This is a genomic window from Vibrio thalassae, assembly GCF_900089835.1.
Classification (GTDB): Bacteria; Pseudomonadota; Gammaproteobacteria; order Enterobacterales; family Vibrionaceae; genus Vibrio; species Vibrio thalassae.
The window spans coordinates 1-49,949 of record NZ_OANU01000062.1 but is presented as its reverse complement, the minus strand read 5'-3'; the positions used below and the strand labels follow the sequence as shown (position 1 = coordinate 49,949).

The window sequence follows — 49,949 nt, the reverse complement described above, 5'->3', positions numbered from 1 at the left end:
GTGACCCCAGTTCAACGCCATAATGGAGAGGATAGTACCATCTTAGCTAAGCGCAAAGAGCTTTATAAACAAGCGAGAGCAGCCAACCCACAGCGGTGGTCAAACGAATCTAGAAACTGGGATGAAGTTGGTGAAGTTAAGCTAAATCCTGAAAGGCAGAAAGAAGCTGCTTAAAAAATTAAAGGCGACAACTACCTTGAAAAACGCCGGCAACGACCAATAAAGTTATCCTTTCAAGAACTGTTCTAATCAGTAAAGCCCTTTAAAGGGTTTTTTTTGTATCCAATTTCAATGTATGCAATTACCGAATACATTAATAAAGTCGAAAGAACAACCTAATATGATGCAGTATAAATCACGGGTTGATTAAATTTATCCATTTAAAACAATTGGTTATGTCAGGATAATATACCGTGACCAGCCGTCCATTTGTTTGACTTGTAATTTAATTACACGGATGCCGAATCACATCTTTTCTGGCAGTGATTTATTCTGCCGAAGAATGCTGGGCTAAACAGTAAGTGAGTGGTTACGGATATCGTGGGATCTAAAATGTATCTTTTGGGATCAAAGTTAGATTGCAGTGAGTGTTCGTTCGTAAAATCAGATAGGTTTACGGAGGACTAGAACACAATCCATTGAATGATAAGTGTGTTACGGTGTAATGGTATTATTTATCTAAGGCCGTTATTACGGGCAGTAGCACAGTGCCTAGGTTCTTAAACAGGTATGTCATTGGCAGGCATACCGAAATGAAGAAAAAAGGTCGTTTACCCAATAATGGTGTTTTGGTGGACTCAAACGACCTTAGTTAATCAAACGTATGTGTTACGAATGAATGCTCAATATATCGTGATGGACATGCAAATATTGAACATCTCACATAAATCTATCATCATAATTAACTCCTAACATTCTGGCTATTTTCCATAGTAAGGTTACAGACTAGGATAATTTTTGAGGTAGTCGCAAAATGAGTGTCAGCGCCAATTAAGATGAGGCAAACCAATCGGGATGTAAGCCATCTATTTGAATGAGATCGCTAAGACAAGCCGAAGCCAAACTCTGAGCACCATCAATAGCCAGTTGACTCAGTAAACATCTGAGATGTCCTGTAGAGATATTTAAAAATATTGGCAGCGTTTATTTTTCGTGAGCGGTTTTCCTCGCATATCCGTCAGAACTTTGGATCGATTGAGCTCGTGATTGCTGATAGTAATCAACCTCAATTAAGGTCGTCATAGGCAAACAACGAGTTACGCACAGGAAGACATTTCAAAGTTGTTCAAACTGAACATAGACCATATTGCCTTCACACGCAAGTGCGCATTATCTATCTTATGTTAAATAAGGTATGCGAGAGATTGAAATCTTTTCTTTTTAACCACTTGCGCACTTCGTTTAAGCCACATTTAACCATAACTGATATTTACCATAAAATACCTAATAAACACGTATGTTAATCTTCGCTTAACATACGTGTTTATTAGTCACGGAATCTCACGCGATCAAAAAAGCCAGTATTTTGAATACTGGCTTAAGGTCTGGCTTTAACCGCCTGCGAGTTTGACTGTGTAGCCTTTTTTCTCTAACGCAGCTTTAATCTTATCTCTCGCGTCACCTTGTATCTCGATGTTACCGTCTTTAACAGAGCCACCACAACCGCATACTTTTTTGAGCTCTGCAGCTATGAGTTTCAGTGCCGCATCTTCTAGGTCTAAGCCAGTAACAATTGATACACCTTTGCCTTTGCGACCTTTGGTCTGTTTCTGGATACGCACGATTCCATCGCCTTTTGGTCTTTCAGGCTTCTGTTTTTCTTCTTTGATTCGTCCGGTTTCTGTTGAATATACAAGAGTCATGTTAGGTCTTTGATTATTCTGCTTTTTTCTTTGCTATTAGATAAGCTTCAATATGTCTTTGTATTGCAAGCTTACCACCTTTGATAAGTCTACCATTAAACATACAGTACCAGGCATTATTTGCACCAGAATCGTTTTTAATCGTGAACCCATGGAAATTTTCTCGGGTGCCTGAATTACTTGCTCGTTCTGTGGAACTTTGAGTTAATTGTGACGGATCTATAATCGATGCAGTATCACACCACCAATCAATGCTTTTTTTAACAGCCGATAGAGAGCCTTGTAACTCTCTGTTTTTGATGGTCACTTTCCATATTTGGTTGGTTGAACCTACGGACTTCAGTGTAAACCCACGATAACTCGCTAGAGCCATAAAGATCTATCTCTTACTGTGTATGTTGTTGCTCTACATTGCGTTTTACATGGTATCAGGTATTCTGAACCAATCAATTGAGTTATAGTGCATTAGGATGAAAAAAGACATACCAAGAATCACAGAAACCAAACAAATTGATAGATACTTAGCGATACTTAGAAATTCTATAGATGCAAGCTGTTTTAATGAGCTTACTTCTTATCGGTATTCTAAAAGCTCTGCGGTTGCTATGAGTAAAGATTGGCGACGGTTTAACGAATTTTGCCAGCGCTGTTGTCATCCTTCGTTACCGGCAAGCATCGCAACGGTGAAAGCTTTCCTTACTAATGAGAGAATAAATAGGAAATATTCAACACTAAAGCGTTACACTGTCACTATATCACTAGTGCACTATCTTTTTGATTTTAAAGACCCAGTTAAGTCCCGAGAGGTCGGATTGATGCTAGAAGCGATAAGAGTTGCTGGTATCGATAACGTCTCAGAAACTCAAGCATTAACCATCGAACATCTTACACTGCTTCAATCACAACTGGCATCTAGTCAAGCTCCCAAAGACATTCGAGATCTCGCTATTTATTGTGTCATGTTTGAATGTGCATTAAAGCGAAGAGATCTGCGTCAGTTAATGAAGACGCAGATAACGGTCAATGAAGCTGAAGACGTAGTTATCATTATTGATGATATCGGCTACAAACTGAGTAACGATTCGAGTAAAGCGATTCAGAGATGGTTAAATATTGCACCCTGCTCTATCGTATTTACCGCGATTGACCGTCACGGAAATATTAGTAATAGCGCACTCAATGATTCATCGATTTTTAGAGTATTGCGGCGTGCGGGAGAATTACTCAACTTGCCTTTTGATCTAAAATTTTCGTCGCAGTCTTGCCGTGTTGGTGCGGTTAAGAAACTAGCCCGAGATGGCATGCATACTAAAGAAATTCAAGAATTTGGTCGTTGGGCAAGCCCCGCAATGCCACTACAGTATAGTGGCAAGCGAGTGTTATCAGATAAAGAAAAAGCTAAGTTTAAAGACGATAATAACTATGACTAGTTGAAAGAAGACTCGATACAGTCTGATAGAAACTCAGCAAATTCAACGCCGGAATGCTCAACCATCTTCGGGAACATTGAAATTGGCGTCATACCTGGGAAGGTGTTCACTTCATTGAGATAGATCTTGTTGTCCTCTGTTAAGAAGAAATCAATTCTAGATAAATGCCTTAGCTTCATTTGAGTAAAGACTTTCAATGAATTTGTGCGGATAACTTCCAACTGTTCTTCCGTTAAGTTCTCTGCTTCAACGGTTGTTGTCGAGTGACTGTCAGCACTGTACTTTTCATCATAACTGTAGAAAGCACCATCAGGGGCGATGATTTCACCTGGCTTAGTCACGTGGAGCTGCCCTTTGTATTCGTACGCAGCAACTTCGAGTTCTCTTGGTTTTACTGCCTGTTCGATAACAACTTGGTCAGAATAACCAAATGCAGCATCAATACTCTCATCTAACTGTTCGATATTAGTGACGCTGTAACACCCAACGGAAGAGCCTTGTTTAGCAGCCTTAACGAAAAGTTTACCCCACTTATCAAATGCTTTTTTCGCATTTTCATGAGCTTCTTGGGTATTTTCTGTTAGGAATAGATACGGTGTATTTGGTATTTCTAGTGTGTCATACCAAAGCTTCGATGTGATTTTATTGAAACTATTGCTACTCGCTTCAGGACCACAACCTAAGTAAGGAATACCAGCCATTTCTAGCAAAGACTGAATATCGCCCGTTTCTCCTGGAAAACCGTGTATGCATGGCACAACGTAGTCGATATGGAGAATTGGTTGTTCGTTGACTAACGCTTTTTGGTTTAAGTCTAAAACAACTAAGTGGCCATCATTACATTTCCACCCTTCTTGAGTTATTTCAACCCGGGTTACGTTAAACTTGGGATTGAGATTAAGTTGGCTTTCTAGAAAGTTCGCTGAAACAAGTGAAACTTCATGCTCTGCTGAACCGCCACCACATAATAGAAGGATATTGAGTTTTGACATCTTAAGCTTGTCCTTAAATTGCTTTCACTAGATGATAAACGATCGAGAAACAACATTCAGTTCTAAATCTGTTAAATCGTGGTTGACTGACACTGGATGCGCACAATACATACAAAAACGCGCCCAATATGCCATTGAACGCGTCTTAATCATCTTATTTTTGCCTAGTTCAGTTTACTCAACGTAGGGTATTCAGATTTCTTGATTTGGTCGATACTACGCACAAATGGTTTAAGGTCTTTAAATTCTTTGGGTAGTGACGCAATAGCCTCTCTTGCCTGCTGTTTTGTCGCAAAATCTCCAAAGAGGATTGAATACCACTTAGTACCATTAACCACTTTGTAGTTTTGCCAAATTGGTTGACCGCTTTTTGGTAATTTATCAGAAAACGCCGCGACTTTTGCCTGACTACCTACCGCTACGACCTGAATGGTGTAACCAAACCGGAAATCTTGTTCAGTTTGTTTTTTAGATGGTGGGACAATTTTTACGACATCATCCTTGGCTGGTTGCGTTGTGGTCGCTGCTACCGTTTGCTCTTTTGATGGGGTACTCGCTGTCTCTTTTTTAACGTCTTCTGTCTGCGTAGCCGCAACAGTCACAGGCGCAACGGTTGTAGCTTCTACTGGCGCATAGTCTTCGCGATAGCTTTCCGTTTTAACCTCAGTTGTATAATCACTAGAAGAACACGCTGCTAATAATGAAACCAAACTTAAAATAACGACTCTTTTCATTTTATTACTGCCTGAGTTAATAATTCCCTAAATCATGCAGACAGAATTCTCTAGAATCAAAGATTCCCAGCACCTGTCCTATCTTCATGTGACATGTTACACAATAATTGAGGTACAGCAATACGTTATGTCTAATTTTAGGAGCTTACTATGTCTAAGTGCTGCGTTCCTAGACTACTATAGTTAAGTCTTTATGGGATTGAATCTGAATCACTTCATATTTTTTGCGTTATAGGTATTCCATGTCGTTAGATACTCTTTTTAAGCCAACTTCTATCGCTGTTATTGGTGCATCAATAAAACCTCATAGAGCCGGTAGCGTGGTAATTAAAAACCTGCTGTTAGGTGGTTATCAGGGAACCATCCTACCTGTACATCCTAAGTATAAATCGGTCAATGGCATACTGTGTTATCGAGCCGTCAGTGAACTGCCATTAAAACCGGATATCGCGATTTTGTGCACTAAAGGTGAGCGCAACGTTGATTTGTTTAACGATCTTGCGGTGTCCGGCGTAAAAACCGTGATTGTTATGGCCTCAGACATGGGACTGGCATTTGATGAGCACTGCACGCTTGAACAACAATGTCTGCAAATAGCGCAACAGTCTGGTATGAGGGTTTTGGGGCCTAATAGTCTCGGCATTCTTTTGCCTTGGCAGAACTTTAATGCTTCATTTTCTCCTGTAGATTGTAAACCCGGAAAACTTGCGTTTATTTCACAGTCATCTGCGGTATGTACAACCATTCTTGACTGGGCTAATGACAAAAGCATCGGGTTTTCTGCGTTTCTGTCAATTGGGTCTGGTCTTGACATCGATTTTGATGAACTGCTGGATTACCTCGCTCGTGATAGTAAGACCGAATCGATCCTTTTGTATGTTGATTCTATCCGCGATGCGAGACGTTTTATGTCCGCAGCACGTGCAGCATCCCGCAACAGACGTATTTTGGTTCTCAAAGCTGGCAGGCACAATCTAATGAATAGATCGCAAACGGATCAATCAGCATCGTTTGATATCGTCTATGATTCTGCTATTCAGCGTGCGGGTATGTTAAGAGTAAATAATACTCATGAGTTGTTTGCAGCCGTTGAAACCTTGACCCATTCAGTCCCACTGCGCGGTGAGCGACTTGCAGTAATTACCAATGGTATCGGTCCCGCTAATATGGCATTGGATTCGCTGACCGATCGAGGAGGAAAAATCGCAGAGCTATCTGAAGCAACGATTACTAAGCTGTCGAGTGTGCTTCCAAACGCTTGGCCTAAGAGCAATCCTATTGATTTGGTCGGCGATGCTACCGCCAAACGATATTGTGATGCGTTGAATGTGGTCTTAGATAGTGACGATGTGGACGCCATTCTGATTATGCACAGCCCATCGGCTACGGCAGACTCACAACAAACTGCGTCAGATGTCATAGCCACACTACAAAACCACCCTAAATCCAAGCGCTTTAACATATTGACTAATTGGTCTGGTGAAGCGACGGCGAAAGAAGCACGGCTTTTGTTTACAAATCACGGTATTCCTACCTATCGGACGCCTGAAAGTGCAGTTACCGCGTTCATGCACTTAGTTGAGTACCGACGTAACCAATGGCAATTAATGGAAACGCCAACCACAACGGATTCATACACCACCGAACAACTTTCGAAAGCTCATGAGTGGCTGGCTTCTCATGTAGAGTCAATATCTGAGGAACGAAACTTTACCCAGCTTGAATCGCACGTCTGTGAGCAACTATTTGATTTATTTAACTTACCAACATTACCCACGTGGCTAGCTCATGATCCAACAGAAGCGATTCATCTTGCTGAAAATATAGGTTACCCTGTCACAGTAAAGCTTCGCTCTCCTGATATTGCTCATAAATCTGACATACACGGCGTAATGTTAAACTTACGTGATGCCAATGAAGTCAGTAGTGCTGCACAGTCTATTCTCGATCGGACTCAGCTTTCTTACCCTAACGCTAGAATCGAAGGTCTTACTGTTCAACAAATGGCTAAAGTCGCGGGTGGTCAGGAGATTCGAGTTAAGATGGTGACTGATGCCACTTTTGGCCCAGCCATTTTTATCGGCCAAGGTGGTTCTGACTGGAAGATTGAGAAAGAGGCTGTCACAGCCCTCCCTCCACTTAATATGGCGTTAGCTCGTTATCTCATCATCAACGCTATAAATAAAGGTACTATAAGGTTTCAGCAATCCCCAAACCCAGTGAATCTGGCCAATTTAGCTCAATTTCTGGTGAAAATATCGCAGATTGTAGTTGCTTGCCCAGAGATTCACGAACTCGATATTCATCCACTTCTTTTGAACGGTGATGACATTACTATCTTAGACGCGTCGGTGGTGATCAAGGGTTATGAGGGCGAACCGCAGGCTCGTCTGGCTATTCGACCTTACCCGACTGAAATGGAAGAAATCATCACGTTAAAAGATGGGTCGAGTATTTCGTTAAGGCCCATTCGCCCTGAAGATGAGCCATATCATGCTGATTTTATTAAGAATGTTACAAAAGAAGACCTCTATAAACGTTTCTTCTCTGATGTAGGTGAGTTTAACCATGAAGCTTTGGCAAACTTAACACAAATTGATTACGACCGAGAGATGGCATTTGTTGCGGTGGATTTGAGCTATCCTACTCCTCATATTATTGGTGTCTCTAGAGTACTGGTCACACCCGATAATTCTGATGCAGAGTTTGCGATTTTGATACGTTCGGATCTAAAAGGTAAAGGTCTTGGACGAGTTTTAATGAACAAGATCATTGATTACTGTAAAGGCAAAAATACTCGACAAATATCAGGGATGACCATGCCAACCAATCGCGGTATGTTGACACTAGCCCAAAAACTCGGTTTTGAGCTAGATGTCCAATTTGAGGATGGTGTCGCGGATATGGTGTTAGTCTTGGCTCGTTAAAGACTATTGAAGCTCCCAAGTCTTGGCTAAATGTCGTATGCACCAAGATTTGGCTTCCCCTATATTGTTCCTCTTCCAGGCCATCACAATATCTACTGTCGCCTCATCGGTATCTTTGATGCGACGAAGTTTGCCTTCTCGTATCAAAGTATTGGCCACTTGTGTTGGTAATGTGCCAATGCCAAGTCCGTTTACGAGTGCGTCGATCTTTGTTACAAGGTTCGATACTGTAAGGCGCGGCTGTTTTTCGAGAATGTTCACGCTCAATGCAGGTTGTTCTCTTGCTGTGTCAGCAATTGCGATAACTCGATATTTCTCGCGGGCTTTACTGTCAAAGACGCCATTGCGTTTATGTACATAGTGGTCGGTAGCGGCTACCCAAGTCATGGACATTGGTCCTAAAGCTTGTGTTTTCACTCCTTGTGGTACAACCTCAGGTTGAGGGCAAACCAACAGCGCGCAGCGCTCTTCGTTTAAAGCCTCCCAGCAACCGGCTAATACTTCCTCTTCAAGCTTGATTCTCGTTGTACTCACCATTCCCAGCTTGTCCACTAAGTCAAAGAAGTTGCCAACAGGAATAATGCTGTCGTAAGCAATAGTAAGGTCGAGTTCCCAACCGTTGGCGAGAAGTCGTGCTTCGTTAACCATATTCTCAGTGGCTTGCAGTATGATTCTGCCCCGCTCCAAAATCAGTTTACCCGCATCCGTTAATGTCGCTTTGTGGCCTGAACGGTCAAAAATCATGAGGTCTAGATCTTGTTCAAGCTTTTGGATTTGATAACTAAGCGATGACGTGGCTTTATCAAGTTCGGAGGCTGCGGCCGCAAACGACCCTCTTCTTTCGATAGCATCGAGGATGTGAAGGGCTTCTAACGTGATTGAATTATGCACCTAACTTCCTTATGAATGAAACGACTGAATACATAATACAATTTAGTACAAATAAAAAAAGCGACTTCACTAGGAAGTCGCTTGGTAATGTCACAGGTTTTAGAATGTGTATTGAGCGTTTAGACGCACAGAACGTCCTGGCTGATACACTTGTGTCCATGCTGTTCTATAGTTTTCATCAAATGCGTTGATTAACGATAGATCAACTTTCAGTCCCTCTAGCTCACTCGTAGGTTCCCATGATGTATAGAAATCAACGAGTTGATAAGAGTCATAAGGTCCTTCAGTATCACCTGCTGGTAGTCGATTTTGCGCATTTACAAAAGTGGCTCGAGTACCGATTTTCGTATCAATGTTCCAGAAACCATACTGTAAGTGAGCGACCCATTTGTCGGCAGGGATATTGGAGATCCACTCGTCGGTATCCGTGTCTTTACCACGTGTTTGTCCATAAGAAAGACCAACTAATAGTTGTTGCCAACGATAGTCCGCAGCCACTTCATATCCAGTGAGCTCAGCGTTATCTATGTTGCTTGATTTACTTGTACCTGCACAGCCCTCAAATGAGCCTCGAGGATTACATGTTCCGGCTGGTGTCATATCAACATCTAGGTTGATGAAGTCTTTCACTTTGTTTTGGAATGCGGCAGCTGTGATATCAAGGGAGTCGTCTGCGAATACATTTTCAAAGTTAAACTGACCTTTCAACTCTATATTATGCGATTTTTCAGGGCTTAACTCTGGGTTTGGAACAAAGATGTTACTTGGGCCACCAGGGAAGTAAGCAAAGTGAGTTCCGCTCATGTATAGCTCTGATGTATCGGGAGCACGAAACGCTTCATCATATCGAATAGACCAAGCCATCCATTGCTGTGCTTGCCAAAATAGGCCGACTGACGGTGACCAAGATGATTGATTATTATCATCATACCCTTTCGCTTTTGATGTGAAAGAGTCGTAACGAACCCCAAGGTCAGCAACTACAGATTCAATAATTTCATAATTGATATAACCAAACGCGCCGATAACAGAAGTTTGCGCATCGGTCGGTAGTTCAGGTCTACCCGAGACAGAAGCTGCACGTTGTGCATCTAGCTCATCCAAATAACCATCTACACCAGTGAACAGCTTAAATTTACGTGCTTCAGATTGGTTTGTTAGATTGAACCCTGTTGTATTTAACTGAGATACATCTTCTCCACCAATTGAAGGGTCTACTTCTGTAATCTTAGTGTCATTTCTATATATAGAGGCTTCAAGGTTGACCCAAGGATTATTCGGATTAAATGCGTAGTTGATTCCGTACGATTGATCTTTGGTACGACGACTAATCAGACTATCAGGATCATTGAGCTGACCACTAGAGTCCCCGACTACAGGCGGACGTCCATTTAAATCGGCGTAACGCAAGTTAAACCCAAGCTTGTGAGCTTCGTTGATTTGCCAATTAAATTTAGCCAGACCCGTTTTGTTGGTCGCTTCTGTACCGTAAAGCGTCGAATCATCACCTTGTTTCATGTAACCGCTATCTTTATAACTACCTGCGATAATCCAATCGATATCGTCATTTTTGTTAGCCAACGCAGCGGTATTGGTCCATACATCGCCATTGTCTTGATAGCCGACTTTAACACGACCACCTAAACCGTTTTCTTCAACGATATCGTCCGCACTGAGAGTATTCTGCACTACGACACCACCAATAGCACCAGAGCCGTAAAGCGAACTGATAGGTCCTTTAACAACTTCGACGCTACCTAAAAGAGATGGGTCTAAAAAGTAAGTAGGTCGATGTCCGTACTGCATATTTTGACGATTACCATCAATAACCTGCAGCACCTTGTTACCACTTAAACCGCGGATGTTGACAGACTGGTTACCTGGGACATTCGCACCGACTACAGATACGTTTGGTTCGTATTTTATCGCCTCTGCGACAGAGTTAGGTTGGATTTCATCGAGTTTTTCTAAATCTACTTTTGCCACAGAACGTGTTTTGTCCTGGTCAGTTTTCTCTGCACGAGATCCAGTAACCACGACCTCATTCAATGAGGAAACATCATTCTCAGCAAAAGCGTTTGAAGAAAGTGCTAACACCACTGAGCTAGCGATAATCGACAGTTTAAGTTTCATAGTTCCTTCTTTATATCTGTTCGAATAATATCAGTGAAACAATTATTACAAATATAAATACGAATTACTATCATTGTCATTAATGTTTCTTCGAAAAATTCAATTCTTTACATTGCTTTACACTCTAGATATGCATATTGATTGATATAATATTGAATGAAACAAGGATTTTGGTTACAAAAAAAGGAAGGCTATTGCCTTCCTTTAAAGATTTGCTGTTTTTATGCCAATGATGATTTCATTGTCTTTGGCGCAGGCGTAATGCTGTCTCGATAACTAAACCAAAGATAGCTTACTGCGATGATATAGAATAAGTACGACAAGGCAAATACGATTGGCGACGTAATCAAATCATTGGAAATACTTAGCCCTACCCCTACAACAGTTACAGTGAGTTTTGCCATTGTCCCTAGCAACAGCAAGCCCATAGCAAATTGTGGGAAACGCGTGCTAGCAAAAGCGATCATGTAACATGCCCCAACGGCTAGTGAAGCAATAGATAAACCTAAAAGATATGAGTGAAGATGATCTGCTGCGGCATAACCAGCTCCTAGCGATACGCCAAGCAACATTAGAATCTTAGTAATGAACATAAGCTACCTCAACAAAATAAAAAATAGTGTTTGAAATGTCCATGTTTCAAATATGCAAACTCACTTTGCCTGTATTGTCATCGTTATTTTATCGAAATTCAAGCACGTTTTTTGCGCAGTTTTGCGCTATTGAGAAACACAAAAATGCAAGTTACAACTAGATAACATTAGAGACTCACTGCCCCCTTTATTTACAATGTGTTACGTATTCCACCTTTATTAAATGCAACTGTATTAACAAATAAATTACATATTACAGCATTCAACAAAGTTATAATTTATGTGATCAATGCAATAAACACGAGTGATGAAACAAATAAATAAATTCAAATTTACATCAAATTTACATCAATAGTTTTATTTGAAGTAATTCAAAAAAATCGATTCCAATCACAGTTTTATTGGTTATAATCCGCGCTCATTTGCGCCATCTGTTGATAAACGCAAACTTAATTTGAATTTTTAACCTCTCGGACTTTGTTCGAAATATCAGAGAACCAAAATGAGCAAGATTGATAAAGCTATGCGAATCCTAATTGCTGGATTCTGTATCAACCTTTGTCTTGGCATCCTATATGCTTGGAGTGTCTTCAATAAAGCTTTAGTTAGCGAATGGGGCTGGAGCGCGGCAGACGCGTCTTCACCGTATGCTATTGCTACTATTACCTTCTCGATCTGCCTGCTCGTTGCAGGTATTCTTCAAGACCGCATGGGGCCTCGTAATATCCTTATTCTAGGTGCAACGTTGACCGGTTTAGGTATGGTCGCTTCAAGCTTTGCTCAATCAGTTCTAATGTTGAATATCACTTTCGGCATGATTACTGGTGCAGGTATTGGTTTCGGTTATGCTTGTTTGGCGCCTTCTGCAATGAAATGGTTCCACCCTTCTAAAAAGGGCATGGTTAATGGTTTAATCGCAGCTGGTTTTGGTTTGGCTGCGGTTTATCTAGCACCTTTGACATCAACGCTTATTGGCGAAATGGGGATCAGTTCTGCATTTATGATATTAGGCGTCGGTGTACTGATTATTGCCGTTCCGTTGGCCGCGACTATCAATAACCCACCAGCAGGGTACGTTCCTGCAGAGCCACAGGTAAAAGCAGGCAAAGCACCTGTCAAAGTGAAGAAAGCCAATGACATCAGTTGGAAAGCGATGCTCAAAACGCCACAGTTCTATTCACTTTGGGTTATGTACGCGTTTGCTGCAGCGGCTGGTTTGATGATCATCGGTAACATTACCAATATCGCGAGTGTTCAAGCGAATCTACCAAACGCCGTTTACCTTGCATCACTCTTAGCTATTTTTAACTCAGGCGGTCGTATTGCTGCGGGTATCCTTTCGGACAAGATCGGTGGCGTACGTACATTGATGCTAGCGTTCATTCTGCAAGGTGTGAACATGGTTATGTTCTCTACATTTACAAGTGAATTCATGCTCATTATTGGTACTGCGGTCGCCGCTGTAGGCTACGGTACGCTGTTAGCTGTGTTCCCTTCACTTACCGCTGAATATTATGGCCTGAAGAATTATGGTACTAACTACGGTGTGCTTTACACATCTTGGGGTATTGGTGGTGCAATTGGAGCAGCAATCGTGGGCTACTCAATGACTCATGGCGGCGGTTACAATCTAGCCTACACCATTTCAGCAGCGATGATGGGCGTATGTATCGTTCTTTCGTTTGTAACGAAGCCAATTTCAGAACAAAAAGCGGCTGAGCTTTCAGCGGCCTAAATCATTACTAGATTTTATTTCATTAAGGCTTAACGTTTCGTTAAGCCTTTTTTGCTTAAGTATGGGTTTATTGATACCACAGTCTTTGAGAACTTGCTTCATCGCTTTTTGTACACCACCTCTGTCCATGGTTTTATTAGTCATGATTTCCCGAGCAGGGAAAAGCAGCTTAGGGTGCCGGTGAGTGAGCCAATAAGCACGCAAGGCATTCAGGGTGCGTTGGGGAAGAGGCACGAGGCGGTCTTTGCCCCCCTTTCCATTGCGGACATGTATTTGCATGGTGTGGGCATCAATATCTTGGACAGTGAGATTGAGTCCCTCACTGAGGCGAAGTCCCATGAAATATAAGGCAAGGAAGAAGACTTGGTAACGCCGTTGCTGGGTCAACGAGATGAGTAAGGCGACTTGTTCTGGGGCTAAGACATCAGGGAGTTTTTTACTGCGTGGCGGTCTGACAATATTCAGCCATTCCCATTGTTTGTTGAGGGTATAGCGATAGAAGAACTGCGATCCGTTACGGTCGAGCTTAACGGTACTCCATGAGTGGGTTTCGATGAGGTTAGCAAAGTAGCGTTTGAGTTGTAGGGTGGTTAAGGCGTCCGGACAACAATCAAAGAACTGCGCAATCCGTCGCACCGCACGAGAATACGCATCAATGGTAGCGGGTCGTTTACCTTGCAGTTTAAGATTGGTAAGGTGCTGTTCATAAAGAGAGTTGAAGCGTTCTAAGTCGGTGGAATTCATAAGTTACTCCTGTCAACGACCATCGGGATGATGGTGTTATAAGAGTATGACTTATGCTGTATTTACTCTGCCGCGGAGCGGCTTCGTTCAACAAGGAATTAAAACGCAACTTGCGTAGCATTGAGAGCTATTAATGAAAACGAAAAGCATTGTCCTGTACCTAACGATACTGATTTTTTCTGGGTGTGCCACCTACGCTGGTTTAAACTATGACCAGCTTTTTGGAAAACCCGAAGTTCGCGAAAGAACCGTATCCCCAACCTCTGCTACCGCCGATTATTTTGTTACCGAGGTAAAACCTATCATCGACAAGCGCTGTGTCGTCTGCCACGCCTGTTATGACGCGCCTTGTCAGCTAAAAATGTCTTCTGTTGATGGCATTGATCGTGGAGCAAGTAAAGAGCTAGTCTACCAAGGAACTCGTTTGACGGCTTCTCAACCCACGCGATTATTTGAAGATGCAGAAAATACCGCTGAATGGCGTGAACTTGGTTTTTTCCCAGTACTGAACGAACGTCAGCAAACGCTGGCAGGTAACTTAGATGCAGGTTTGGTCTCACGAATGATCACTCAAAAAGCTCGGCATCCTTTACCTGAAACCGCACAACTAGAAGGCTTTGACTTTTCAATCGACCGCACTCAGGTCTGCCCTACTATCGAAGAGTATAATGCTTACGAAACCAATTATCCGCAATGGGGAATGCCATTTGGCATGCCGAATTTAGACCCGTCAGAATACCAAACTCTGATTGCTTGGTTGAGCGCTGGTGCAAAAATGAATGCACCGCTCCCTCTTACCCATGAAGAACAAGCAATGGTCGACAAGTACGAAGTACTACTCAATAAAAGCGCGAGGAAAAACCAACTTGCCGCACGGTATATATATGAACATTTGTACCTATCTCATTTGTATTTTTCAGAAATTGAATCTCAACGTCGATTCTTTACTATCGTTCGTTCTGCAACCCCACCAGGTGAGGCGTTAGATCGCATTGTCACCAGACGACCTTACGATGCGCCGAATGTTAATCGGGTTTACTACCGTCTTGTCCCTGTTCGCAGTACTATCGTTGATAAAACGCATATGCCTTTTGCACTAAACGACCAAAAACTGGAGCAATGGTATCAATGGTTTATAGAGCCAGACTATGTGGTTCAAACGCTACCTAGTTATGATATAAGCGTCGCGGCAAATCCGATGACAGCATTTAAAGATATTCCAGTCAAAGCACGTTTCAGCTTTATGTTAGATAATGCCCAAAATACGATTATGGCGTACATAAAAGGGCCTGTGTGTCGTGGACAATTGGCTCTCAACGTTATTAATGATCGTTTTTGGGTGTTCTTTCTAGATCCCGAGAAAGCAGAAGTACCCGCGGTCAGTCAGTTTTACCAACAACAAGCCGACAACTTGAAGCTTCCTAGCGAGTTGGAAAGCAACACCGTCCCTATCTCTAATTGGGTGAAATACTCTAACCAGCAAGCACGATATTTAGAGGCTAAGTCTGAGTTCATGAATACTTGGTTTAAAGACGGCAAGCACCTGACAACCGATCTGCTTTGGACTGGTAACGACGAGAACCCCAATGCAGCGCTGACCGTGTTCCGCCATTTCGATAGTGCATCAGTCGTTCAAGGGTTGGTTGGTACTCAGCCTAAAACGGCGTGGATCCTTGATTATGCGTTACTTGAGCGTATTCATTATCTACTCGTCGCAGGTTTTGATGTGTATGGCAATTTTGGCCATCAACTCATCACTCGCATGTTCATGGACTTTTTACGTATGGAAGGTGAAAGTAACTTCTTAGCGCTTCTACCTAACACAACAAGGCATCAAGAATTTAGCAGTTGGTACCAGGATCAGAGTCCCCAATTTAGCGCATTTTTGCAACGTAACATCAGGCCATTCAGCCAGCCTACTCAAGAGCTTTATCTAACGTCTGACTACAAGGCCGAGCTTTTTGATAAGATTGAACAGAAGCTTGCACCGGTATTACATGACCGTTATAAAATCGTCAATACAGGGCTGTCCAAAGAAAATGAAGCCTTGTTACGACAAATTGACAACATTACTGGTGAAGGGCTTAAAACCGTGCCTCAGATCATGATGGTTATGATCGAGACACAAGCCGGCAACGATCAGCTATTTACCTTGCTTCACAACAACGCTCACATCAACATTTCTAGCTTGTTCTCAGAAGAGGCGAACAGAGATTACAAAAATGATAGCCTAACGTTCGTTCGTGGAGTGATCGGCAGCTATCCTGCTGCGTACCTAAACCTCAAAGAGAGCGAAATTGGAAATTTTGTGAACGATCTAAAAAATCTTCAGGATGAAGAAAGCTACATAGAATTGCTCGACAATTATGCGGTTAGACGTAGCAATAAAGAATTCTGGCAATTTAGCGATCGTGTTCACCACTTTTATCAGCGTACTCAACCTATTGAATTTGGTCTTTTGGACTATAATCGATTTGAGAACAGGTAGGTGCCTTTAGGAGCTCTTAGGAGGTGTATGATGAGCATTAAAGATAATATTGAGGCGATCGAGCAACAGATTTATGTTGCCTGTTCAGAAGGCGATTATCAAACCGTCAATATGTTGGAAAACCAACTTGAACATTTGAGAGGACTTTCAAACAGAGGACTTGATGAAGAGCCTTATGCGATCGAACATCGCACCTTTTATGATGACGAACGATAAAGCATCGAAGTACATCTATATCAAAGGGCTCACAAGAGCCCTTTTTCAATGTCACCCACTAAGTGACAAGCTGTTTACCGTAAATCGCAGCGAGACGTCCATCGGGATCACATAAGGTGTACTAATTCAGACCTGATCTGACAGGTACCCACTTTTTGACTCGGTGCCTGTCAGATTATAACTGGGGACTAGCATGGCTTTAACATCGCGGCGTAGTTCAAGTGCTTGATACAGATCCCAGCCCAACGGTTGTTGCTTCTTTAACAGTTCGAGTCTCCACCCTGCTGAAAACTCCTGATAAAACCATCTCAAGTCAAGTACACCACTAATATCTAATGTGTCACTTTTTAGCTTGGTTTGTATATTTATCCAGTATCTCAATTAACGATTCTATCGCCATTTTTTGAGCATTAATCAAACACTCTAACTGTTCTAAGTAGCGACCAATATGATCCTCTGCCGTTTCGATAGATAAGCATATTTCGAACAGTTTGCTCAACCCAAGAGACCCCGCCGAACCTTTAAACTTGTGCGCTAGTGCTTTAATATCCGCTGAGTTATCAAGTTGAGCTGCTTGTTCTAAGTCGTGCAATGTTTGGGTACTCGAACTCACAAACGCCTCGACTATCTTTGTCATTCGCACAATGCCCAGCACTTTGATATCAGCATCAATCACACTAGGATCAATGACATGTGTTTGGCTGACATCACTTTCATCATGGGTAGAAAACACTGGTTGTGGCTTAACCATTTCGTAATCTTTACCTTTCAATTTTGTTTGCACCATCTCTTTGAGTGCTTCTCGATCTACTGGCTTTGGTAGGTAACCATCGAATCCAGCTTCCAAATAGCTTTCAACCTCTTCATTAAATACATGAGCAGATATCGCAATCATAGGAGCATGATGCTTGTGGGACTGTGAAGCCTCAATATCACGAAGCTGATGCATGAGATCAATGCCATTGCAATCGGGAAGATTAATATCGACAAGAACAATATCAAAGTCATTGTTGGTAAACAGGTGCTTAGCGTCATGCCCGTTTTCTGCACTAATGACGTGATGGCCCATATTCATTAGGAAACCTTCCGCCACCATCGCATTTACCGCATTATCTTCGATAAGTAAGACACGCCCGTTTACGGTTTTCGTGATTCCGAGCGGTTGAATTATCTCTCTTTTATCCAGGGTGGATTGTTCTAAAGGAACCACAAACCAAAAACGGCTGCCTTCCCCTAAATAAGAGTCAACATAAATGGCACCATTCATTGCTTTCACTAGCTTTTGGCTAATGGCTAACCCGAGCCCTGTACCACCCGCTGTTGAGTAGCCGTGTTCTGCCTGAGTAAACGCGTCAAACAGATGAAGTTGGTCTTCCGGACTGATACCGACACCCGTATCCGAAACCTCGATCATAACGCAAGTTTCGTCATCAGGATCGAGCGACACATAAATATCCACTTGGCCTGACGGTGTAAATTTAATCGCATTTCCTACTAAGTTGTTGAGTACCTGACTAAGTCGTGTGACGTCTCCACAGTACACATCAGACACGTCACTCTCTATATGAAACTTAAAGTCGAGGCCTTTCTCGAGCGCTTTACCAAGCATTAATTGGTAGCAGTCTTGAATCATACGGTATAGGTCAAACGGCTTATTTCGGATTTCCAAGTGCCCTGCTTCTATTTTCGAATAATCCAATACATCATTGAGGATGGCTAACAAGTTTTGCCCACTTCGATTAATCACATCTATGAACTTTTTCTGCTGGCTATCTAAATGGGTATCTTCCATCAGTGCCGCCGTACCAAGCACGCCATTCATTGGTGTGCGTATTTCATGACTCATAGTCGCCAAAAATGCCGACTTAGCTCGGCTCGCCTGTTCTGCCGCACTTCTCGCCTTGGCATGATTAAGCACCTCTTGGTTTAAGCGTTCGTTACTGTTTTGAAGCTGTAACGTTCGTTCCGTGACGATTTCTTCAAGATGTTCCTTATGCTCTTGCAATGCTCGTTTTGCCTCTGCTTCCGCTTCCGCGACCACTTTTAGCGCCTGAGCAGTATTTCGCGCTATGATAATGGCTTGCCCCATATGAGCAAGTTCATCATTACCTTTAACTTTGACATCAACCTTTAATTGGCCTTTAGCGATGGACAGCAGTGCTGAAGAGTATTCGCCTAAACGTTTAACGACCGATACGTACACGACTCGCCAGACAATCAGAACCACAACGACAAAACCAACGATCGACAGCAGTGCTAATGTCCACCGTGCGTAGTTCAGGGTTGAGGATAATTCCGCTACCGCTTTAGTGGTGGCAGCATTGGACTGATCGACCAAATTGGACACGGTGGAATTAAGAGACGTGAATTGCTCAAGTGTTTCATGCATTAGCGCTTTGGAGCGTTGACGAACATTGTGCTTTTGAGTCAATAACGTAAATATACGTTTTCCTTGTGCTAACTCAGATAACAGCTCGGTCATTTGCTGAGAACGTGCAGGATCTTCAACGCCTTTGACACGTCTGGTCATGATATTAATATTACTTTGATAATCTTTTTGCAGTTCTTCAATTCGCCCAAGATCGGAAACAGTGCGGCTTTCTTCAATTTGATTTAGCGTTTTAAACGCCAACAAATGCAGCTCATGTAGTCTCTCTGAAAGGTCCATGTCGACCTCGACTAAACTATCAAGAGCATCCAGTGCATCCTCTTTGTTTTCTTGCTCTAGTAGGCGGTATATATGAGTCACATTCGCAACGGCGATGGTGCTGGTATTTAGCACTTGAGTTCTAGTGAGTTGTTCAAGTTCTTCGGCTTTGATTCTCAGCAACTCTACTTCGTCATTAATATCCTTATCTAAGGAAATAGATTGTTCTACAGCAACACCAAGTTCGACTAAACTATCGATAATAGACTGAACATAGTTTTCGAGCTCACTAAGTAATTTTGAATCAAAGGAGTCCGAACCGAGCGTTTTAATGTGGCTTAGAAGTGCCTCAAGACGAGAAAAGAGTACTTTTCCTGCTTCTTGGTGTTGCTCCTTCGTTTTTGCATTCGACAAGGTTTGCACCGACGCAATGATTCGAGTGCTCAGCTCGGAGACTTCACGAGCTTCGAGCATTGAGGGTATTGCGGTATCAACCACGTTACGTTCCGTTTTTGCGACAAGTGAAAACCCAGATACACCAATTGCGGTAGATAGCAGGACCAACATCGCCATCACCAAGAACGAAAATAATAACTTACGACCAATACTGGCTTTAGAGAGTAACATTAACCACTCCAACAGAATCCACTTCTTTACTGTTTGATAGTACGCTATATTTTGCAGTGTTGAAGATAGAGATGCCACTAAACGATTAACCAATGTCCAAAAAAAACCTATTCTGTCCTATTTTTGCCGCAGCCTTGCTTATTTCTAGCTCGTACGCTGTTGCGTCTCCAGAAAAGATTTGTGCGATTTATCCTCACCTTAAAGATTCTTATTGGTTGTCCGTCAATTACGGGATGGTTCAGGAAGCCAAAAAGCGACATGTTGACTTAAAAGTATTTGAGTCCGGAGGCTACCCCAATATAGAAAAGCAGAGAGCACAATTGCTAAGTTGTCGCCAATGGAATGCCGACGCCATTATTCTTGGCACAGTCTCGCCTACCGCTTATAAGCATGACCTGTCCACTTACACTGGCGATGTCCCTGTTTTTGCCACTGTGAATCATCTCATTGTAGATAAAGCACAGTCAGAACATGTGAAAGGTGTGGTCGGCGTAGATTGGTACTGGATGGGTTACAAAGTTGGTCATTATTTAGCGAAAAAGCACCCGAAAGGTTCGGGTGTCACCGCCGTTGCGTTATTGCCTGGTCCTCGCTCCAGTGGAGGGACGAAACCTGTAATTCTGGGGTTCCTAGAAGCGATAAAAAACAGTGATATCAAAATAGTAGAAACATTATGGGCAGATAATGACAAGGAGTTACAGCGTAACCTAATCCAACAAGTGATTGAGGACTATGAGGAAGTCGCCTACATCGTCGGTAGTGCTGTTGCCATTGAAGCCGCGATAAGCGAACTGAGAAGTTCTGAAAAAGAGGATACCATTGAACTACTCTCTATTTATCTCAGTCATGGCGTTTATCGAGGCTTGTTACGCGATAAAGTCGAACTTGCGCCAACGGATAAAATGGTCGAACAAGGCCGAATTTCAGTGCGTCAAGCAACATCGTATTTAAGGCAGATACCCTTTCAGAAGGATCAGGCTCCGAGCATAGAAGTCTTGTCACCGACACATTTATCCAGTCTGGCTATAGAGGAATCTCTATCTCCGACTGGCTATCGTCCAATCTTTTCTGTTCAAGGTGATTAACTGTCACAGATATCAGTTACCGTCGTTGATAGTCGTCACTACAAACATTACCATGACGGATATTTATGCCTTTTAATCCCAATAATACGAGCAACAACATATAGTTATTGGGATTAAAAGATACAAACTTAGGAATTGAGTCAAATGCAAAAAACCATTCGTACCATGCCGGCACACAAACACATCGCGTTGGTCGCGCACGATCACTACAAACCAGAATTGCTGCGTTGGGTACAAGAAAACAAACAGAAGCTACAGGGTCACTTCCTGTATGCAACAGGCACAACTGGACACATGTTAAGCAAAGAAACCGGTCTGGCCATAAAAAGTATGATTAGCGGGCCGATGGGTGGTGACCAGCAAATTGGTGCGCTTATCTCGGAAGGCAAATTGGACATGCTCATCTTCTTTTGGGATCCATTAAACGCCGTACCGCATGATCCTGACGTCAAAGCACTATTGCGTATTGCCAGTGTTTGGAATATTCCCGTCGCGACTAACCGTGCAACGGCGAACTTCCTGTTTGAGTCCAATTTATTAGAGCAAGAAGTTGAGATTGAGATTCCTGATTACGACGCTTACTTGGCGGAGCGCGTATAATCACCTCCCTTATGCACCAGCCTTTTATTTGCTGGTGCATTCGTTCACTTTAGGCATACTCTCTCTTGAGTTCGTTTATAGCCAGCGTCTACCTTTGAGCGGCTAGTTCATCTATTTAGCTTATCACTTCCACCAACTAATGCGATTGTCTCGCTCTGGGTCCAGATAACGATTGAGATAGTTCAATAAGGTATCAAACAACGAGAGTTCGTTATCGATATTGTCGTTATTTTCAAGAGACGATGTTCGTTCAACAATAGAGCGCAGCGCCGGTAATTGATCCTGCAGCACGGCATGAGAAGAAGCACAAACTAAGGCTTCTAATCGCTCCAACGTGCGATGAGCAATCGCTAGAGGTTGGACGATGACCTCCGTAAGGGGACGTTTGAATACCGCAGATCTCACTCCTTCTAAATAGACCCTATAAGTCGTTAATTCATCGAGCAAAACGAACAACTGTCCATTTATACAGTTATGAGAATAAGCGACCGAATAATGCGCTTCAATATCGGATGAGATAGTGACATTGAGCCCTGAGCGATGACATTCTTGCTTCAAGTAGCCAAGTAACCCCTGCTCATTGAGTAATGTTTGAATTGTGAACATTCGTTCTAAATGGTAATCATTGGAAACGAATTTCACCTCGATTGTACTACCTCGTTGTAACAGTTGGCTTTGTATCAACACGTTGGATAATTGCACGATATTTTCAACGGTGCTGGTAGATGTTTCCTCCAATAACACTGCCCCAATCTTATCGCTTTTCTCCGAAGGCAAGTGAGCTTGAAAAGTGTCATACATAACACAAGCTTCTGAGATCGATTGTCCATGAGTGACACCACCACAAAAAGCGATAATGGTCTTGCGACAATCTGTTGTTTCAACAACCTGTAATATCGCTTTAACGCGAGACAAGCCTTCTGCGGTTAATGCATTGTTGTTTAAGCGCTTACCAAGAACAACAACAAGTTGGTCGAATTCCGTTTCATTCACAGACGTTGATCCTTAAATGATTTCCCAAGAATGCGTCATTTCAACACCAGCACCCAACATTAAACACACAGAGCAGTACTTTTCTAACGAGTCTTTGGTTACTTTAGCTACAAGCGCTTCATCTAGGTTGTCGCCACTGACTTCAAAATGGATATTAATGGCAGTAAAGATTTTTGGAGCTGTCTCGCGTCTCTCAGTCGTTAATTTTGCATTGACTACCGTTACGGCCTGATTTGCAGATTTCAACCCATCAACCACGTCCACAGAGCTGCACCCACCCGCGGCCATCAATACCATTTCCATTGGGCTTGGCGCTGTCTCTCCACCATTGCCATCCATTACGATAGAGTGACCAGATTGAGATTGCCCTAAAAACTTGAATCCTTCGATCCATTTAACTTCTGCTTGCATATAAACCTCTACAGTCTGAGTGATTGAAAACCAACAGATAGTAACCGATTAACTGTCATTTTGAAATTTTTCAGCGACGACCTCTGTCCTATGACAATATCAATCACATAAAGCTATGGAGTGTTCATGACGACATTCACCAAATTATTTTTCGTTCTACTGGCCGGCGGATGTTTCTGGTGTACAGAATCAGATTTGGAATAACTACCTGGTGTTATCGACGTCATTTCTGGTTACGCAGGTGGTGAGCTACAAAATCCAACCTATCGTCAGGTAGCAAGTGGGCAATCAGGTCATATCGAGGTAATTCAAGTGAAATTTGACGCGGATAAGGTGAGCTATGAAGAGGTATTGGACTACTTCTTTCGTCATACAGACCCAACAGATAGCAAAGGGTCATTTGTTGACCGAGGGCCGCAATATCGTCCTGCTATTTTTTAGCACAACAACGAGCAGAGAATAACAGCAGAGCGCTTTATGTCTGAAGTAGATGAGTAACATAAACGTATGCTGCAAGTGTTACTGCAATCGCGTCTTTGAACACGCGCGATATCCATAACCTGGTATCGCGCTTCTTTTTACCCTTTCCAACACAATGTTCTGAACATAAAAGTTTTATGTTCGCGATATACTATCCTAATGAATCTGAGTAATATCTGATAATTACACATCATTTACTCAAATAACTTCATCACCGATGATATCGAGTTAATAACTAGGTTTTTGATTACTATGAATAGTTCGATGGATACGCTCCAAAGCTATATTCAATCTTTTGGCTACGACTTATTAAGTAATGTTCTTTTGATTACGGGAACGAGCTTTTTACTTTGGGTTATTTGGCGCGTGTTTTATGGGCGACTTGAAGCGCTAACCAAACGAACCAACCTAGCATGGGACGATTTGTTAATTAAGGCAATCAAGTCACCTATTAGCATACTGATTTGGCTTTGGCCTGCAACCGTTTCTTTAGGCTTGGTATTGTCTTCGCATACAGACACCGATACCAGTTGGTTGAGTCAAGTCGACCTTTTGTTGGTCATTTCGACGTTTATATGGATATTTTTACGACTGATTCAGAATGTCGAAGAATATGTGTTGGCTCAGAAAAAACGGGATGAAACCACTGTCCAAGCTGTCGCCAAAGTCGCTCGCTTGTTTTTCATTTCTATTGGTATTCTAACAGTAATGCAAGCGTTAGGGCTGAGTCTTTCTGGGCTATTGACCTTTGGGGGCGTCGGCGGACTAATCGTCGGTCTGGCTGCCAAAGATCTTTTGTCGAATTTCTTTGGCGGAATGATGATTTATTTTGATCGCCCGTTTAAAGTTGGTGATTGGATTCGTTCACCTGACCGCGCGATTGAAGGAACGGTAGAACGTATTGGTTGGAGAATGACCATCATTCGTACTTTTGACAAGCGACCGTTATACGTCCCTAATTCGGTATTTAGTAATATTGTGGTTGAAAACCCTTCTCGCATGCTTAATCGTCGCATTTATGAAACCGTGGGACTTCGTTATGACGATGGAGACAAGGTCAGTCTCATTGTTGAAGATGTGCGAGTGATGCTAGAGAATCACAAAGATATCGATGCCAAACAGACCTTGATGGTGAATTTCGATAATTTTGGTCCGTCGTCTCTTAACTTCTTTATTTACACATTTACTAAGACAGTAAATTGGGCACGATATCATGAAGTTAAGCAAGATGTACTATTGCAAGTAATGGATATTATTAAGAAACATGAAGCAGATATTGCATACCCTACGCAAACATTAAAGCTTGATCCTAACTCTATTTACCAACCAGGCTCGGTAAAAGACATCATTGTTGATTGAGCGACACACCAGGGAGCAATAAACTCCCTTAGATATTCCTATGCCCTACCCCTTGAGCTGCCTCGCTTGATACTTCTCAGATTTCAGACCACCATGCCTTTTCTTCATCATCACTTCTACGGCTCGAACACCATTTGTGACATCGTAACGTATGACTTGTTTAAGGTACGCGTCATTTAGCTTTCGGTCTCGCGCTTCTATTTTTATCACTTTCGACGCCCGATTTACATCACAGCGGTAATCCCAGTCATTGCTACCATCTTTCAATGTTAGGAGTACATGTTTTCCTGAAAGCCCTTTAGTATTGATTCCTCTAGGCTGCTTATCAATCGCTAAGGCTAACCCGGCTGTGCAAAGTTGTTCATTACTCAGGGTGTTAGCGTTCGCCGAGTTAGATACCAAACAACTCAACGAGAGGATGATTGCACTGTAGATGGATAGCTTCATTATATTAACCTTGACATTATTAAAATAACCAATAATAGTATGACGTACTGTATGATTTAATAAAAAAGCCCTCGATTCATCAAGGGCTGTGCTTTTACTGTGGAATTAATTAAGCTTTACGGCGCGCTTCAACCGCCTCTGCAAGTTCACGAAGTACACTCTCAGTGTCTTCCCAGCCAATACAAGCGTCAGTAATTGACTGACCGTAAGTTGGTGCGACGCCATCAATCAAATCCTGACGACCTTCAACTAAGTGAGATTCAATCATGACACCAAAGATCGCATCCTCTCCGTTAGCCATTTGCTGCGCGACATCTGTCGCCACCACTTTTTGACGTTGGAATTGTTTCGAGCTATTCGCATGGCTAAAGTCAATCATCACTTTTGCAGGTAGCCCATTTGCAGCGAGTTCGTCTTTGATTGCTTTTACATGGTCTGCACTGTAATTAGGCTCTTTACCACCGCGTAAGATGATATGGCAATCAGGGTTTCCTGCCGTCTCGATAATCGCGGAATGACCGTATTTAGTCACCGATAGGAAATGGTGAGAGGCGCTTGCAGATCGAATCGCATCTGACGCAATTTTAATATTGCCATCTGTACCATTTTTGAAGCCGACAGGACAAGAAATACCGGAAGACAGTTCACGGTGAACTTGAGATTCTGTTGTACGAGCACCAATTGCGCCCCAACTGATAAGGTCAGCAACATACTGAGGACTGATCATATCAAGGAATTCACTTGCTGTTGGCATACCCATGTCAGTTAAATCAAGAAGTAGCTTGCGGCCCATGCGCAGACCATCGTTAATCTTGAATGTATCATTCAGATAAGGGTCGTTAATGAGCCCTTTCCAACCTACGGTTGTGCGAGGTTTTTCAAAGTAAACGCGCATAACAATTTCAAGTTTGTCACCAAGCTCATCGCGTAATACTTTTAATTTCTTGCCATATTCAATCGCAGCTTCTGTGTCATGGATCGAGCAAGGACCCACAATTACCAATAGTCGATCATCATTTCCGTTAAGAATATTATGAATTGCTTTACGTGCGTTAAACGTTGTTGAAGAAGCAACTTCTGTCGCTGGAAACTTCTCTAAAACAGCAACTGGTGGTAATAGTTCTTTTACTTTATTAATTCGTACATCATCAGTTTGAAACATTGCTTACTTCTTCCTATTCTTGTAAATCTACATCTATGTCACACGACCACACTCCATTATGTGATTTATGTCGTGCCCTTTCCTTGTAAGTTATCTGCTTCGATGAATAAGTTCAATCACTATTTATCCAAAAAGGCAAATTAATTGCTCGTTTTTAAATTTAGACACCATGTAAATTTATGTGTACATTGATTTGTAGATAATTATCATACAGTTATTGTGACGTGTCCGAAAATCATCTCCTATCTAAACGATCTAAGTCACTTATCTCTCAACGGTCCACGTGGTCAAATTAGCAAAGTTCCTAAGTTTTCGTAGCTTAATTGGGTCAACTCATATCTAATGAATTGAACTACATTTTGACAAGGAGCACAGTTTCTAGTGACTGTTTTCTCACCGCCTATTCTGTCACCAACTTACTATCAGGATAATTTTCTACGCCTACTCACTCACGTAGAAACGATCTATTCAGATTTACTCGACGAAGGTGAACACCACTGGATTGAGACTTTCTATACCTTAAGTGATGATGCTCAGTGTCTACTTATCCGCCTACTCACCCGAAAAGGAGTTTGGTTTAGGGACGATAAGTTGAAATATGCTGAAATTAGCGCTTTGGACCTGTCGATTGCCGAGCTCGCAGACAAGGGGTTTATCACTACTTGCGCGCCAGACCGTTCTTATGAACTTGCCGACGCTTTGCTGTCAAAGCCTGAGATACTCAACCTGTTTTCTGGACTCAAGCGAACCGCTACAAAACCAGACTTGATTAAACAGCTGCGTCAGGAGCAGCCCAATGATGTTCCGCCATTACCATTTGGTGTCATGCGTTTGCTCAATGATCAAATACTACCATTGCTATGTTTACTGTTTTTCGGCAATAGGCATCAAGATTTTGCCCAATTTGTGCTCGAAAATCTTGGGATTCATAAATTCGAAAACTATGAGGTCTCCAAAGCGACAAGGTTGTTCAATTCGAGAGCGGAGATCGACTCAAGTATTACTCTCATCCAAGTAATAAATGAATATGCTGAGCTTGACACATCCAATCTTGAGCTAGTTAAACAACTATCAAGTCAAATACCCAATGTCATTGGCCCCTATGCCACGAGACAATACCAAAAATTCGCTAATGTAATAGCTCGAGATCTTGAAAGACTAAAAGAGTACACAAGCGCATTGGAATTATTTCAGACTAGCGAATTGCCACCTTCAAGAGAAAGGCAGGCCCGTATTCTCTTGAATCAAAAAAGACATGGTGAGGCGGACGTGGTTGTTAAGAGCATGTTACTTCATCCGATAAGTATAGATGAGCAAGAAGTGGCGCTTCGGCTCGAAGCTAAGCTTAATAGAGCGTTGCACGGTCCCCGCTCCCACAACAGTAAGGTTTCTTTTCCTGAACGCAGGCTTTGTATTGATTTATCAGGCCAACGAGTAGAATTGGCAGTTTTGAATCAACTATCGAATATGGGTTGGCATGCCTTTTACTTAGAAAACCATTTCCTAAACACGTTATTTGGGATGGTGTTCTGGGACATTATTTTTGCTCCTATCGAGGGAGCTTTTATCAATCCGTTCCAACGACAACCTCTTGATTTGTATTATTCTACTTTCATAAAAAAACGAGAGCGTGCAATAAAACAACGACTTATTGAGGTTGAACATGTTGGTATCCGTCCTTACTTTAAGATCCTCGACGCTAAGCAAAACACTCAAAATCCTTTTATAGCTTGGGATCTAGTTGACAGACAATGGTTAGATTGTGCAGCGAGGGTAATAGACAAAAAGTTGATCGCTGAATTGTTTGCGGTGATGTTGAGTGACCTTAAAGCATTTCGCAGTGGTATGCCGGATCTAATCGCTTTTAGAGAAACAGAATGGTTATGGTGTGAGGTAAAAGGCCCAGGAGACAAACTTCAGCCCAATCAAAAACGATGGTTTAAGGAAATGGAAAGGCTGCAAATAAACCATGAAGTGTGTTACGTGAATCAGAGTTGAATCGATGCGTTAAACAGTAAAAAGCCAGCAACTTCAACTTGCTGGCTTTTTGAATTCGGATTAGAAGTGTAAATGTATCACAGAGGTCGCGACGCAAGCTGGTCGGCGGATACCTTCAATTTCTACTCGAATCTCACGCTCTATCTCAAGTCCCTTTTTGATTGGTGTTACTTTCACTAAGGTACTCTTTGCTCGCAGATTACTGCCGACTTTTACTGGATATGGGAATCTCGCCTGATTCAAACCAATGTTTACCATCATTTTGGCTGTCGGAAACAGCGGTTTGTCTGGATCGACACTATCAGTCAATGCGGGTAATAAAGACAACGTCAAGAAACCATGAGCGATAGTCGTCTTAAAAGGTGACTCTTGTTCTGCCCTTTCAGGATCGGTATGAATCCATTGATTGTCTTCAGTAATAGAGCCGAATTGATTAATTCTCTCCTGACCAACATGGATCCAGTTGCCTTGATGGATCACAGTACCGATTTTGTCTTGAAGATCATCAAACAATTCTTGCGCTGCGGGTTTGAGCACAATTTCTGGTTCGACCTGTACAACATGTGGTTCATTTACTGCAGGCTTGTGATAGTCTCTGACCCATGCTAAAAAATTGCTGTGATTCGTTTTATCTACAAAACCAGTCCAATACTCGCGAATAGTGGGTGACATCCATTGCATAAGCTCAGACTGATGCTTGACTGAATCAGCTCTTTGTTTAAACAATTTTACAACTTTCATCTTGACCTCAAATCTCAGTTCATAAGAACTAACCTTACCATTTTGAAGCATTGCACCCTATCACGCAAACTTTTTCGAGCGAACACGCGTATTCTGAACGCTGTTTTAAATTTATTTATCAATGATTTATGGATAAAAAACGTTATTTTATTAATTAGATCGTGTGCTGATTTTCGCCCGTTAAACAAAACAATCTTCATAAACGCACTCAAAACACGACCGATTTGAACAAACAAACATCAGTGTGGCTACGTTTAAAGCAGTTGAGATAAAAATCGCAGATTCTTCTTTACAGCTCTCCGTAGTGGCTCTATGATTGGCGCCACTACGGAGAGATGGCTGAGTGGTTGAAAGCACCGGTCTTGAAAACCGGCATACGTTAATAGCGTATCTAGGGTTCAAATCCCTATCTCTCCGCCACATTCTAAAGCCTCGCCTAGTGCGAGGCTTTTTTCTTTGTCAAAATCAAAACAACAATTGCCCTTTTTGACTCAATTCGCACTTGCCAGACCCCATCAAAAGAAACTAAGGTTCAAAGAGTTATCATAACCGTGGGAATAATCGGAACGTGAACTCTACTCTTGAAACCATTTTAAGCCATCGCTCAATTCGTAAGTTTACTCAACAGCCTATCGATAAGCCTGTATTAGACGTTATTTTACAAGCGGGCGTTGCGGCTTCATCTTCGAGCCTACTTCAGGTTGTATCTATTATTAGAGTAACCGAACAGGCGAAACGCGATTCACTGGTGAAGTTGTCTGGTAATCAGCCTTATGTCGCTCAAGCTGCAGAATTCCTGGTGTTTTGTATTGATTATCAACGCCACACTGCGTTGAACGCCAACGTACAGACTGATTACACTGAACTCGGTCTAATCGGTGCTATTGACGCGGGTATTATGGCTCAAAATTGCTTAGTTGCAGCCGAGTCATTGGGATTAGGCGGCGTCTATATTGGTGGCTTGAGAAACAGTGCTGAGCAAGTCGACGCTCTGTTAGGTTTACCAAGACATTGTGCGATTCTATTCGGCATGTGTTTAGGGCACCCAGATCAGCAGCCTGAGGTGAAGCCGCGTTTACCGCTTGACGTCATTATTCATGAGAATGAATATCATCAGCTGGATCGTCATGCTGTTAATGAGTATGACAACGTGATGATCTCCTATTACGCTAACCGCTCTACAAACCACAAAGCGGGCTCGTGGTCATCACAAGTAACCCAAAAGCTTGAAGGTGAGTCTAGGCCACACATGCTTAGCTATTTGAATAGTAAAGGGCTATTTAGACGATAGCTCGCACCTTTGGTTTGTTGATGTACTAGGTGGAAGTACCCACTAAAAAAAGAGTCGCACAAAGCGACTCTTTTCTATCTAGTGGCGAAGAAAGGATTTTATGCTTCCTTACCAAATACGTTGTTCTCTTGCTCTTGAACGCGGATGAACGTCGTACGCTTCGTTAGCTCTTTAAGCTTTGCTGCGCCTACGTATGTACACGTTGAACGTACGCCACCAAGGATGTCTTGGATAGTGTTATTTACGTCACCACGGTAAGGCAATAGTACGGTTTTTCCTTCAGCTGCGCGGTAGTTTGCAACACCGCCTGAGTGTTTGTCCATAGCAGACTGTGAAGACATGCCGTAGAATTTCATGAACTGTTTGCCATCTTGATCGATGATTTCACCACCAGATTGCTCGTGACCTGCCAGCATACCACCTAGCATTACGAAATCTGCACCGCCGCCGAAAGCTTTTGCAACGTCACCCGCACATGCACAACCGCCATCACCGATGATCATGCCACCTAAGCCGTGTGCCGCGTCAGCACACTCGATGATCGCAGAAAGTTGCGGGTAACCAACACCTGTTTTAACGCGCGTAGTACAAACTGAACCTGGGCCGATACCCACTTTTACGATATCTGCGCCAGCTAGAATTAGCTCTTCACACATATCACCAGTCACTACGTTACCTGCTGAAATGGTTTTTGTTGGGAACTCAGCACGTACTTTTTGCACAAACTCAACCAGATGCTCTGAGTAGCCGTTTGCAATATCAATACAGATAAATTCAAGATCTTCGCTTAGTGCTAAGATTTCTTTAGTTTTATCAAAGTCACGCTCTGAAGTACCTGTTGAAACAAACACTTTGTTTAGTGTTTCTTTCGTTGCGCCCGCAACAAATTCAGCCCACTGTTCTACTGTGTAATGTTTGTGCATTGCAGTCATTACACCGTGTTGAGCCAGCGCTGTCGCCATTTCAAAACTACCAACAGAATCCATGTTAGCTGCAATTACTGGAGTACCAGACCATTGACGACCACTGTGCTTGAATGTAAAATCGCGGGTTAAATTTACTTGAGAACGACTTTTCAGTGTTGAACGCTTAGGGCGAAACAGTACATCTTTAAAGCCTAACTTAAGTTCTTGTTCGATACGCATTGTGTAAATTCCTTGATTTATATAGTACATGTTCCAGTGGGCATATGACTAATCATAGTGCGTTGGCTCTCCGTTGGCAGACGGTTTACCTTTCTTCGGACACAAAAAAACCGGAGCGTTGGCAGACGCTCCGGTTTTCAGCATTATAGGTCGCGAAATTAATCTCGCAAGACTGATATTTTAATTTTTTTTATGGTACTATTCCGACAAGCTGCAAATCTGCTGATTTCATCATCCCCCGACAACTTCAAAAACCTCCCTAACCCATTGAATTAAATCGACAGTTTAGTAAAGTCTCAAAAATCATACGCTTTTTGCTCTGACGCAAACGTTTTTGTAATGTCTAATTCTTCACCTATTGACACGTCTCCGGTCACTTTAACACCAATCAATCGTCTTTTAGGTCGCAATATTTTTGATTTTTTTGCGCTAATTTTGACTTTTTCGCAAAAAAGTCAGTCATGCTCGCGACTACCCCTAGTTACAAGTAATAGCCAACGCAGCTGCTCACAACTAATGCCATGAAAGAAATCGCTCTTATTACTCACTTATTACTCAACTAAGACATGTCGTAATTGCATATCAGACGAATTTTATTCAATAAGTCAGAGGCCAGCATACCAACTTCACCATTTTCTAGCGCTTCATGATCCGCTGCCATACTGTGAATTAGTGTCCCTAAAATAGCGGCTTGCATAAGGCTTTTTCCCTGTCCTAGCTGAGAAAGGATGGTTCCGGTTAATACGTCACCCATGCCGCCAGTCGCCATGCCAGGATTACCAGCGTGGCAAACCGTCATATTTTTGCCATCGTAAACTAACGTTCCAGCGCCCTTTAGAACAATAACGCCACCATATGTGTTCTGTATTGCTCGAATCGCCTCAAAACGATTGCTCTCGATATTATTGATCTGACAATTCAATAAATGAGCCGCTTCACCCGGATGGGGTGTTAAGATATGGTTGCTAGATAGAACGGAGGCGGTATCACTCTTAGCAAGCCAATATAGCCCGTCAGCATCAATGACCATGGGGAGGCTCAATGTGGATGCGAGTGCCAAAGTTTGTTGAAATACGTTCGCAGACCAAGATGTTCTTCCCAAACCTACACCAATCGCCAACGCGGAACACCATTTGCTTTTGTCACGTAACGACAAAGAGGTGTGCTCGGTTACCATCGCTTCTGGCAACAAACACCTAATTGGAGTCAAACTAGATTCGTGAGCTAAAGTCGCCACCAATCCCCCTCCTGCACGTAAAGCTGCTGCAGACGCGAGATACGCGGCACCACTCATGCCCTCTCCACCACCTACGACGAGCAGTTTCCCGAAGGACCCTTTATGGGAATCTTTATTTCTTGCAGGGAGATAGGTTATCCAATTCTCAGCGGTCAAGGTTGCACTTGATTGGCAACGTTGATTAAACGTTGTGGCAATACCCAAACCAGCAAAATACAACTCTCCAGTAAAAGCGCGTGCGCGACCTGTCACTAGACCTTGCTTAACACCAATAAAGGTTATGGTTTTGTTCGCTTTAATGGCATTTCCCGTAATCGCTCCCGTATCTGGGTTCAAACCCGATGGTGTATCTATTGATATTATTGGCCGTTTTGATTGATTCAAACGATCAAATAAATAAGAAAAGAATGGTCTTACTTCGCCACAAATCCCAGTTCCTAGCAGGGCATCAACGATAATGTCTACATCGTCAGGAACAGTGTTCTTTGGTGAGCCAATCACACCACCTTTGCTTAGAAAATTGTTCTTGGCCCTTGCTGCATCACCTCTTAGTGATTCACTATCGCCTATTTGCCAGACCGTGACTTGGTAACCCGATAGCAAAGCTAGCCTTGCAACGACATAGCCATCACCGCCGTTGTTGCCTTTCCCACAACAGACCAATACATGTCGCGCATCAACAAATGAGGCTTGGATTAACTCAAAAGTCGCAGTCCCTGCTCGTTCCATTAGCGTATAGAGCTCAATTTCTAGCGATTGTGCGAGCGCCTTTTCGCCTTCTCGTACTTGTTGTGAAGTGAAAAGTGGTTCGGGTAGTTTGGAAATCGGAAATTTTGAGTAGGTCATGTAATGCTCCCGTCACCCTCTAATCAAACGTGTACTTGATAAGAGTTAAATAGAACCGCCAACCCATCGGTTACTTTTACCTGCTACTGAGAATGTTAGCAAAAGGTGAGCATCAATGATGTGAAAGAAACGGCAAGTTAGAATTGAGGCCAGAATATGTGCAATGCAAAACGTAGCACAATAGCAAAAATTACCAACGCAACACCAAGACGGTAACGCTTGTACTCTTCAACACTCATTGGTACACGCTTATAAAACATGGTTACGACGCCTTTCCAGTCCTGGCTACGACGGCCGTATTGTACGATTCCGGTAATAATAAATAACAAACCTGCCAGCAACAGAACCTTTTCCGTCCAAAATAGACCTTGCTCCATCATACCCAACTACTCCCTAAACTGATTTATATTCAGTGTATGCGTTCAAGGCGTATATTTCTGTAGGACTATAGTCTAATAGTAATGTTGTCATTAAATCAGAAGCGATGTCTCTCCAATCGTCAATTTCTTCTGTTAAGTGCTGGTGCTGTTTCACTGTCACGCTATTAAGTGACAGTGCGATGTATTGTGCTGCGATGACGCGATTGTGTTCTATTTTTCGCTTGAGTTGCTCGCTATAAAAACTTTCACTGTCATTTAACAGGCGCTGAAACTCTAGTTGGTAGTAGCCAATATCCCCACGACGGTTGAGTAACTGACGCATATAGTCTTGCATTTGCCGTCTATGTTGCTGCCAATCGAAAGCGGTTACTTCCATTTCATTCGACCAGCGCTGTGCTAACCTTTTTTGTTCTTCAGTAAGAGAACCAAACCATCGTTCTAAATTTTCTTCGATGCGCTGTTGGTAAATAGTCTTGATGTCTTCCTCTTCTAATCCTTGATACTTATCAGCGAATTTTGCATCGTTTTTTTCTAAATTATTCAATAGCTCTTTAATTTGAGTGTCACTCATTTGCTGAGTTAATGCGTATAAGTCCGGTGTTATTTGAACAACGAGCCTTTTTGTATGTTGTCTGGCTTGTGCAATTTGATCGGCAACATAAGCGGGTTCAACACTTTTGGGATCTTTATTTCTTAGTTCTGTCAATTGTTTCAAATAGCGAGGCAATTCTTTGTTCTTATGCCATTGGGCCAATACCAAGACTCTTTCTGTTAATATTTCCTCTTGAGCACTATTAAGAGTCACATAATCATCAATATAGTCGACAATGAACCAATCCAAATTACTATATAGAAACTTAGTGGTACAGCCTGTCAATAATAACAGGCCAAAACAGAGTCTTAAATAGTGAGTCCAACCAACCTTTTTCATACAAGTGCACTTTCCTTAGTTACCACAATTGCCGATTTGTACGTAGTGTAAGCTAAGATTAGATTGAAAATGAAAAAAACGCCCATATTTGAGCGCTTTTTCAATGACTAGATCTGTGGCCTAGCCGTTGTGTGTGTTGACGGTGGAAGGTGTGGAAGCGTAACTTGCGGTTGTTCGCCTGTGAGAGAACGCAAAAACGCGGTAATTTTCTTCGATTCATCTTTAGTTAGCGGTTGACCTAATTGAATATCAGCCATGACCTCGACAGCTTCCTGCAAGTCCCACACTGAACCATCGTGGAAGTACGGATACGTCAATTCGATATTGCGAAGCGTTGGTACTTTGAACACGTACTTGTCGAAATCCTTTCCGGTAACCGCGGCGCGTCCAATATCTGGATTGTCAGTATTAAACGTTTTAACCAGCCCCATTTTTTGGTACATCTGGCCCCCGGCTAGCGGACCTGAGTGACAGGCCGTGCACCCTTTTTGCTTAAATAGAGCATAACCTTCAACTTGTTCCTTGGTAAGTGCGCTGTCGTCGCCCTTAAGCCACTGGTCAAATGCGGCGTTAGGGGTTCGCAGCGTCTTTTCAAACGTTGCAATGGCGTCTGTGACTTCATTAATTGTAAAGCTTTTAGAGCCATATGCACTTTCAAACCACTGTCGGTACTGAGGAATCGATTGTAACGTACCAATAGCGAGATCATGAGTGAATGCCATTTCCAAAGGATTTTCGATCGGCCCAGCAGCTTGCTCTTGTAGATCTTTAGCTCGACCATTCCAAAATTGGACAAAGTTTAGGTCTGAGTTGAGAACGGTTGGAGAGTTAATCGGTCCAATTGCCCATTTATGTCCGATTGAACTTGGTAAATTGTCGACGCCACCTGTCGCCACGTTATGACAAGAATTACACGAAATTGTATTTGAGGCAGAGAGTCGTGGTTCAAACCAAAGTGCTTTTCCTAACTCTACTTTTTGCTGATCCAAGCCGACGATGGGTTCAATGACTTTAATGGGCTCTTGATCTTGTCTTTTAGCATTTACATTACATGCTATACCTACTGCTATTGCTGTTACTATTACATTTCTCATTGCTTATTCCTTTGCGCAAATATGAACACACGAAATACAATCGACTACCGGCGATATATCACCTATTTAGGTTATAGTTATTATTATCTTTGCAAGATTAAGGCTTATTCACTTGCAACAGAAAAACAGTAAGAAAATATTAACCATCTTTACAATGCAAAATTTAGATTAAGTTAATTCAAAAAAGGAATGTAAAATTCCATAAATTCCCCAAGGCCCTTACACCTGGGATATTAACGATCAAACAAGCTCTCACAAAAAAAACATATTGGTTACAATTTATTTACACGATTCATTGACTTATATCAATTTATCAAAATATTAACGATGCCGACGAAGAATTAACACAGCCAATAATAAAACCAAAAGCATTCGCCAATTAAATCACTCCCCCAACATGCTAGATGTGTTCATATGTCGACTGTACGTAATAACCAATATTCCAAAATGACGATCTGATTTCGATAACATGTTGTCAAATCCTTCAGAGTACCAGATATGAAAAAGCCATTACTTTCCGTTCTGTTCGCGTTTGTCATCGCAACACCCAGCTACGCCAACCTCATTGTTGACATGCAAGGCGTAGACGAAAAAGACTACATTTATGATCTTCACCAATGTGAAGAGATGTCGAATCAAGTTCAAAAGCAAAAATCTTCGGGTGGTGCTGTGAGTGGCGCGGCGAAAGGTGCCGCCCTTGGCTCAGCGGGTGTTGCTATCGCAGGCGGCTCAGGCACGGAAGGCGCGAAAAAAGGTGCCGCGATAGGGTTAGCTGCCGGAGTACTAGGGCGTAACCGTTCAAATAGAGAAAATAGCGAACAGTATAATCAAGACAAACAAAAAGTAGTAAAAAACTGCATGACAAATCGTGGCTACGTCGTACTTAACTAGTCATTGATAACTGTTAAGTCACCGCTTATAGTTGTTTTAATCAAAACTACCGGTGAAACCGGTAGTATGATGAAAGCCCCTAGAAGGGGCTATGTTTTATAAGCCCGAGAGTCGCAACTGCTCTTGGCGTTTTTCTTCCGACTCCTGATTACGTATGTATTCACGAATCATCTGTTCATCGAGTCCTACTGTGCTAACACAGTAACCTCTTGCCCAGAATTTTCTCCCAGTAAAGTTACGTTTTACCTGCATATAGTCGCGGAAAATTCTTATTGCTGATTTTCCTTTCAAAAAGCCAACAGTATTGGCCACGCTATACTTTGGTGGAATCATCAAGAGCATATGGATGTGATCTTTCATCGCATAACCCTCAACCAATACTACCCCTTGCTGTCTACATAACTCTCTTAAGATTTTTCCGATATCTCTACGCAATGAACCATAAATCGCTTTCTTTCGATATTTTGGAACAATCACAACGTGATATTTGCAATAATGTTTAACGTGAGCTTGGCTCTGCCAGTCTCTCATATGACCTCCTTTGAACTTGCCGGTTCTATAAAGGAGGTCATTTTCCCATCGATGCACGCTGTTACGGCAGAGCCTTTTCGAGTCACACCGCCAGAGGCGGTGGTTTACCAAGTTTCAATTAAGCAAATTGGTACCCATTAGTTATGAACGACCTTAATGCGCTCCGCGTTTTCTTAACGTTAATGCAAACGCAATCTACATTAAAAACCGCTAAAGCATTGGGGCGTTCGCAATCTTACGTATCTAAAACGCTAGCGCAGCTGCGCGCAGAGCTCGCTGACCCACTGTTTATTCGCAGCGCGGCTGGCTTAACGCCTACCACATACGCTCAAAGCATCGAACCGAAACTAAGGCTAGCACTTAACGATATCTCCGAAGCACTAAAACCAGAGATATTCGACCCTAAATCCGTCGACAAGGTGACCTTGCATATTATCGAGCCATATTTAATTGGTTGTGGCAAAGCAATAATTGATGCTATTCGTTGTCACACTTCCGCAGCTATTGAAATAAGACAATGGCAAAGCGGATCTGAGTCGTTACTGTTGACAGAAGAAGTTGACTTAGCCGTTCATGCTCTAACCGACAAACCACAATCGATCTATCAGAAGTATATTCATACTGGGACAGGCGTTTTATATGGCAATATCGAGGGAGAATATGTCAAGTATATGGTCGCGGATCTCAATGAACATATCGATCTGTACAAATTATTAGACCATCAAGCAGAGGCGACTATCTTCGTCGACAATCACGCATTAATGACTCAATTGATGGAACAATGTTATACCTTACGTTACATCACATCAGAGTCACCGCAAAAAGCACCCGTACATTTAGATATGGCTATTTTAGCTAAAGCATCACGTAAAAATGAAGACAAGGTAAAATGGCTAATCGAAATCATCGAGCCCATACTTCGAAAATATATGCCTCTTTGTTATGGTGACACCGCTAGCTAGTAAACTGATTATGGTTAAAGCCCTCAAAATATTATCCCAAAAACTCTCCCCCTCCATCTATTGACATAACCCTCAATTTAATTCTTTGAAAAATTGAGAACCTTCACCTATTTTTAGCAATAATGCAATACATTGCATGGTGATGATAAAAAGGATGTCATTATGAGAAAATTAGTCGTAGCAGCATCAATTATAGGAGCGATGACGGCAGTGCCAGTTATCGCCAATGAGGGACTGTATTTAGGTGGACGTTTAGGGGGTTCATTTCTTTCCAATGCATGTAATATTTCTGGAGCACCTTGTACTGAAAGTGGATTTAGTGCTGGCTTCTTTGCCGGTTATGATTGGAACGATTACATCGCGCTTGAGTTTGCGAACGATTTGTTGGGGAGTTACAAAACTTCATTTGTCGGCGACGGTGCAAGTTACATTCAGCAAGATAATATAGGTGCCCTCACACTAGCACCAAAGTTCTCTTATAGTTTCACTGATGATTGGTCGGTATTTGGTAAAGTAGGTGCTGCCTATACTAGTCATGTTGACAAAACATCATTAATGGGAGGCGTTGGTGTGGAGTACGACTTTGCTACAGCTTGGTCGGGACGCTTGGAATACCAACGTATCAACAAGGCCACGAACGATTGGTTCAACACAGGTATAGACACCGTCTGGCTTGGTATTTCTTATTCATTCGGTAAAGCAGCAGCGGCAGCGCAACCCCCTGCTGAAGCGCCCCCAGTAGCTGAAGTACTAGTCATGACCAAAACCTTTGAGCAAGTTTCTGGTCAAGAGAACTTTGCATTCAATGTTACGCAGCTTGATGAAAGCAACAAGTCAGACTTAATCCCTCTAATTGCACTCATGCAAGAAAACCCAGAATCAACAGTAACGATAACGGGTTATACAGATAACACTGGTCCTGAGGAAGTCAATCAGCGAGTTTCTGAGGAGCGTGCTGAATCCATGGCAGCCTACCTAGAATCTCAGGGCATTGATCGTTCTCGAATGACAGTAAGTGGAATGGGTGAATCAAACCCTGTTGCGACTAACTCAACAAAAGAGGGGCGTGCTCAAAACCGCCGTGTCGAGTTCATTGTTCCTAAGTATGAGTACTCGATCGAAGTGTTAGTCGAACAAAATCAGTAGCTTTTACATACGACACTAAGCTATGAAATAACCCCCAATAACTAGTAATCAATTATTGGGGGGCTTTTTATGCTTGGAGAGCTTGTTCTAAATCTGCCAAGATATCATCAATGTGCTCTATGCCAACCGACAGCCTTATCATCTCTGGACGGACACCTGCTTCTAACTGCTCTGATTCACTCATTTGACGATGTGTTGTCGAAGCTGGGTGACATGCTAGCGATTTGGCATCACCGATATTCACTAGTCTTTTGAAGATCTTAAGTGCGTCATAGAAACGAACGCCTGCTTCATATCCGTCTTTTAACCCAAAGGATAATATCGCTGACGGCTTTCCGTTCATATATTTGCGAGCTAATTCATGATGCGGCGAATCGTCTAAACCAGCATACGATACCCAGCTAACCTTTTCATTCTGCTGTAAAAACTGTGCCACTTTGAGTGCGTTCTCAGTATGTCGTTCCATACGTAGCGGCAGAGTTTCTAACCCTTGAAGTAACATAAACGCATTCATTGGTGATAATGCCGAGCCGGTATTACGTAATGGTACAGTTCTAGCACGACCAATAAAGGCAGCGGGTCCAAATGCCTCTGTATACACTACACCGTGATAGGACGGCTCCGGGTGATTAAACACCGGGAAACGGTCTTTATGTTGTTCCCACGGAAATTTCCCTGAATCAATAATAATTCCGCCCAGTGACGTACCGTGCCCACCGACATATTTAGTCAATGAGTGCACCACAATATCAGCTCCATATTCAATAGGCTTACATAACACTGGTGTGGCGACGGTATTATCGACAATAACAGGAACACCTTGTTGATGAGCTAATGTTGCAATCCCCTCTATGTCAACGATGTTGCCAGCCGGATTACCGATTGACTCACAATACACCGCCTTCGTATTTTCGTCGATCAGCTCAGCTATCGATTCAGGTTTATCATCTTTTGCAAACTTTACCTTAATCCCTTGTTTCGGCAACATGTGCGCAAATAATGTATAGGTTCCACCATAAAGCTGTGGCGTTGAAACAATGTTATCCCCGGCTTCAGCTAACGTCAGAATGGCATAATTGATCGCTGCACTACCTGCACTTACGACCAAACCTGCAATCCCGCCTTCCAACGCAGCCATGCGCTGTTCAAGGACATCATTTGTAGGATTCATAATACGAGTATAAATGTTGCCCGGCACCTCGAGATTAAATAGATCTGCACCATGCTGTGCGCTATCAAATTCGTACGCCACCGTTTGATAAATCGGCGTTGCGACCGATTTTGTTGTCGGATCCGTTTGATAACCGTGATGGATCGATAGGGTTTCGTCTTTCATTGTTCTTCCTTTTACAAAGTCTTCGATTTTCGAACGTTGTTAACGTCAGTCGATCAGTATTTCATTACTCACGCAACTTTTCTTTGAAACAGGCCAAAAAACGGATAAGAGGATAAGGATTTCAAGGAGTGAGTATATCGATTTTACCAATTACTGTAATAAGTAAAGCCAGTTATCACTCAGTAAAAGATTTGGTTATCTTTGGAAAATAATCAACGAACAGAGAACCACAGTGAGCAACAGAGCACTGATCGTAGAAGGCGGCGCGATGCGTGGCATATTTGCGGCAGGCGTACTAGACGCCTTTTTAGAACAAAACCACAACCCATATGACTTCGTTGTGGGAGTCTCAGCCGGAGCATCGAATCTGCTGGGGTATCTAGCCCAAGCCCCAAACCGAAGTTATCACATCATTACCCAGCTTGCGACGAGCAAAGACTTCTATAATCCTCGACGATTTTTAGCAGGAGGACATCTTGTTGATGTGAAGTGGTTATACGAGGAGTCAAATCGCCAGTTTCCGATTGACCATCATTTAGTGTTCAATTCCGTCCCCTTTATCGCCGCTGCGACTAACGTTTCAAATGGACTACCGGATTATTACGAAGTAACACATGAAAATATCGCCAAGGCGTTAGAAGCAACCGCATCTTTACCTTTGGCATATAAAGAAACACCTTGTTTTGATGAAGGTTGCTACACTGATGGAGGAGTCGCTGATTCTATTCCTGTCCGTGAGGCCTATCGCCGCGGAGCAAGAGACATCACGGTTATCCTATCTCACCCTCTTAGTTATGAAATGCCAAAACCCAAAGCAGGTTGGTTGATGAAAAAGATGTTTGTTAAACACCCAAACGTTGGACATGCATTGACAAAACGGTCACAAAACTACAATGAATCATTGGATTTCATTAAAAATCCACCGAATGACTGTGTTATCCGTGTTATCACGCCACCCGAGGATTTTCCAGTACAGCGTTTAACAATGAAAAAGGAACTATTGGATTCGGGGTATCAGATGGGAGTGGATGAAGGGAAAAAACATGTTTACCACTTAAGAGGTGAACATGTTTATCAACAGGATGAGTGCCCTTTCTGTTAACAAGGCACTATTGAACGCGTTAGGCTAGCTCAAAGGTGATCACATACAGCTGGTTTTCACTAGGATAAATGTCACGGATGACACTTTTAAGTTGAGGCAACGTCATATTTTCCTGACTCGCATGGTCCTCATTAATATCATCATATAGGATTGCTTCAATAGACAAGATTTTCAAATTACCGAATACCCTACCCGCCTCATAGGTGGCCACAGGAATGACTCGACCTAACTCAAAATCAATCTCAGTCTTATCTCGAATCGTAATCGTTTTCTTTCCTGCTAAAATATCAGTTTCAAAACGCTCAAAAAATGTGATTTGGTTTAGCATAAAACGCCCTTAATTTACCAATCTTACCGTACTTCCAATTCGTGATGCGTGAACATCTAAACGAAGTGGCATTTGTTCTTTTAACTCTGAAACATGGGAAATAATCCCTATGGTTCGCCCACTTTGTTGCAGTTCAACCAAGGTTTGAATTGCTAAATCTAATGACTCAGGATCTAGGCTACCGAATCCCTCATCAATGAACAATGTATCTAAACGTATACCACCGCTGTATGACTGAACGACATCTGATAACCCTAGCGCCAGTGAGAGTGCTGCCATAAAAGACTCACCGCCAGATAGTGTTGCCACATCACGCCATTTCCCGGTATAGGCATCTTCAACAATGAGATCTAGGCCTGAACCAGCGTTGCCCTTACTGCGCGTTTCTTTTCGCTTTAGGTCGTATCGTCCTTTACTCATCAACCTTAATCGTTGTGAGGCCTGAATTAATACATCATCTAACAATACGCCTAATACAAAACGATGAAGGCTGATTTTATTGCCCGTTTTACCATTAGCAACATCGCTTAATGTGCCTACCACTTGATATTGCTTTTCAAGCTCTCTATTTTGCGACATCAGCGAATTAACTCGGGTTAACACTTGATTTAGACTGTCTAACTTAGATTGTTCTTGTTGACACTCGCCCAATTTTCTCTGATATAACGTATCGGTCTCATTTTTAGTGTGAAGTAATAGCGAAATATCCGGCAACTGGGTATCGCTCAGTTCTTCATTCACTAGTTTCAATTGTTCACTTACTCTGACCTCGTCTCGAGCGAACGTCGCTAACTCAAGTTCAAGCTCGCTAAGACGTGGTTCCGCCAATATCGCAGTTAGGAAGTTTGCTTCATCACAAAAACTACTACTCGCTAAAGCGGTTTGCCAATGTCCTAATACTAAGTGATGATCTTTATTTAAATCGTTAAGCTGTTTAGTTAATGTGTCCAAATGAGATTGGTATTTAACTAATGTTTCCCCAGTTTGGTTGGCATTGCTCTGAGCAACTTCCAAGGCATCAGAAAGCTGTTTTAACTCACTGGAAATCACTGTCTGTCGCTGTACAACTTCGTTGGTATTGGCATAGCCGGTGTGGTTATCCGTTTCCAACTGGGTGACGACCGCTCGCAATTGCTCTTTTGAGATCGCAGATTCATTAACTGAGGTAGTTAAGTGGTTCAGCGCTTCTTGTTTCGTCGATACTTCATTTACATGCTGAACGAGATGCATATCCATCGATTTTAAATCAATTTGATTAAGCTGATGAATTGTCGCTTCCGCCATATTAATATCGTTCTGAATACTGATAGTAAACGGTCGTAACTGCTGCTCTTCTATTTCAAGACTACCTAACAAATCGTTGCGCTGAGACTCGGTACTTTCGAGCGTACTGGTTAATTTCGCTAATTCTTGCTGCTGCTGATTCACATTGTCACTGATCGTCGACTCATTAGCCCTAAGTTCATTAACCTGTTGCAACGTAACCGTTCGCTGCGTTGAAATCGCTAGCTGTGGATGTTCAGTACTGCCACACACTGGGCATGCACTGCCTTCTTCGAGCGTTGCCGCCAAGATTGCAGCCTGACTCGAATGCCATATAATTTCACTTTCGGTACGTAAGCGCGTTGCTTCTTTTAGATCGTCAGCGAACTGGGCAATCTTTGACTGAGTATCAGTTTGCTGTTCTCTCAAAGAAGCTACCGTTGCCGCCAATATATTCAGCGTTTCTAGTACGTTCCACTGTTTTTTCAGTCGATCGAGTGACGCTGTAACATCATTTAGCTTCTGTTTTTCTTTACTCGCTTCTTCAAACGATTTTTCAAGCGTTACAGTCTGATTCTTAAGTATTTCTACTTCGTCAGACATTTTTTTGTGCTGATCTGTCAATACACTGTATTGGTGTTCCGCTTTTTTCGCTTCTTGTCTTTTCTCATCAAGTTGCTGAAGTGTTCTCTCAAGTTGCCTCAAAGAGTAACTTTCTTCATTAAGGGCTTCACTGCGCTTAAAGTGGATTTTTTGCTGTTCCAATACGACTAAAGAGGCGTCACGCTGTTCCTCCGCTTGGCGAATTTTGCTACGCCCGATATCGATACGTTCTGATAACGCCGTAATTTGCTGGCCAACCTTTATGGTTTCATCAAAAGTAGGCTTAATCTTTGTTGCTTGAGTATGATTCGCAACCATCTGGTTCGCTAACGTAATATCAGAGCGTTTATCGTCGAGAGTTTTCGCTTCAGCTTCTAAATTACGTTTTGCTTGAAGTCTCTTTTCCACAGTAATTGCAAAGTCATAGGCTTGTTGAGCTTGGTTTTTCTCATTTTCAAGCACTTTCAACTGCTGTTTAAATTGCTCCACGTTTGGTGTTAAGTGTTCTAAAGACTGATGTAGTTGCTGTACCGACTCAAATGACGCGACATCCAATGCCCCTTTAATCTGGTTATCGAACTCCTCTTTTGCTTTGCGAATTCCAGCCGCTTTATCAAACAGAGTACGCTCTATCGCGGTATAAACTTGAGTTTGAAAAAGTTGTCCAAAGATAGCTTCACGTTCTTTGGAACTGGCGGTAAGTAATTCCCTAAATTTACCTTGGGGGATAACCATCACCTGGCGAAACTGTTTTACATCAAGTCCCAATAGATCTTGTATCGCGATACCAACTTGCTTAGGTTTGTTAGCAATCAAGCTGTTATCGACCAATTTAACCAACGTAGCGCTATGACTACGTTTGGTTGTGCCATCGCCCCTCTGCTTGGGAACTTCTTGGTCTGGGCTACGAGTGACTTCATAGGTTTCACCCGCTAATTCAAATTCAAACACCAAGGTTGTCAGAGTATTACTTTCAGCATAGTCGCAGCGCATTTGATCACCGGTACGCTCACTGCCGGTGGTTTCACCATAAAGCGCGTAACATATCGCATCCAAAATGGAGCTTTTTCCTGAGCCAGTAGGACCATTGATCAAAAATAAAGGACAGTCTCCAAGCAGGGAGAAATCTATGACTTCTTTTCCTGAGAAAGGGCCAAACGCTTGCAAAGTCAGTTTTAGAGGCTTCACGGTTCCTTACTCCTCAGACGTTTTTTTAAGTGACGTGACAATGTCAGAAAGCATCGTTTTTTGATTTTCTGTCATATCGTCACCTTGAACTTCTAGGAAAAAATCATGAAACATATCCACCTCTGAACGCCCTAAACGCGCTTGTGACATCTCTCTATCGACACCAATTAACATCCCTGGCTTTTCAAGATGTAGCACATTAGGATACACCTCTCTTAGCTTCGCCATCGGGTCAAGAATGGCATGTTTATCCATTAACCGCACCAGCAAGTAATCGTCTGCGTTGGCATCTTTTGGGGCTTGTTCAATCAAGTGTTGCAGTTCACCTTCCAATACCCGCATATCATGAGGCGCAGTCAAGGCAAGAGTCTGTATTTCAATACTCTGATTGTCACCAGACATATCGACTAAGGTGACACTTTTATTATGGTGTTGCTCTGAAAAGGAATATTTCATTATCGAACCTGAATAACGAATGGTATCCAAGCCACGCTTTTGTGCTTGGTGTAAGTGTCCCAATGCAACATAATCGAACGCTTTAAAGTGTTCATAGCTCACCCTGTCAGCTCCTCCTATTGACAAGGTTCTTTCAGATTCACACGTTTCAGCACCATCAATAAAACAATGACTGAGCAGCACATTCTGCACATCACTACGCATTACGTTATAAATTTGCGATGCAAGAAAGGCATGAGCATCATCATGGTTACTTACTTGGATATCGTAATGGTGCCTTACCTGTTCAGGATCACTATACGGCATACCATAGAAGTGGACGACTTTTCCGTTATCTGACGTTATCTCTATAGGCGTGCTCAATTGATCGAGTGAACTGATAATATGAAGTCCGGCTTTGCCAAATTGTTTTGAACCAAATCCTAACCTTTTCGCGCCATCATGATTACCAGAAATCATGATGACTGGCACATTCAGATCTTGTACGAGATGACTTAAGAAACCATCAAGAACCTCAATCGCCGCAGTCGGTGGGACTGAACGGTCATACACATCCCCTGCGATTATCAGTGCGTCAACATCATGTTCTACGACATAGTTTGTAATTTGGCTAAGGACGTGTTTCTGGTCTTCTAACAGAGAGACATTGTGGAATTGTCTACCTAAGTGCCAATCAGAGGTGTGGATAAATTTCATGCGGTTCAATTTGTTATCGATGGTTCCTTTTACCGAAGTATACCATTAGCGCCTCGCAAACCCGCTAAAAACTTCACTGACAAAGCACTTAGCCTTAATTGCCATATTCTTAGCAATAACCGCCAATAAAGCCGGGGTTTATGAATTTTGATATCAGTTTAGCTATAAATATCTTTGACTCTCGACAATAATTACAACGGGATACATGAGTTTATGAGAGTCGACCGCAGTTACATAACTGTCCTTACTCGCATCAAAGAGTTTGTTCCTCATTGGAACAAACTCACTATCGGCACTGTGTTTCACAGCACTGATTCTACGTTAGGTTGATTTTCTCTTATTGCAGCCTCTTCACGGACGGCGGGCCGCATTTTTATCCACTCGGTAAACGTCAGACAAACTATGTCTAGAACAATAATAAAGGAGACGATTATGAAAGCTCCACAGCGAAAAGATAGAATCGAAGATCTGTTACAAGGGGTAGCCAAAGAAGTACATGCTTATTTGCATGAATACGGCCGTTCAACGTCCGATGGCTGGGTTTCTTCGGTCACAATTCAAAAACAGCTCGGCCTTAAACATCACTGCAACCCAATAGGCTGTTCAAATGACACGCCGAAAAGCTGGGTTTTCAGTGTCATTATGCGACGACTACAAGATCAAGGTAAGGTAGAATATAAGAAAGTCGGCTCTCGAGTGACTTACCGCAGCCGCACTGTTATGCACTGATTGGCTTGCGCCCACCGACCATGCCTAAAAATAAGAAAGGAGCCTCACAGCACCTTTCTTATTGGTAAAATTAAGCTAAAACATGCGCCGCCCAACTCACTGTGGCTGACCTCAACATTACCTCCGTGACGAAGCATAATATGTTTCACTATCGCTAACCCGAGACCATATCCTCCGGACGCCCTATCTCTCGCTTTGTCTACACGATAGAAAGGTTCAAACAACATACCCCAATGTTTGGGATCAATACCGATGCCATCATCATGAACTTCAATCGCAATATGATCGGAATCAGGTACCAATTTAACAACGATGGTCTCTTTGGCGTATCTTTTCGCATTACCAATTAGATTAACCAAGGCTCTAGAAAGTAAAAAACCATCAATTTGCGTCGTAAGTTCAGACTGGTATGTCTGCAACAAGAACTTTTGACCGATGTGATGCTCCCATTTAGTATGATTTTCATTGAGCCAACTTACTAGATCGACTTGTTCTAAGTTAATGGCCGCATCTGGTCTTTCAACGCGAGCATAGTAAAGCAGTTCATCTACTAGCTTTTCCATGTCCTCAGTATCTTCGATGATACTCTTGAGCTGTTTCTTAGCTTCTGGATCTTGTACCTGTTCTAGAAGTACCTCACTTTGCCACTGTATCCGAAAAATCGGCGTCCTGAGCTCATGAGCAACCGCGTTGGTCAATGCTTTGTTGCTTATCATTAGGTCGGCGATTTTTGTCGCCATACGATTAAAGGTGCGATTAAGTTTTCCTAATCTGACCCATTGTTTCTCAGAAGCGCGAGCGGAAAAATTACCGCTGGCAAACTCCATCGCGGTTTTTTCTAGCACTCTTAGGCGGCGACTTAAAAACCAAATGAGCAGAAAACTAAACGCAACAAAGCTGGCTAAAAAAAACAGCTACACTACTTGACTGTTAAACTCAATCGCTTTTATAAGCTCTGAGTCTGGGTCATCAGAAAACTCGAAATAGTTAGGGTTGTTGTCAAGCTTCAACCACAAATGATCGTCTTCATTTAAAAAGAAGTAAGCATTTGTATTCTCTTTGAAATACTCGGCTATGGACTGTGGAAGTTTGTCGTGTGGATACTCATCAAGCAGGCGATGAGTTTTTTTTGCAAACAGTTTCATCAGTACGATCGCCTGCTCGTCGCTTTCATTGGTCGAAACATGATTTATAATGTCACGAAACGCTTCCACACGAAGATTGGCATCGACTAAGTCAGGATCAGATTTACCGTAAATCAGATATTCATACCCATAGATGCTTGCTGCAAAAAGTAAGATAAGTCCAATTAAAGACTCTAAAAATATGCGCCACACAATAAGCTACCCTAGTTTTTCCAGCCATCGGCCACAAATAGGTAACCTTTGCCGCGAACGGTAATAATGCCTTTTGGATTCGTCGCATCGTCCGACAGTTTTTTACGTAGAGTCACTATTCGATTATCGATAGTACGATCAATACCATCATAGTCTATCCCTCGTAATTGACGAGTCAGATAGTCTCTCGACAAGACCTCACCTGCCGATTTGCCAAGTAACCAAAGTAGATCAAACTCACTGTCTGTCAACGCCACATCTACGTTGTCATATTTACAGCTTCTGCTCTTTTGGCAGATAACTAAACTGCCAAAAGACATAGAGTTCCCATCCAGTTGCACATGTTCTTCAGCAGGGCGGCGCAGTAAATTGCGCACACGAGCTAACAAAACACGCGGCTTAATCGGTTTAGAAACAAAGTCGTCTGCCCCCGTTTCTAGCGCTGCGACATGATCGAAGTCGTCATCGCTCGCGGTAAGCATTAGTATTTTACCTTGATAGCTGTCACGAACTTCTCTACAAATAGACAAACCGTCCTGCCCTGGAAGCATTAAATCTAGGATGGTAATATCTGGGTTAAACGCCGTAATCAGGTCCGCTGCTTCATTGCCATCGAAAACTGTCTTCACTTCAAAGCCTTGAGCTTTAAAGTAGTCACCTAACATAACGTTAAGTTTTGTGTCATCTTCTACAATTAACAATTTTTGATTTACCATGATTGAGTCCAACCCTTCTCTATATTGCTCGCAACAATACATAAATTTACATAATACTACAATCAGAGCTGTTAACTGTTGCATCAGATTATTCCTAGTATGTTTGTGGGTTAACATGGCCAACCAGATAACATTTCATCATACAATACAATAAGTTATGTGCGTCCTTGTGTACAAAACAATTGAACAGCGTACAAAATAGTGGCTTAGTTGTTTTTTTAGAACCTACTGTATGAAGGCTCTTCTCCGCTTAGATGAGCTTGACAGAAGGGTATAATATTGAACTTACCTCAGGTACTGAAAGCTGTTTAATCTTCAGTTTGAAGTATTCGGTATCTCTTATCCCGCGAGCTCTTCTACGCAACAATCCTATTGATACATTGCCAGCCTCGATTATAGAGCTGGTTAGTCGGTCATACTTTGCAAAGTTACAGATGCCTTCTTTG

At 42.4% G+C, this 49,949-nt stretch carries 43 protein-coding genes, 1 tRNA gene and 3 pseudogenes; 18 read left to right on the top strand and 29 right to left on the bottom strand.

Going from position 1 to position 49,949, the window contains the following annotated elements:
- Window positions 1-1,550 precede the first annotated feature (1,550 nt).
- Window positions 1,551-1,862 carry a stress response translation initiation inhibitor YciH gene (gene yciH, locus VTH8203_RS15770; RefSeq protein ID WP_038226864.1) on the bottom strand — a complete coding sequence of 104 codons (312 nt, stop codon included), beginning with the start codon at window positions 1,860-1,862 and terminating at the stop codon, window positions 1,551-1,553.
- A gap of 13 nt (window positions 1,863-1,875) precedes the next feature.
- Window positions 1,876-2,235, bottom strand: a complete 360-nt coding sequence (locus tag VTH8203_RS15765) for a DUF3319 domain-containing protein (protein WP_096994528.1) — start codon at window positions 2,233-2,235, stop codon at window positions 1,876-1,878.
- Window positions 2,236-2,677: 442 nt separating this feature from the next.
- On the opposite strand from VTH8203_RS15765, the gene VTH8203_RS24585 reads away from it, so the two are divergent.
- Window positions 2,678-3,292, top strand: a complete 615-nt coding sequence (locus VTH8203_RS24585; protein ID WP_158296161.1) for a tyrosine-type recombinase/integrase — start codon at window positions 2,678-2,680, stop codon at window positions 3,290-3,292.
- Here VTH8203_RS24585 and VTH8203_RS15755 read toward each other — a convergent pair.
- Complete coding sequence (locus VTH8203_RS15755) at window positions 3,289-4,284, bottom strand: D-alanine--D-alanine ligase (protein WP_096994526.1); 996 nt, start codon at window positions 4,282-4,284, stop codon at window positions 3,289-3,291. The two genes, VTH8203_RS24585 and VTH8203_RS15755, sit on opposite strands and share 4 nt — an antisense overlap.
- 164 nt (window positions 4,285-4,448) lie before the next feature.
- Window positions 4,449-5,018 carry an SPOR domain-containing protein gene (locus VTH8203_RS15750; RefSeq protein WP_096994525.1) on the bottom strand — a complete coding sequence of 190 codons (570 nt, stop codon included), beginning with the start codon at window positions 5,016-5,018 and terminating at the stop codon, window positions 4,449-4,451.
- 242 nt (window positions 5,019-5,260) lie between these two features.
- Here VTH8203_RS15750 and VTH8203_RS15745 point away from each other — a divergent pair, with 242 nt between their 5' ends.
- Window positions 5,261-7,945: a bifunctional acetate--CoA ligase family protein/GNAT family N-acetyltransferase gene (locus VTH8203_RS15745; RefSeq protein WP_096994524.1), complete on the top strand. Its 2,685-nt coding sequence runs from the start codon at window positions 5,261-5,263 to the stop codon at window positions 7,943-7,945.
- 3 nt (window positions 7,946-7,948) lie between these two features.
- On the opposite strand, the gene VTH8203_RS15740 is transcribed toward VTH8203_RS15745, so the two are convergent.
- From VTH8203_RS15740 to VTH8203_RS15730, 3 genes are all read right to left on the bottom strand, one after another.
- Window positions 7,949-8,836, bottom strand: a complete 888-nt coding sequence (locus VTH8203_RS15740; protein WP_096994523.1) for a LysR family transcriptional regulator — start codon at window positions 8,834-8,836, stop codon at window positions 7,949-7,951.
- A gap of 99 nt (window positions 8,837-8,935) precedes the next feature.
- Window positions 8,936-10,969, bottom strand: a complete 2,034-nt coding sequence (locus VTH8203_RS15735; protein WP_096994522.1) for a TonB-dependent hemoglobin/transferrin/lactoferrin family receptor — start codon at window positions 10,967-10,969, stop codon at window positions 8,936-8,938.
- A gap of 221 nt (window positions 10,970-11,190) precedes the next feature.
- Window positions 11,191-11,562 (bottom strand): NADH:ubiquinone oxidoreductase, encoded by a 372-nt coding sequence (locus tag VTH8203_RS15730; protein WP_167385831.1) that lies wholly within the window; start codon window positions 11,560-11,562, stop codon window positions 11,191-11,193.
- Window positions 11,563-12,064: 502 nt separating this feature from the next.
- Here VTH8203_RS15730 and VTH8203_RS15725 point away from each other — a divergent pair.
- Window positions 12,065-13,297 (top strand): L-lactate MFS transporter, encoded by a 1,233-nt coding sequence (locus tag VTH8203_RS15725; protein ID WP_096994521.1) that lies wholly within the window; start codon window positions 12,065-12,067, stop codon window positions 13,295-13,297.
- On the opposite strand, the gene VTH8203_RS15720 is transcribed toward VTH8203_RS15725, so the two are convergent.
- Complete coding sequence (locus VTH8203_RS15720; RefSeq protein ID WP_096994520.1) at window positions 13,286-14,041, bottom strand: site-specific integrase; 756 nt, start codon at window positions 14,039-14,041, stop codon at window positions 13,286-13,288. The two genes, VTH8203_RS15725 and VTH8203_RS15720, sit on opposite strands and share 12 nt — an antisense overlap.
- Before the next feature lie 133 nt (window positions 14,042-14,174).
- Between VTH8203_RS15720 and VTH8203_RS15715 the strand changes: the two genes are divergently transcribed.
- Together VTH8203_RS15715 and VTH8203_RS15710 are read left to right on the top strand one after the other, a co-directional pair.
- A complete protein-coding gene (locus VTH8203_RS15715) occupies window positions 14,175-16,529 on the top strand; it encodes a fatty acid cis/trans isomerase (protein ID WP_096994519.1) in 2,355 nt (784 codons plus the stop codon).
- 30 nt (window positions 16,530-16,559) lie between these two features.
- On the top strand, window positions 16,560-16,745 hold the full coding sequence (locus tag VTH8203_RS15710) for a hypothetical protein (protein WP_096994518.1): 186 nt from the start codon (window positions 16,560-16,562) through the stop codon (window positions 16,743-16,745).
- Window positions 16,746-17,085: 340 nt separating this feature from the next.
- On the opposite strand, the gene torS is transcribed toward VTH8203_RS15710, so the two are convergent.
- Window positions 17,086-20,019 carry a TMAO reductase system sensor histidine kinase/response regulator TorS gene (torS, locus tag VTH8203_RS15700; protein ID WP_096994516.1) on the bottom strand — a complete coding sequence of 978 codons (2,934 nt, stop codon included), beginning with the start codon at window positions 20,017-20,019 and terminating at the stop codon, window positions 17,086-17,088.
- Window positions 20,020-20,111: 92 nt separating this feature from the next.
- Here torS and torT point away from each other — a divergent pair, with 92 nt between their 5' ends.
- Both torT and VTH8203_RS15690 read left to right on the top strand, forming a co-directional pair.
- A complete protein-coding gene (gene torT / locus VTH8203_RS15695; protein ID WP_096994515.1) occupies window positions 20,112-21,104 on the top strand; it encodes a TMAO reductase system periplasmic protein TorT in 993 nt (330 codons plus the stop codon).
- A gap of 144 nt (window positions 21,105-21,248) precedes the next feature.
- Complete coding sequence (locus tag VTH8203_RS15690; protein ID WP_096994514.1) at window positions 21,249-21,704, top strand: methylglyoxal synthase; 456 nt, start codon at window positions 21,249-21,251, stop codon at window positions 21,702-21,704.
- A 123-nt stretch (window positions 21,705-21,827) separates the two neighbouring features.
- Here VTH8203_RS15690 and VTH8203_RS15685 read toward each other — a convergent pair whose 3' ends face one another.
- Window positions 21,828-22,697: a YdcF family protein gene (locus VTH8203_RS15685; RefSeq protein WP_096994513.1), complete on the bottom strand. Its 870-nt coding sequence runs from the start codon at window positions 22,695-22,697 to the stop codon at window positions 21,828-21,830.
- A gap of 12 nt (window positions 22,698-22,709) precedes the next feature.
- Window positions 22,710-23,108 carry an OsmC family protein gene (locus VTH8203_RS15680; RefSeq protein ID WP_096994512.1) on the bottom strand — a complete coding sequence of 133 codons (399 nt, stop codon included), beginning with the start codon at window positions 23,106-23,108 and terminating at the stop codon, window positions 22,710-22,712.
- 159 nt (window positions 23,109-23,267) lie between these two features.
- On the opposite strand from VTH8203_RS15680, the pseudogene msrA reads away from it, so the two are divergent.
- Window positions 23,268-23,546, top strand: a pseudogene (msrA, locus tag VTH8203_RS15675) (peptide-methionine (S)-S-oxide reductase MsrA); the annotation flags it as partial.
- Window positions 23,547-23,852: 306 nt separating this feature from the next.
- Window positions 23,853-24,947 (top strand): mechanosensitive ion channel family protein, encoded by a 1,095-nt coding sequence (locus tag VTH8203_RS15670; RefSeq protein WP_370739242.1) that lies wholly within the window; start codon window positions 23,853-23,855, stop codon window positions 24,945-24,947.
- 45 nt (window positions 24,948-24,992) lie between these two features.
- On the opposite strand, the gene VTH8203_RS15665 is transcribed toward VTH8203_RS15670, so the two are convergent.
- Both VTH8203_RS15665 and aroG read right to left on the bottom strand, forming a co-directional pair.
- Window positions 24,993-25,394 carry a hypothetical protein gene (locus VTH8203_RS15665; protein ID WP_208617762.1) on the bottom strand — a complete coding sequence of 134 codons (402 nt, stop codon included), beginning with the start codon at window positions 25,392-25,394 and terminating at the stop codon, window positions 24,993-24,995.
- 109 nt (window positions 25,395-25,503) lie between these two features.
- The gene (gene aroG, locus VTH8203_RS15660) at window positions 25,504-26,556 is read right to left on the bottom strand and encodes a 3-deoxy-7-phosphoheptulonate synthase AroG (protein WP_096994510.1); all 1,053 of its coding nucleotides are present in this window, start codon (window positions 26,554-26,556) and stop codon (window positions 25,504-25,506) included.
- 381 nt (window positions 26,557-26,937) lie between these two features.
- Here aroG and VTH8203_RS15655 point away from each other — a divergent pair, with 381 nt between their 5' ends.
- Window positions 26,938-28,554: a VRR-NUC domain-containing protein gene (locus tag VTH8203_RS15655; protein WP_096994509.1), complete on the top strand. Its 1,617-nt coding sequence runs from the start codon at window positions 26,938-26,940 to the stop codon at window positions 28,552-28,554.
- A 60-nt stretch (window positions 28,555-28,614) separates the two neighbouring features.
- On the opposite strand, the gene VTH8203_RS15650 is transcribed toward VTH8203_RS15655, so the two are convergent.
- Window positions 28,615-29,295: a MaoC family dehydratase gene (locus tag VTH8203_RS15650; RefSeq protein WP_096994530.1), complete on the bottom strand. Its 681-nt coding sequence runs from the start codon at window positions 29,293-29,295 to the stop codon at window positions 28,615-28,617.
- A 329-nt stretch (window positions 29,296-29,624) separates the two neighbouring features.
- On the opposite strand from VTH8203_RS15650, the gene VTH8203_RS15645 reads away from it, so the two are divergent.
- Window positions 29,625-29,715, top strand: a tRNA-Ser gene (locus VTH8203_RS15645).
- A 148-nt stretch (window positions 29,716-29,863) separates the two neighbouring features.
- On the top strand, window positions 29,864-30,586 hold the full coding sequence (nfsA, locus tag VTH8203_RS15640; RefSeq protein WP_096994508.1) for an oxygen-insensitive NADPH nitroreductase: 723 nt from the start codon (window positions 29,864-29,866) through the stop codon (window positions 30,584-30,586).
- A 98-nt stretch (window positions 30,587-30,684) separates the two neighbouring features.
- Here nfsA and VTH8203_RS15635 read toward each other — a convergent pair whose 3' ends face one another.
- From VTH8203_RS15635 to VTH8203_RS15615, 5 genes are all read right to left on the bottom strand, one after another.
- Window positions 30,685-31,731: a GMP reductase gene (locus VTH8203_RS15635; protein ID WP_096994507.1), complete on the bottom strand. Its 1,047-nt coding sequence runs from the start codon at window positions 31,729-31,731 to the stop codon at window positions 30,685-30,687.
- Window positions 31,732-32,290: 559 nt separating this feature from the next.
- A complete protein-coding gene (locus tag VTH8203_RS15630; protein ID WP_096994506.1) occupies window positions 32,291-33,814 on the bottom strand; it encodes an NAD(P)H-hydrate dehydratase in 1,524 nt (507 codons plus the stop codon).
- A gap of 137 nt (window positions 33,815-33,951) precedes the next feature.
- The gene (locus VTH8203_RS15625) at window positions 33,952-34,191 is read right to left on the bottom strand and encodes a hypothetical protein (RefSeq protein ID WP_167385832.1); all 240 of its coding nucleotides are present in this window, start codon (window positions 34,189-34,191) and stop codon (window positions 33,952-33,954) included.
- Window positions 34,192-34,207: 16 nt separating this feature from the next.
- Entirely contained in the window at window positions 34,208-35,125 is a 918-nt protein-coding gene (locus VTH8203_RS15620) for a DUF6279 family lipoprotein (protein WP_096994504.1), read from the bottom strand.
- Between the two features lie 107 nt (window positions 35,126-35,232).
- The gene (locus VTH8203_RS15615) at window positions 35,233-36,219 is read right to left on the bottom strand and encodes a cytochrome-c peroxidase (protein ID WP_096994503.1); all 987 of its coding nucleotides are present in this window, start codon (window positions 36,217-36,219) and stop codon (window positions 35,233-35,235) included.
- 498 nt (window positions 36,220-36,717) lie between these two features.
- Here VTH8203_RS15615 and VTH8203_RS15610 point away from each other — a divergent pair, with 498 nt between their 5' ends.
- Window positions 36,718-37,110 (top strand): glycine zipper family protein, encoded by a 393-nt coding sequence (locus VTH8203_RS15610; protein ID WP_096994502.1) that lies wholly within the window; start codon window positions 36,718-36,720, stop codon window positions 37,108-37,110.
- A 96-nt stretch (window positions 37,111-37,206) separates the two neighbouring features.
- Here VTH8203_RS15610 and tnpA read toward each other — a convergent pair whose 3' ends face one another.
- Window positions 37,207-37,641, bottom strand: coding sequence for an IS200/IS605 family transposase (tnpA, locus tag VTH8203_RS15605; protein ID WP_096991864.1), 435 nt, complete (start codon window positions 37,639-37,641; stop codon window positions 37,207-37,209).
- Here tnpA and VTH8203_RS24580 point away from each other — a divergent pair, their 5' ends adjacent.
- The 3 genes from VTH8203_RS24580 to VTH8203_RS15595 all read left to right on the top strand — a co-directional run bounded on the left by VTH8203_RS24580 (window position 37,642) and on the right by VTH8203_RS15595 (window position 39,749).
- The gene (locus tag VTH8203_RS24580; RefSeq protein WP_158296159.1) at window positions 37,642-37,782 is read left to right on the top strand and encodes a hypothetical protein; all 141 of its coding nucleotides are present in this window, start codon (window positions 37,642-37,644) and stop codon (window positions 37,780-37,782) included. It abuts the gene before it with no gap.
- Window positions 37,783-37,784: 2 nt separating this feature from the next.
- Window positions 37,785-38,603, top strand: a complete 819-nt coding sequence (locus VTH8203_RS15600; RefSeq protein WP_096994501.1) for a LysR family transcriptional regulator — start codon at window positions 37,785-37,787, stop codon at window positions 38,601-38,603.
- A gap of 162 nt (window positions 38,604-38,765) precedes the next feature.
- Window positions 38,766-39,749, top strand: a complete 984-nt coding sequence (locus VTH8203_RS15595) for an OmpA family protein (protein WP_096994500.1) — start codon at window positions 38,766-38,768, stop codon at window positions 39,747-39,749.
- Window positions 39,750-39,816: 67 nt separating this feature from the next.
- Here the strand turns inward: VTH8203_RS15595 and VTH8203_RS15590 are convergent, their stop codons facing one another.
- Window positions 39,817-41,085: an O-acetylhomoserine aminocarboxypropyltransferase/cysteine synthase family protein gene (locus tag VTH8203_RS15590; protein WP_096994499.1), complete on the bottom strand. Its 1,269-nt coding sequence runs from the start codon at window positions 41,083-41,085 to the stop codon at window positions 39,817-39,819.
- A 232-nt stretch (window positions 41,086-41,317) separates the two neighbouring features.
- Between VTH8203_RS15590 and VTH8203_RS15585 the strand changes: the two genes are divergently transcribed.
- Entirely contained in the window at window positions 41,318-42,187 is an 870-nt protein-coding gene (locus VTH8203_RS15585; RefSeq protein ID WP_096994498.1) for a patatin-like phospholipase family protein, read from the top strand.
- 19 nt (window positions 42,188-42,206) lie between these two features.
- Here the strand turns inward: VTH8203_RS15585 and yqfB are convergent, their stop codons facing one another.
- The 4 genes and pseudogenes from yqfB to VTH8203_RS15570 all read right to left on the bottom strand — a co-directional run bounded on the left by yqfB (window position 42,207) and on the right by VTH8203_RS15570 (window position 46,721).
- Window positions 42,207-42,515 (bottom strand): N(4)-acetylcytidine aminohydrolase, encoded by a 309-nt coding sequence (gene yqfB, locus VTH8203_RS15580; RefSeq protein WP_096994497.1) that lies wholly within the window; start codon window positions 42,513-42,515, stop codon window positions 42,207-42,209.
- 9 nt (window positions 42,516-42,524) lie between these two features.
- Window positions 42,525-43,151 (bottom strand): annotated as a pseudogene (locus tag VTH8203_RS25730) (SbcC/MukB-like Walker B domain-containing protein); the annotation flags it as partial.
- Window positions 43,152-44,017: 866 nt separating this feature from the next.
- A pseudogene (locus VTH8203_RS25725) lies at window positions 44,018-45,569 on the bottom strand (AAA family ATPase); the annotation flags it as partial.
- 6 nt (window positions 45,570-45,575) lie between these two features.
- Complete coding sequence (locus VTH8203_RS15570; protein WP_096994495.1) at window positions 45,576-46,721, bottom strand: exonuclease SbcCD subunit D; 1,146 nt, start codon at window positions 46,719-46,721, stop codon at window positions 45,576-45,578.
- Window positions 46,722-47,153: 432 nt separating this feature from the next.
- Between VTH8203_RS15570 and VTH8203_RS15565 the strand changes: the two genes are divergently transcribed.
- On the top strand, window positions 47,154-47,450 hold the full coding sequence (locus tag VTH8203_RS15565; protein ID WP_096994494.1) for a hypothetical protein: 297 nt from the start codon (window positions 47,154-47,156) through the stop codon (window positions 47,448-47,450).
- Window positions 47,451-47,494: 44 nt separating this feature from the next.
- On the opposite strand, the gene VTH8203_RS15560 is transcribed toward VTH8203_RS15565, so the two are convergent.
- From VTH8203_RS15560 to VTH8203_RS15545, 4 genes are all read right to left on the bottom strand, one after another.
- Window positions 47,495-48,322, bottom strand: a complete 828-nt coding sequence (locus VTH8203_RS15560; RefSeq protein WP_279627179.1) for an ATP-binding protein — start codon at window positions 48,320-48,322, stop codon at window positions 47,495-47,497.
- A gap of 42 nt (window positions 48,323-48,364) precedes the next feature.
- A complete protein-coding gene (locus tag VTH8203_RS15555) occupies window positions 48,365-48,787 on the bottom strand; it encodes a hypothetical protein (RefSeq protein ID WP_096994492.1) in 423 nt (140 codons plus the stop codon).
- 11 nt (window positions 48,788-48,798) lie between these two features.
- Window positions 48,799-49,503 carry a response regulator gene (locus VTH8203_RS15550; protein ID WP_096994529.1) on the bottom strand — a complete coding sequence of 235 codons (705 nt, stop codon included), beginning with the start codon at window positions 49,501-49,503 and terminating at the stop codon, window positions 48,799-48,801.
- 250 nt (window positions 49,504-49,753) lie between these two features.
- Window positions 49,754-49,949: transposase (locus tag VTH8203_RS15545; protein ID WP_167385790.1), on the bottom strand; the 196-nt coding region annotated here is incomplete at its 5' end.

Excerpts from the sequence above, each read along its gene's own strand:
- yciH (WP_038226864.1), bottom strand. The coding sequence starts at position 1,862 with ATGACTCTTGTATATTCAACAGAAACCGGACGAATCAAAGAAGAAAAA.
- VTH8203_RS15765 (WP_096994528.1), bottom strand. The coding sequence starts at position 2,235 with ATGGCTCTAGCGAGTTATCGTGGGTTTACACTGAAGTCCGTAGGTTCA.
- VTH8203_RS24585 (WP_158296161.1), top strand. The coding sequence starts at position 2,678 with ATGCTAGAAGCGATAAGAGTTGCTGGTATCGATAACGTCTCAGAAACT.
- VTH8203_RS15755 (WP_096994526.1), bottom strand. The coding sequence starts at position 4,284 with ATGTCAAAACTCAATATCCTTCTATTATGTGGTGGCGGTTCAGCAGAG.
- VTH8203_RS15750 (WP_096994525.1), bottom strand. The coding sequence starts at position 5,018 with ATGAAAAGAGTCGTTATTTTAAGTTTGGTTTCATTATTAGCAGCGTGT.
- VTH8203_RS15745 (WP_096994524.1), top strand. The coding sequence starts at position 5,261 with ATGTCGTTAGATACTCTTTTTAAGCCAACTTCTATCGCTGTTATTGGT.
- VTH8203_RS15735 (WP_096994522.1), bottom strand. The coding sequence starts at position 10,969 with ATGAAACTTAAACTGTCGATTATCGCTAGCTCAGTGGTGTTAGCACTT.
- VTH8203_RS15730 (WP_167385831.1), bottom strand. The coding sequence starts at position 11,562 with ATGTTCATTACTAAGATTCTAATGTTGCTTGGCGTATCGCTAGGAGCT.
- VTH8203_RS15725 (WP_096994521.1), top strand. The coding sequence starts at position 12,065 with ATGAGCAAGATTGATAAAGCTATGCGAATCCTAATTGCTGGATTCTGT.
- VTH8203_RS15720 (WP_096994520.1), bottom strand. The coding sequence starts at position 14,041 with ATGAATTCCACCGACTTAGAACGCTTCAACTCTCTTTATGAACAGCAC.
- VTH8203_RS15715 (WP_096994519.1), top strand. The coding sequence starts at position 14,175 with ATGAAAACGAAAAGCATTGTCCTGTACCTAACGATACTGATTTTTTCT.
- VTH8203_RS15710 (WP_096994518.1), top strand. The coding sequence starts at position 16,560 with ATGAGCATTAAAGATAATATTGAGGCGATCGAGCAACAGATTTATGTT.
- torS (WP_096994516.1), bottom strand. The coding sequence starts at position 20,019 with ATGTTACTCTCTAAAGCCAGTATTGGTCGTAAGTTATTATTTTCGTTC.
- torT (WP_096994515.1), top strand. The coding sequence starts at position 20,112 with ATGTCCAAAAAAAACCTATTCTGTCCTATTTTTGCCGCAGCCTTGCTT.
- VTH8203_RS15690 (WP_096994514.1), top strand. The coding sequence starts at position 21,249 with ATGCAAAAAACCATTCGTACCATGCCGGCACACAAACACATCGCGTTG.
- VTH8203_RS15680 (WP_096994512.1), bottom strand. The coding sequence starts at position 23,108 with ATGCAAGCAGAAGTTAAATGGATCGAAGGATTCAAGTTTTTAGGGCAA.
- VTH8203_RS15670 (WP_370739242.1), top strand. The coding sequence starts at position 23,853 with ATGGATACGCTCCAAAGCTATATTCAATCTTTTGGCTACGACTTATTA.
- VTH8203_RS15665 (WP_208617762.1), bottom strand. The coding sequence starts at position 25,394 with ATGAAGCTATCCATCTACAGTGCAATCATCCTCTCGTTGAGTTGTTTG.
- aroG (WP_096994510.1), bottom strand. The coding sequence starts at position 26,556 with ATGTTTCAAACTGATGATGTACGAATTAATAAAGTAAAAGAACTATTA.
- VTH8203_RS15650 (WP_096994530.1), bottom strand. The coding sequence starts at position 29,295 with ATGAAAGTTGTAAAATTGTTTAAACAAAGAGCTGATTCAGTCAAGCAT.
- VTH8203_RS15635 (WP_096994507.1), bottom strand. The coding sequence starts at position 31,731 with ATGCGTATCGAACAAGAACTTAAGTTAGGCTTTAAAGATGTACTGTTT.
- VTH8203_RS15630 (WP_096994506.1), bottom strand. The coding sequence starts at position 33,814 with ATGACCTACTCAAAATTTCCGATTTCCAAACTACCCGAACCACTTTTC.
- VTH8203_RS15625 (WP_167385832.1), bottom strand. The coding sequence starts at position 34,191 with ATGGAGCAAGGTCTATTTTGGACGGAAAAGGTTCTGTTGCTGGCAGGT.
- VTH8203_RS15620 (WP_096994504.1), bottom strand. The coding sequence starts at position 35,125 with ATGAAAAAGGTTGGTTGGACTCACTATTTAAGACTCTGTTTTGGCCTG.
- VTH8203_RS15615 (WP_096994503.1), bottom strand. The coding sequence starts at position 36,219 with ATGAGAAATGTAATAGTAACAGCAATAGCAGTAGGTATAGCATGTAAT.
- VTH8203_RS15610 (WP_096994502.1), top strand. The coding sequence starts at position 36,718 with ATGAAAAAGCCATTACTTTCCGTTCTGTTCGCGTTTGTCATCGCAACA.
- tnpA (WP_096991864.1), bottom strand. The coding sequence starts at position 37,641 with ATGAGAGACTGGCAGAGCCAAGCTCACGTTAAACATTATTGCAAATAT.
- VTH8203_RS24580 (WP_158296159.1), top strand. The coding sequence starts at position 37,642 with ATGACCTCCTTTGAACTTGCCGGTTCTATAAAGGAGGTCATTTTCCCA.
- VTH8203_RS15600 (WP_096994501.1), top strand. The coding sequence starts at position 37,785 with ATGAACGACCTTAATGCGCTCCGCGTTTTCTTAACGTTAATGCAAACG.
- VTH8203_RS15595 (WP_096994500.1), top strand. The coding sequence starts at position 38,766 with ATGAGAAAATTAGTCGTAGCAGCATCAATTATAGGAGCGATGACGGCA.
- VTH8203_RS15590 (WP_096994499.1), bottom strand. The coding sequence starts at position 41,085 with ATGAAAGACGAAACCCTATCGATCCATCACGGTTATCAAACGGATCCG.
- yqfB (WP_096994497.1), bottom strand. The coding sequence starts at position 42,515 with ATGCTAAACCAAATCACATTTTTTGAGCGTTTTGAAACTGATATTTTA.
- VTH8203_RS15570 (WP_096994495.1), bottom strand. The coding sequence starts at position 46,721 with ATGAAATTTATCCACACCTCTGATTGGCACTTAGGTAGACAATTCCAC.
- VTH8203_RS15565 (WP_096994494.1), top strand. The coding sequence starts at position 47,154 with ATGAAAGCTCCACAGCGAAAAGATAGAATCGAAGATCTGTTACAAGGG.
- VTH8203_RS15550 (WP_096994529.1), bottom strand. The coding sequence starts at position 49,503 with ATGGTAAATCAAAAATTGTTAATTGTAGAAGATGACACAAAACTTAAC.